This is a genomic window from Mesorhizobium sp. M0292 (assembly GCF_040321695.1).
In the GTDB taxonomy this organism is placed as follows: Bacteria; Pseudomonadota; Alphaproteobacteria; order Rhizobiales; family Rhizobiaceae; genus Mesorhizobium.
Window position 1 is genome coordinate 393,663 of the sequence record NZ_JAMYSB010000001.1, and the last position, 56,008, is coordinate 449,670.

The 56,008-nt window shown below is 63.1% G+C and carries 54 protein-coding genes and 2 pseudogenes (2 of these 56 only partly in view); 31 read left to right on the forward strand and 25 right to left on the reverse strand.

Annotation, left to right across the window (positions count from 1 at the left end; all coding sequences use genetic code 11):
* Positions 1-17, reverse strand: partial view of an N-acetyl-D-Glu racemase DgcA gene (dgcA, locus tag NKI96_RS01990; protein ID WP_023690143.1) — the beginning only. The gene continues 967 nt to the left of window position 1, outside the view; only the first 17 of its 984 coding nucleotides appear in the window; it begins with the start codon at positions 15-17; its stop codon lies off the left edge, out of view.
* A 77-nt stretch (positions 18-94) separates the two neighbouring features.
* Between dgcA and NKI96_RS01995 the strand changes: the two genes are divergently transcribed.
* The 4 genes from NKI96_RS01995 to NKI96_RS02010 are packed head-to-tail and all read left to right on the forward strand — an operon-like array spanning position 95 to position 4,169.
* Entirely contained in the window at positions 95-1,282 is a 1,188-nt protein-coding gene (locus NKI96_RS01995) for an MlaE family ABC transporter permease (RefSeq protein ID WP_023708615.1), read from the forward strand.
* Position 1,283: 1 nt separating this feature from the next.
* Positions 1,284-2,102 (forward strand): ABC transporter ATP-binding protein, encoded by an 819-nt coding sequence (locus NKI96_RS02000; protein ID WP_023726892.1) that lies wholly within the window; start codon positions 1,284-1,286, stop codon positions 2,100-2,102.
* 14 nt (positions 2,103-2,116) lie between these two features.
* Positions 2,117-3,490 carry an MlaD family protein gene (locus tag NKI96_RS02005; RefSeq protein ID WP_023690141.1) on the forward strand — a complete coding sequence of 458 codons (1,374 nt, stop codon included), beginning with the start codon at positions 2,117-2,119 and terminating at the stop codon, positions 3,488-3,490.
* Positions 3,491-3,527: 37 nt separating this feature from the next.
* The gene (locus tag NKI96_RS02010) at positions 3,528-4,169 is read left to right on the forward strand and encodes an ABC-type transport auxiliary lipoprotein family protein (RefSeq protein ID WP_502881984.1); all 642 of its coding nucleotides are present in this window, start codon (positions 3,528-3,530) and stop codon (positions 4,167-4,169) included.
* 34 nt (positions 4,170-4,203) lie between these two features.
* Here NKI96_RS02010 and NKI96_RS02015 read toward each other — a convergent pair whose 3' ends face one another.
* A complete protein-coding gene (locus tag NKI96_RS02015; protein WP_023816580.1) occupies positions 4,204-4,956 on the reverse strand; it encodes an RNA ligase family protein in 753 nt (250 codons plus the stop codon).
* A gap of 6 nt (positions 4,957-4,962) precedes the next feature.
* Positions 4,963-11,172, reverse strand: a complete 6,210-nt coding sequence (locus NKI96_RS02020; protein WP_352802724.1) for an apolipoprotein A-IV repeat region-like domain-containing protein — start codon at positions 11,170-11,172, stop codon at positions 4,963-4,965.
* Between the two features lie 313 nt (positions 11,173-11,485).
* Between NKI96_RS02020 and NKI96_RS02025 the strand changes: the two genes are divergently transcribed.
* The 3 genes from NKI96_RS02025 (at position 11,486) to NKI96_RS02035 (ending at position 13,438) form a co-directional block, all read left to right on the forward strand.
* Positions 11,486-11,824, forward strand: a complete 339-nt coding sequence (locus NKI96_RS02025) for an Hpt domain-containing protein (RefSeq protein ID WP_023688665.1) — start codon at positions 11,486-11,488, stop codon at positions 11,822-11,824.
* A 157-nt stretch (positions 11,825-11,981) separates the two neighbouring features.
* Entirely contained in the window at positions 11,982-12,302 is a 321-nt protein-coding gene (locus NKI96_RS02030; RefSeq protein ID WP_023673507.1) for a 2Fe-2S iron-sulfur cluster-binding protein, read from the forward strand.
* Positions 12,303-12,406: 104 nt separating this feature from the next.
* Positions 12,407-13,438, forward strand: a complete 1,032-nt coding sequence (locus NKI96_RS02035) for an NAD(P)/FAD-dependent oxidoreductase (RefSeq protein ID WP_023748746.1) — start codon at positions 12,407-12,409, stop codon at positions 13,436-13,438.
* 20 nt (positions 13,439-13,458) lie between these two features.
* Here NKI96_RS02035 and NKI96_RS02040 read toward each other — a convergent pair whose 3' ends face one another.
* Complete coding sequence (locus NKI96_RS02040; RefSeq protein WP_023685984.1) at positions 13,459-14,943, reverse strand: MDR family MFS transporter; 1,485 nt, start codon at positions 14,941-14,943, stop codon at positions 13,459-13,461.
* 231 nt (positions 14,944-15,174) lie between these two features.
* The gene (locus NKI96_RS02045; protein ID WP_352802727.1) at positions 15,175-15,795 is read right to left on the reverse strand and encodes a DUF922 domain-containing Zn-dependent protease; all 621 of its coding nucleotides are present in this window, start codon (positions 15,793-15,795) and stop codon (positions 15,175-15,177) included.
* A gap of 133 nt (positions 15,796-15,928) precedes the next feature.
* Here NKI96_RS02045 and folP point away from each other — a divergent pair, with 133 nt between their 5' ends.
* From folP to folK, 3 genes are read left to right on the forward strand one after another with little or no spacing between them, the layout of a single operon-like run.
* Entirely contained in the window at positions 15,929-16,774 is an 846-nt protein-coding gene (gene folP / locus NKI96_RS02050) for a dihydropteroate synthase (protein WP_352802730.1), read from the forward strand.
* Between the two features lie 35 nt (positions 16,775-16,809).
* Positions 16,810-17,169 carry a dihydroneopterin aldolase gene (folB, locus tag NKI96_RS02055; protein WP_023673502.1) on the forward strand — a complete coding sequence of 120 codons (360 nt, stop codon included), beginning with the start codon at positions 16,810-16,812 and terminating at the stop codon, positions 17,167-17,169.
* Positions 17,153-17,671: a 2-amino-4-hydroxy-6-hydroxymethyldihydropteridine diphosphokinase gene (gene folK, locus NKI96_RS02060; RefSeq protein WP_352802732.1), complete on the forward strand. Its 519-nt coding sequence runs from the start codon at positions 17,153-17,155 to the stop codon at positions 17,669-17,671. Before folB ends, folK begins: the two co-directional genes overlap by 17 nt.
* Here folK and NKI96_RS02065 read toward each other — a convergent pair.
* Entirely contained in the window at positions 17,668-18,216 is a 549-nt protein-coding gene (locus NKI96_RS02065) for a DUF924 family protein (protein ID WP_352802735.1), read from the reverse strand. The two genes, folK and NKI96_RS02065, sit on opposite strands and share 4 nt — an antisense overlap.
* Positions 18,216-20,063 (reverse strand): monovalent cation:proton antiporter-2 (CPA2) family protein, encoded by a 1,848-nt coding sequence (locus NKI96_RS02070; protein ID WP_352802737.1) that lies wholly within the window; start codon positions 20,061-20,063, stop codon positions 18,216-18,218. Before NKI96_RS02070 ends, NKI96_RS02065 begins: the two co-directional genes overlap by 1 nt.
* Before the next feature lie 160 nt (positions 20,064-20,223).
* Here NKI96_RS02070 and NKI96_RS02075 point away from each other — a divergent pair, with 160 nt between their 5' ends.
* The 3 genes from NKI96_RS02075 to NKI96_RS02085 all read left to right on the forward strand — a co-directional run bounded on the left by NKI96_RS02075 (position 20,224) and on the right by NKI96_RS02085 (position 22,931).
* Positions 20,224-21,213 carry an AraC family transcriptional regulator gene (locus tag NKI96_RS02075; RefSeq protein WP_023673498.1) on the forward strand — a complete coding sequence of 330 codons (990 nt, stop codon included), beginning with the start codon at positions 20,224-20,226 and terminating at the stop codon, positions 21,211-21,213.
* Positions 21,214-21,272: 59 nt separating this feature from the next.
* Positions 21,273-22,481: an MFS transporter gene (locus NKI96_RS02080; protein ID WP_023715852.1), complete on the forward strand. Its 1,209-nt coding sequence runs from the start codon at positions 21,273-21,275 to the stop codon at positions 22,479-22,481.
* Between the two features lie 183 nt (positions 22,482-22,664).
* The gene (locus tag NKI96_RS02085) at positions 22,665-22,931 is read left to right on the forward strand and encodes a hypothetical protein (protein ID WP_023685989.1); all 267 of its coding nucleotides are present in this window, start codon (positions 22,665-22,667) and stop codon (positions 22,929-22,931) included.
* A gap of 342 nt (positions 22,932-23,273) precedes the next feature.
* On the opposite strand, the gene NKI96_RS02090 is transcribed toward NKI96_RS02085, so the two are convergent.
* The 4 genes from NKI96_RS02090 to NKI96_RS02105 form a co-directional block, all read right to left on the reverse strand.
* A complete protein-coding gene (locus tag NKI96_RS02090; protein ID WP_023673495.1) occupies positions 23,274-23,822 on the reverse strand; it encodes a hypothetical protein in 549 nt (182 codons plus the stop codon).
* Positions 23,823-23,904: 82 nt separating this feature from the next.
* A complete protein-coding gene (locus NKI96_RS02095; RefSeq protein WP_023693368.1) occupies positions 23,905-24,969 on the reverse strand; it encodes a YcjF family protein in 1,065 nt (354 codons plus the stop codon).
* Positions 24,966-26,444: a YcjX family GTP-binding protein gene (locus NKI96_RS02100; RefSeq protein ID WP_023673493.1), complete on the reverse strand. Its 1,479-nt coding sequence runs from the start codon at positions 26,442-26,444 to the stop codon at positions 24,966-24,968. Before NKI96_RS02100 ends, NKI96_RS02095 begins: the two co-directional genes overlap by 4 nt.
* 86 nt (positions 26,445-26,530) lie before the next feature.
* Entirely contained in the window at positions 26,531-27,034 is a 504-nt protein-coding gene (locus tag NKI96_RS02105; RefSeq protein ID WP_023696494.1) for a SixA phosphatase family protein, read from the reverse strand.
* 69 nt (positions 27,035-27,103) lie between these two features.
* Here NKI96_RS02105 and NKI96_RS02110 point away from each other — a divergent pair, with 69 nt between their 5' ends.
* Both NKI96_RS02110 and dksA read left to right on the forward strand, forming a co-directional pair.
* The gene (locus tag NKI96_RS02110) at positions 27,104-27,283 is read left to right on the forward strand and encodes a hypothetical protein (RefSeq protein ID WP_352802740.1); all 180 of its coding nucleotides are present in this window, start codon (positions 27,104-27,106) and stop codon (positions 27,281-27,283) included.
* 5 nt (positions 27,284-27,288) lie between these two features.
* Positions 27,289-27,705: an RNA polymerase-binding protein DksA gene (dksA, locus tag NKI96_RS02115; RefSeq protein WP_023673491.1), complete on the forward strand. Its 417-nt coding sequence runs from the start codon at positions 27,289-27,291 to the stop codon at positions 27,703-27,705.
* 176 nt (positions 27,706-27,881) lie between these two features.
* On the opposite strand, the gene NKI96_RS02120 is transcribed toward dksA, so the two are convergent.
* Positions 27,882-28,598, reverse strand: coding sequence for a flagellar biosynthetic protein FliO (locus NKI96_RS02120; protein WP_023688650.1), 717 nt, complete (start codon positions 28,596-28,598; stop codon positions 27,882-27,884).
* A gap of 205 nt (positions 28,599-28,803) precedes the next feature.
* Here NKI96_RS02120 and cckA point away from each other — a divergent pair, with 205 nt between their 5' ends.
* Positions 28,804-31,374: a cell cycle histidine kinase CckA gene (gene cckA / locus NKI96_RS02125; protein ID WP_023670922.1), complete on the forward strand. Its 2,571-nt coding sequence runs from the start codon at positions 28,804-28,806 to the stop codon at positions 31,372-31,374.
* A gap of 84 nt (positions 31,375-31,458) precedes the next feature.
* On the forward strand, positions 31,459-32,169 hold the full coding sequence (locus NKI96_RS02130; RefSeq protein WP_023712397.1) for a purine-nucleoside phosphorylase: 711 nt from the start codon (positions 31,459-31,461) through the stop codon (positions 32,167-32,169).
* Positions 32,170-32,174: 5 nt separating this feature from the next.
* On the opposite strand, the pseudogene NKI96_RS02135 reads toward NKI96_RS02130, so the two are convergent.
* A pseudogene (locus NKI96_RS02135) lies at positions 32,175-32,473 on the reverse strand (ribbon-helix-helix domain-containing protein).
* Positions 32,474-32,693: 220 nt separating this feature from the next.
* On the opposite strand from NKI96_RS02135, the gene NKI96_RS02140 reads away from it, so the two are divergent.
* The 3 genes from NKI96_RS02140 (at position 32,694) to NKI96_RS02150 (ending at position 35,317) form a co-directional block, all read left to right on the forward strand.
* Positions 32,694-33,089 carry a VOC family protein gene (locus tag NKI96_RS02140; protein WP_023684616.1) on the forward strand — a complete coding sequence of 132 codons (396 nt, stop codon included), beginning with the start codon at positions 32,694-32,696 and terminating at the stop codon, positions 33,087-33,089.
* Positions 33,090-33,169: 80 nt separating this feature from the next.
* The gene (locus tag NKI96_RS02145; RefSeq protein WP_023688647.1) at positions 33,170-33,694 is read left to right on the forward strand and encodes a twin-arginine translocation pathway signal; all 525 of its coding nucleotides are present in this window, start codon (positions 33,170-33,172) and stop codon (positions 33,692-33,694) included.
* 51 nt (positions 33,695-33,745) lie between these two features.
* Entirely contained in the window at positions 33,746-35,317 is a 1,572-nt protein-coding gene (locus NKI96_RS02150; protein ID WP_023688646.1) for a GMC family oxidoreductase, read from the forward strand.
* 62 nt (positions 35,318-35,379) lie between these two features.
* Here NKI96_RS02150 and NKI96_RS02155 read toward each other — a convergent pair whose 3' ends face one another.
* Together NKI96_RS02155 and NKI96_RS02160 are read right to left on the reverse strand one after the other, a co-directional pair.
* Positions 35,380-37,293: a PhoX family protein gene (locus tag NKI96_RS02155; RefSeq protein ID WP_023688645.1), complete on the reverse strand. Its 1,914-nt coding sequence runs from the start codon at positions 37,291-37,293 to the stop codon at positions 35,380-35,382.
* A gap of 117 nt (positions 37,294-37,410) precedes the next feature.
* The gene (locus NKI96_RS02160) at positions 37,411-37,806 is read right to left on the reverse strand and encodes a hypothetical protein (protein ID WP_352512622.1); all 396 of its coding nucleotides are present in this window, start codon (positions 37,804-37,806) and stop codon (positions 37,411-37,413) included.
* A 312-nt stretch (positions 37,807-38,118) separates the two neighbouring features.
* Between NKI96_RS02160 and urtA the strand changes: the two genes are divergently transcribed.
* The 6 genes from urtA (at position 38,119) to NKI96_RS02190 (ending at position 44,613) form a co-directional block, all read left to right on the forward strand.
* The gene (urtA, locus tag NKI96_RS02165; protein WP_023832056.1) at positions 38,119-39,429 is read left to right on the forward strand and encodes an urea ABC transporter substrate-binding protein; all 1,311 of its coding nucleotides are present in this window, start codon (positions 38,119-38,121) and stop codon (positions 39,427-39,429) included.
* 113 nt (positions 39,430-39,542) lie between these two features.
* Positions 39,543-41,159 (forward strand): urea ABC transporter permease subunit UrtB, encoded by a 1,617-nt coding sequence (gene urtB, locus NKI96_RS02170; RefSeq protein WP_352802744.1) that lies wholly within the window; start codon positions 39,543-39,545, stop codon positions 41,157-41,159.
* Entirely contained in the window at positions 41,156-42,388 is a 1,233-nt protein-coding gene (urtC, locus tag NKI96_RS02175) for an urea ABC transporter permease subunit UrtC (protein ID WP_352802747.1), read from the forward strand. Before urtB ends, urtC begins: the two co-directional genes overlap by 4 nt.
* Positions 42,389-42,392: 4 nt before the next feature.
* Complete coding sequence (gene urtD / locus NKI96_RS02180; protein WP_023670934.1) at positions 42,393-43,139, forward strand: urea ABC transporter ATP-binding protein UrtD; 747 nt, start codon at positions 42,393-42,395, stop codon at positions 43,137-43,139.
* A gap of 69 nt (positions 43,140-43,208) precedes the next feature.
* Positions 43,209-43,904 (forward strand): urea ABC transporter ATP-binding subunit UrtE, encoded by a 696-nt coding sequence (urtE, locus tag NKI96_RS02185; RefSeq protein WP_023815806.1) that lies wholly within the window; start codon positions 43,209-43,211, stop codon positions 43,902-43,904.
* Between the two features lie 532 nt (positions 43,905-44,436).
* A complete protein-coding gene (locus NKI96_RS02190) occupies positions 44,437-44,613 on the forward strand; it encodes a hypothetical protein (RefSeq protein WP_023670936.1) in 177 nt (58 codons plus the stop codon).
* Between the two features lie 92 nt (positions 44,614-44,705).
* Here NKI96_RS02190 and NKI96_RS02195 read toward each other — a convergent pair whose 3' ends face one another.
* The 8 genes from NKI96_RS02195 to NKI96_RS02230 form a co-directional block, all read right to left on the reverse strand.
* Positions 44,706-45,851 (reverse strand): GGDEF domain-containing protein, encoded by a 1,146-nt coding sequence (locus NKI96_RS02195; protein WP_023670937.1) that lies wholly within the window; start codon positions 45,849-45,851, stop codon positions 44,706-44,708.
* A 315-nt stretch (positions 45,852-46,166) separates the two neighbouring features.
* Entirely contained in the window at positions 46,167-46,970 is an 804-nt protein-coding gene (locus NKI96_RS02200; protein WP_352802749.1) for a DUF72 domain-containing protein, read from the reverse strand.
* A 27-nt stretch (positions 46,971-46,997) separates the two neighbouring features.
* The gene (locus tag NKI96_RS02205; protein ID WP_023693384.1) at positions 46,998-47,462 is read right to left on the reverse strand and encodes a GNAT family N-acetyltransferase; all 465 of its coding nucleotides are present in this window, start codon (positions 47,460-47,462) and stop codon (positions 46,998-47,000) included.
* A 34-nt stretch (positions 47,463-47,496) separates the two neighbouring features.
* Complete coding sequence (uvrA, locus tag NKI96_RS02210; protein WP_023693385.1) at positions 47,497-50,418, reverse strand: excinuclease ABC subunit UvrA; 2,922 nt, start codon at positions 50,416-50,418, stop codon at positions 47,497-47,499.
* Positions 50,419-51,202: 784 nt separating this feature from the next.
* The gene (locus NKI96_RS02215) at positions 51,203-51,424 is read right to left on the reverse strand and encodes a hypothetical protein (RefSeq protein WP_032906241.1); all 222 of its coding nucleotides are present in this window, start codon (positions 51,422-51,424) and stop codon (positions 51,203-51,205) included.
* A 146-nt stretch (positions 51,425-51,570) separates the two neighbouring features.
* Positions 51,571-52,179 (reverse strand): ATP-dependent Clp protease proteolytic subunit, encoded by a 609-nt coding sequence (locus tag NKI96_RS02220; RefSeq protein WP_023684630.1) that lies wholly within the window; start codon positions 52,177-52,179, stop codon positions 51,571-51,573.
* A 29-nt stretch (positions 52,180-52,208) separates the two neighbouring features.
* Positions 52,209-52,676, reverse strand: a complete 468-nt coding sequence (locus tag NKI96_RS02225; RefSeq protein ID WP_023746155.1) for an SRPBCC family protein — start codon at positions 52,674-52,676, stop codon at positions 52,209-52,211.
* The gene (locus NKI96_RS02230) at positions 52,673-52,987 is read right to left on the reverse strand and encodes an ArsR/SmtB family transcription factor (RefSeq protein ID WP_023670944.1); all 315 of its coding nucleotides are present in this window, start codon (positions 52,985-52,987) and stop codon (positions 52,673-52,675) included. Before NKI96_RS02230 ends, NKI96_RS02225 begins: the two co-directional genes overlap by 4 nt.
* 133 nt (positions 52,988-53,120) lie before the next feature.
* Between NKI96_RS02230 and NKI96_RS02235 the strand changes: the two genes are divergently transcribed.
* The 5 genes and pseudogenes from NKI96_RS02235 to NKI96_RS02250 form a co-directional block, all read left to right on the forward strand.
* Entirely contained in the window at positions 53,121-53,522 is a 402-nt protein-coding gene (locus NKI96_RS02235; protein ID WP_352802752.1) for an ABC transporter ATP-binding protein, read from the forward strand.
* Between the two features lie 210 nt (positions 53,523-53,732).
* Entirely contained in the window at positions 53,733-54,266 is a 534-nt protein-coding gene (ssb, locus tag NKI96_RS02240) for a single-stranded DNA-binding protein (protein ID WP_023670946.1), read from the forward strand.
* A 37-nt stretch (positions 54,267-54,303) separates the two neighbouring features.
* Positions 54,304-54,522 (forward strand): DUF2306 domain-containing protein, encoded by a 219-nt coding sequence (locus tag NKI96_RS32495; RefSeq protein ID WP_502900243.1) that lies wholly within the window; start codon positions 54,304-54,306, stop codon positions 54,520-54,522.
* A 2-nt stretch (positions 54,523-54,524) separates the two neighbouring features.
* Positions 54,525-54,683 carry a DUF2306 domain-containing protein gene (locus NKI96_RS32500; RefSeq protein WP_502900244.1) on the forward strand — a complete coding sequence of 53 codons (159 nt, stop codon included), beginning with the start codon at positions 54,525-54,527 and terminating at the stop codon, positions 54,681-54,683.
* 23 nt (positions 54,684-54,706) lie between these two features.
* Positions 54,707-55,129 (forward strand): annotated as a pseudogene (locus NKI96_RS02250) (OsmC family protein); the annotation flags it as partial.
* A gap of 27 nt (positions 55,130-55,156) precedes the next feature.
* Here NKI96_RS02250 and NKI96_RS02255 read toward each other — a convergent pair.
* A complete protein-coding gene (locus NKI96_RS02255) occupies positions 55,157-55,786 on the reverse strand; it encodes a MarC family protein (protein WP_352802755.1) in 630 nt (209 codons plus the stop codon).
* Positions 55,787-55,892: 106 nt separating this feature from the next.
* A protein-coding gene (locus NKI96_RS02260) for a VOC family protein (protein ID WP_352802758.1) crosses the window boundary here: on the reverse strand, positions 55,893-56,008 show its end. Its footprint extends 262 nt past the window's final position; only the last 116 of its 378 coding nucleotides appear in the window; its start codon lies off the right edge, out of view — the gene reads right to left on this strand; the stop codon is at positions 55,893-55,895.

Genomic DNA, 56,008 nt, shown 5'->3' on the forward strand with positions numbered 1-56,008 from the left:
GAAATGACACGCGCCATAATTTTCTGCTCCGGCTATGCGACAACGCGTCGTCGGCAAATCGACAGGTACGACCCGTCAGGCTAAACAGGACGCCATGTTGACCATCGGCAAACGCGACGCAAGCGGCAACGCCGCCAAGGAGGCCGACCACCAGCCCCGCGTTGCGGTCGGCGAGGAGGGCGGCGTCCTCGGCTGCGCTTTCTCCGGCATCTGGACGACGACGACAGTGGCGCTGATCGACGCCGAGATGCGCAAGATCGAGCAGCGCAAAGGCTTCCAGACGCTCGCTTTGGATCTTTCCCACATCGAGAAGATGGACACCGCCGGCGCCTGGCTGATCGATCGCCTGGTCAGTGTCTTCGAAAAGAAGGGTGTCGAGATCAAGATGCAGGGGCAAAGCGATGTCGCCTCGATCCTGCTCGGCGCCGTTGGCGAAGCTGTCCGGCGCGAGCCCGAATCGCGCGGCGTCCGGCGCCCCAACATCATCCTCCGCGGGCTGGAGGCGGTCGGCCGCCGCATCTATGAGATGCGCGACGATTTCCTCGCCTCGATGAACATCCTTGGCGCCACCATCGGCGGCGCCCAGATGAAGCTCGGGCGCGGCCATGCCATCAACCCTGCGGCGATCTTCAACCAGATCGATCGCATGGGGGTCGGCGCCATCCCCGTGGTGGTGCTGATGTCGGCGATCGTCGGCGCCATCGTCGCCCAGCAGGGCGCCTACCAGCTCAACTATTTCGGCGCCAACATTTTCGTTGTCGATCTGGTCGGCGTGCTGATCCTGCGCGAGCTCGGCGTGCTGATGACCGCCATCATGATCGCCGGCCGTTCCGGCAGCGCCATCACCGCCGAGATAGGCTCGATGAAGATGCGCGAGGAGGTCGATGCGCTGAAGGTCATCGGCCTCAACCCGATCGGCGTGCTGGTGTTTCCGCGCCTGGTGGCGCTGGTGATCGCGCTGCCCTGTCTCACCATCGTCGCCAATTTTGCCGCCCTTGGCGGCGGCATCCTCGCCGCCTGGCTTTATTCCGGTATTGCGCCGACGGCCTTCATCGACCGGCTGCGCGGGGCAATCGATATCAGCACCATCTTCGCCGGGCTGATCAAGGCGCCGTTCATGGCCATGATCATCGGCACCATTGCTTCCGTAGAAGGCATGAAGGTCGGCGGCAGCGCCGAATCGCTGGGGCTGCACGTCACCGCCTCGGTGGTGAAGTCGATCTTCGTCGTCATCATCCTCGATGGCCTTTTCGCAATCTTCTACGCGTCGATCGAGTTCTGACATGATGCGCAGAAACTCAAAGGCGACCAAGGCTGTGCAGGGAATGGAAGAAGACGATATCGTGCTGTCGGTGCGCGATATCACCGTTTCCCTGGACGACAAGCTGATCCTCGACAAACTGGCGCTCGACATCAAGCGCGGCGAAATCCTCGGTTTCGTCGGCGCCTCGGGCGCCGGCAAATCGGTGCTGCTGCGCACGATTCTCGGCCTGCTGCACAAGCAGTCCGGCACGATCAAGCTGTTTGGCCTCGACCTCGAAAAGGCCAGCGACATCGAACGGTTGCGCATCGATATGCGGCTTGGCGTGCTTTTCCAGCACGGCGCCCTGTTTTCGGCGTTGACCGTGCAGGAAAACGTGCAGGTGCCGATGCGCGAATATCTCGATCTGCCGAAGAAACTGATGGACGAGCTGGCCTTGCTCAAGATCGAACTGGTCGGCCTGCCGCCGGACGCCGCGCAAAAATTTCCCTCGGAGCTTTCGGGCGGCATGATCAAGCGCGCCGCCCTGGCGCGGGCGCTGGCGCTCGACCCCGACATCGTCTTCCTCGACGAGCCGACGTCCGGCCTCGACCCGATCAGCGCGTCCGAATTCGACGAATTGGTGGTGAAGTTGCGCGATACGATGGATCTGACGGTCTATATGGTGACGCACGATCTCGACACGCTGTTTACCGCTTGCGACCGCGTGGCGGTGCTCGGCAACAAGAAAATCCTGGTCGAAGGCACGATCGACGACATGCTGAAAAGCGAAGAACCGTGGGTCAAATCCTATTTCCGCGGAAAACGCGCTCGGCAACTTGATCTTGCCGCGCGCGCATAGACATAAGTGGGGCAATGGAAACCAGAGCCAACTACGTAATTGTCGGCATTTTCACCCTGGCTGCGATCCTGGCGGCGTTCGGGTTCGTCTATTGGACCGCCCAGATCGGTGATCGCGGCGAGACGGCGGAGCTGCGCGTGCGCATTCAGGGTTCGGCCTCCGGCCTCGGCCCCGGCAGTCTGGTGCTGTTCAACGGCGTCAAGGTCGGGGTGGTCAAGCGCGTCTATTTCGACCGCAATGACCCCAATGCCGCCATTGCTACGACCGAGATCGACCAGACAACGCCGCTCACCAAATCGACGCAGGCCGATATCGGCATCGCCAGCCTTGCCGGCCAGGTCAACATCGAATTGAAGGGCGCCGATCCCAAGGAACCGAACCTGCTGGAAGAGGCGGCAAAGGAAGGCAGGACGGCCGAGATCATCGCCAATCCGTCAGCGGTCACCAACCTGCTGCAGACGGCGCAGAACATCTTCACCCGCGCCGACAAGGTGCTTTCCGACCTAGAAGGTTTCACCAGGGATGTGCGCGGGCCGCTGACCCAGACCGTCAAGAACGCCCAGACATTTTCCGATGCGCTGGCCAGGAATGCCGACGGCATCGACAAGTTCCTGACCGCCGTCAGCGCGCTGTCGGATGAGCTGAAGGGTGTTTCCGGCAAGCTCGACGGCACGCTGAAGGCTGCCGAAGGCCTGCTCAATGCCGTCGACAAGGACAAGATCAAGAGCATCGTCGCCAATGTGGACGCCGTCACCGCCAATCTGAAGGAGACCAGCGGACAGCTCGACGGAGTGATCAAGAACGTCGATACCGCGGTCGGCTCGGTCAACGATTTCGCCACGCGCACGCAAGGCACGCTGGCAAAGGTCGACAATGTGCTCGACGGCATCGATCCGGCGCAGGTGCGCGTGGCGCTCGCCAACATTCAGAAGGCCAGCGAAAATGCCAACAAGGCCGCCGCCGACATCGCCAAGGTGACCGACAAGTTCGCCGACCGGGCCGACGACATCGACGAGACGATCAAGGACGCCAAACAGCTTGCGTCGCGCCTCAACGATGCCTCGGTGCGCGTCGACGGCATCCTGAAAAGGGTCGATACGCTGCTCGGTTCGGGCCAGGCCGACGGCGTCATGGCCGATGCCAGGGACACGCTGAAGTCGTTCAAGCAGGTCGCCGACACGCTGAACGCCCGGCTTGGCACGATCACCGACAACATCGCGCGCTTCTCGGGCCAGGGCCTGTCGAATGTCGAGGCGCTGGTCCAGGACAGCCGGCGTTCGATCAGTCGCATCGAAGAGGCGGTGACCGATCTCAGCCGCAACCCGCAGCGCATCCTGTCGGGCGGCGACGGCGAGGTCCGGCAGTTCGATGGCAGGGCACGGCGTTGACTTCCGTGCCCGCCCGCAGCAATTACATGGACCGCGGATGCGGATTCATCATACGATCCGGGGACAGTGGGGATCACGCGTGACGTTCGGGTTGGGTGGGTATAGATCGGCGGCCGTTTTGCTTGGCCTGACGCTGGCTGGTTGCGCGGCATTGGGAGGCAAGCCGGCGCCGCTCGATACGTTCGAGCTGTCCGCCCCGTCGATCGACGCCCATGGCCACAGCCGCCGCCAGATCCTGATCGCCCAGCCATCCGCGCTCAAGGCGCTGGACAGCCAGAACATCGTCATCAAGCCGTCAGATCGCTCGATCCAGTATCTCAAGGGCGCGCAATGGGCCGACCGGCTGCCGCTGATCGTGCAGGCGAGGCTCGCCGAAACCTTCCAGCGCTCCGGAAGCTTTGCCGGCGTCGGCAAGCCGGGCGAGGGGCTGGCGATCGACTACCAGGTGATCGTCGAGATCCGCTCCTTCGAAGTCCGCGTCAATGGTGGCGAGCATGCCGAGGTCAATCTCTTCGTGCGCATCCTGAACGACCGCAACGGCGAGGTGCGCGCCTCGAAGAGCTTCACCGCATCCGCTCCCGTCTCGGGCAGCGGCAATCCGGCCTATGTCAGCGCGCTCGACAGCGCCTTCGGCGAGGCGGCGAAGGATATTGTGGGCTGGACGGATTCGGTGATCTGAGCGAACCCGGCGAGGCGCTTGAGACCCAGGAACCTTAGCCGCCTGGCAGACGGTTGGTGATCAGTTCTGCCTTCATCCAGTGGGTTTCACTCTGGACATGTCCTGCCCGTACATATTTGCCCATGCGAATGGGCATGTCTGCCTCAGCAAATGCTTCGGCAACCCTAGCCACAAAGCCTTCTTGCTTGGCCTTATCCAGGGACGCAGCCAGATTATCGAAGAGGTTGGGGCTGAAAGGCCCACGATAGAGCGTGGGAACAGGAGTGATGCCCAGTTCCTCAAACCGGGCCAGGGTCAAATCCCACGGTTGAATTTCGGCCCCGATGATCCATGCAAAGCCAAGAAAAAATGACGGCAGCGCATCATACGCAACCGAATGTCGGGCATAGAGGTTCTCGCCGACAATCCGTTCATCGTCAGCAAGTTGCGGTGAAACATTTGCTGCAAATGCCTTCAGCCAGTCTCGGGATGGATGATAACGGCTATCGGGACTGCGCGCGTGAGAGCCATCGCGATGAAGGGTTGTGTTCTCTCCATCCATCTTCTCGGTGACCACAAGATCAGCCACCCTTAGTCCTTCAAGCGACGCCATGACCTTGTCGTCGCTGGTGGCTCCGACCGATATCGGCAGATGAAAGGTGCGACCGTATTTCCTCATGCTGGAGGCATAGCTTGCAGCCCATCGCGCCAGCAAGGGCAGCCTGAGTTCTTTGCGCTCGTCATTGTTCGATCCATGACAAACGAAAAAGGCGGGAAATTTCCCGCCTTTTTCATTTTGATGCAGCAATCGTAGCTAGTGCAAACGGCCGCTCGCATGGGCCAGCATGGTGTAGACCTTGCCGGTGTCCGACGTCAGGTAGGTCTGCGCCATGATGTTGTCGCGGTCGTTGCGCGAGACGTCCTTGAGCAGCTTCTCGAAATCGTCGCAGTAGCGGTCGACAGCGGCGCGGAACTCCGCCTCTGCCTGATATTTGCGGCGGATTTCATCGAAGGTTTGCTGGCCCTTGAGCGTGTAGAGGCGGCGCGTGAACACGTCACGCTCGCCGCGCCGGTAGCGGTTCCACAGCTCGATAGAGGCGTCGTGGTCGATCGCCCGGGCGATATCGACCGAGAGCGAGTTGAGCGACTCCATGACATGCAGCGGCGAGCGCTGGGCGGGAGTTGCGCGCGGTGCTTCCGCGGGCGCTGCCGGCCTGGCGACTTCCTCCTCGCGCGATGCCCCGGTCAGGAGATCGCGCACCCACCCGCCTTGCGGCGTGCGGGCGTTGGCGTCGCGCTGGCGCGGTGCTTCGGCAGGGCGTTCGATATCGAGCGTGCCACGCAGGCCGCCGAGCGGCGCCTGCGGAGCAGGGCGCTCCGGCTGTGGCGCCGGCGGCGGGCGGCGTACCGGCTCGGCCGGGCGCTGCACTGGCGCCTGCGGCGCCGGGCGCAGGGCGCGCGGTTCGGCATTGTCGCCGCCGCGTCCCGATTTCGCAACGATGTCCGAAAGTTCCTTGAGCGCGTTGATCTGCTCGGCAACGGCACGGCGGATCGCCGAGGTCGATTCCTTGGCCTCTTCCGGCATCTCGATGACGCCCTTCTTGAGCTCGGCGCGGGTGAGGTCGAGCTCGCTCTTGATCGAGCTTGCGGTGCGCCGCATCTCCTCGGTCGCATCGGCGAACCGGCTGGTTGCCGAATCGACCACTTCCGTTATGGCGATGCGGATCTTGTCGGCTGATGCCAGCGTCTTGCCTTCGGCATTCTGCATCGTCTGGCCGACAAGGTTTTCGAACGAACGCATCACCTTCTCGAGGTCTTCCGACTTCTTGACCAGGCCGACGGCGAGATCTTCGAGCGACGATTGCCGCTCAAGCGTGTGCTCCAGATTGCTCTGCGCCGAGCTCAACAGATCCGAAGCCGAGGACAGCAAGCGGCTGTGCTCGTCGAACTTGGTGGCGATCGAGGCCACTTCGCGCAGGGTCGACGACGACAGTTCGGTAAGCCGCGTCGTGTTCGAATCGACCAGGCGTGCCGAGCTGGCGAAGGTCTGCGCGGCCTTTTCGGTGGTTGCCGCGAAGCTTTGCGTGCTGCCGCTCAGACGTTCGTCAACCTGGCCGAGATTGATCGCCGCCTGTTCGATCAGCTCACCAAGCTGCGAGCTGGAGACGCTCATGCGGCCGATGAGGTCGGCGACGCTATCGGCGAGCGACGAGCGCGCGCCTTCGACGGCCGACAGCGTTTCGGCGGTGCGGCTGGCGAGCGCGTTGACGAGGGCGGCATTTTCGCTGCGCAGCTTCTCGGTCGCGCGTTCGGTGACCTCTTCCATGCTCTTTTGCAGTTCCGAGCCGCCCTGGGCGAAGCGCTCGACCAGCGGCCGCGCGGTTTCGTCCAGGATCTTCGCCATCTCGGCCGAACGCGCCGCCAGCATCGTGTTGAGCTCGCGGGTATTGGTGCCGATTGTCTTGGCAGCGTCGTTGGTGCTTTGGCCGATGTGCTGGCCGACCGCGGTAAAAGTCTCCGCAATCGTGTTGGCGCGCGAGATCAGCTGAGCTTCTGCGCTGGAAACCTGCTCGTTGAGCTTCTGGCCCATCGTCTCCGTCGTATAAAGAAGGCGGTTCTCGACGTTGGCGACCTGTTCCTCGACGCGCGAAGCTGCGGACGCAACGCTCGCGGCCAGCCGCTCATCGGCGCCGGCAAGAGCCTGCTCCATCTCGCGGGCGTGGACGGCAAGTTCCTGGCCGGTCTGGCGTGCACGTTCGGCAACACGCTGCTCGGTGCTGGCGAAGGCGCCGACGATGTTGTCGGCATGCTCGCCGATCGTCGAAGTGGAGTCGGCGATGCGCGACACCAGGCGGTGATCGGCCTCGTCGAAGATGCGGCTGATCTCGGTGGCGCGGGCTGACAGCGCGTCCGAACCCTCGGCGATGCGCGAGATCAGCTGTTGGTCGGCGGCGTCGAAGATGCGGCCAAGGTCCGAGGCGCGGGCGGCCAGCGCTTCGGCGGATTCGCCGATGCGCATGCTCAGCCGCTGGTCGGCACCCTCGAAGTTACGCAGGATGTCGCCGGCGCGGTCGGCCAGCGACTGCGCCGTCTCGACCGCGCGGGCGACCAGCTTCTGGTCGGCGGCGTCGAACGTGCCGGCGATCTCGCCGGCGCGGGCAGCCAGCCGTCCGGCCGTTTCTTCGGCGCGGGCGAGCAGCGAGTTCGACGTCTCGTCATGCCGGGCAAGCAGCACGCTCGTCGTGTCTTCGGCGCGAGCAAGCAAGGCATTCGTCGTATCCTCGGCGCGAGCAAGCAGGGCGCTCGATGTGTCCTCGGCACGGGCGTGCAGACGGCGATCCGCGTCCTCGAAGGTCCGGGCGATGTCCTCGGCCCGGGCCAAAAGGGCGGCCGAGGTCTGCTCGGCACGCTCGGCGATCTTGCGGTCGGCATCACTGAAGGCAGCACCGGCCTGTTCGTGCAGCGCGCTGGTGACTTCCATCACCTTCTCACGGAGCGCGCCGGCAACGAAGACGGCGCTCTTTTCAAGCACGCTGCGGACATTGTCGACACCCACCGACAACGCGCGCTCCATGGTTCCGGCGCGCTCTTCGATGATGCCGGTCTGCTTGCTGAAGGCCTGCTCGATTTTCTCGACATCGGCAGCGATTGCCGCCGAGATATCGGTGCTTCTGCCGGCAATCTGGTCGATATGGCCCGACAGAGAGCGGTCGACGTCCTTGCGTATGTCGGCGAGCTTTGCCAGATCGTCTTCCAGCGCCTGGGTCAACATGTTGCGGCCTTCGGCCAACTTGCCGACATGGCCGGCGATGATGTCGTCGACCTCACCGCGGCTTGCCGACAGCTTCTGCAGGTCGGCTTCCAGCGCACGTTTCAGGATGTCTCGGCCCTCGGCCAGCTTCTCGACCTGGCCTGCGACCAGTCCGTCGATGCTCGACCGGCTCTCGGCCAGCTTGGCGAGGTCGTCCTCGAGAGCCTTCGACAGCGTCGCGCGATCCCGGACGAGCTTGTCGCTGTGACCCTCGATCAGGCTGTTGACATTTTCCAAATCCGCTTCCAGCACCCGTGCGAACTCGCCACGGTTTTCGCTCAGCTTCTGCGACTGGTCGGCAATGGCGCTCCTGATCGCATTGAGATCGGCTTCGAGCGCCCGTGTGAGGATGTCTCGGCCCTCGGCGAGCTTCTCGACCTGTCCGGCGACCAGCCCATCGATGTTGGAGCGGCTCTCCGCCAGCTTGGCGATGTCGTCTTCCAGTGCCTTTGAGAGCGCCGAACGGTCCTGGACGAGCCTGTTTTGATGATCGGCCATGATGCCGCTGACATTGTGCAAATCGTCCTGAAGCGCCTGGGATAGCGTCGAACGATCCTGGACAAGCCGGCTCGAGTGGTCGGTGATCAGGCTGTTCACATTCTGAAGGTCATCCTTAAGCGCCTGGGATAGCGTCGAACGATCCTGAACAAGCCGGTTCGAGTGGTCGGCGATCAGGCTGTTCACATTCTGCAGATCGGCCTCCAGTGCCTTGGAAAGCTGACCGCGCTCTTCCGCCACCTTGTCGGAATGACCCGCGATAGCACCCTTGATGGTGTTGAGGTCGGCTTCGAGCGCGCGCTTGAGGATATCGCGCCCCTCGGCCAGCTTCTCGACCTGGCCGGCGACCAGCCCGTCGATGCTCGACCGGCTCTCGGCGAGCTTGGCGAGGTCGGCCTCGAGCGTCTGTGACAACAGGCCACGATCGTCGGCAAGCCGGCTCGAATGGTCGGAGAGCAGGCCCCTGATGCCGGACAGGTCGTTCTCCAGCGCCTTGCTGAGTTCGGTGCGGTCCTCGGCCAGTTTCGCCGAGTGGTTCTCGATCACGCCCTTGATGCCGATAATGTCGTTTTCGAGCGCCTTGGTCAGGATGGCGCGGCCTTCGGCGATCTTTTCAACCTGGCCGGCGACCAGCCCGTCAATCGAGGCGCGGCTGTCGGCGAGCTTGCCGAGATCGGCTTCCAGGGCGCGCGACAGAATGTTGCGGCCTTCGGCCAGTTTACCGACATGTCCGGCGACCATTTCGTCAATGATCGTACGGGCTTGCACAAGTTTTCCGGAGTCTTCATGCAAAGCCTGGTTGAGCCGGTTGCGGCCTTCTTCAAGCCGCTCGAGATGGCTGCCCAGCGACGCGTCGATGGCGGCGCGCGACTCGTTGACCTTGCGCAGATCCTCTTCCAGGGCGCGCGAGATCAGGTTGCGGCCTTCGGCCAGCTTCTGCACCTGGTTGGTTACGGCCGCATCGATGCCGGCACGGCCCTCGGCGAACTTCGCCAGGTCCGCCTGCATGGCAGCCGCCATGCGTTCGCGGCTTTCGGACAGCTTGCGGCTGTGGTTTTCGACGGCGTCCTCGATGCCGACACGGGCATCGGCAAGACGCTGGATGTCGGTGTCGAAGGAGCGCGACACGACATGGCGGGCGGCTTCCATGCGGCCGGCGAAATCGCTGGCGCGGGCTTCGAGCATCGACGAGGTCGACGAGACGATGTCGGCCATGTCGGCGCCGATCTGGGTCTTGCCCTGATCGATCATCGCCGACAAATGATCCTTGCTCTCGGCAAAGGTGTGGGCGATCTCGCGGGCGCGCTCGACCAGCGTTTCGTTGATCTGGCGGGCGCGCGCCTCGAGCGCGGCGTTGAGCTTCTGCGTGCCGGTATCGAGTGCTTCGGCGCGGGTCTGGAATTCGCTGATCAGCGCCTGGCCGCGCTCGGCCAGCGTCCGCTCGATGCCGTTCAGGCTGGACTCGAATTCCGAGCTCAGGGTGCGGGCGGCGCCGCCGAGCAGCGACACCATACCGGTGGTGCGGTCGTCGAGCAGGTCGGTCAGCGACCGGGTCAGGCCGTCTGTGGTGTCCGTCAGCTTGGCGATGCGGGTGTCGAGCAGCGAAGCAAAGGCTTCGCCCGATGTCGACAGCCTGTCGGTGATCGAATCCAGCCGGGTTTCGACCGAATCGAAGATCGACATCGAGCTTTCATTGATGCGGTCGATCAGCGTGTCGCCGGAATTGGTGATCGTCATCGACAGCTTGGTCGACGCGTTGAGGATAGAGTCGCGAATAATGTCGGAGGCGGCGCCGATCTCGTCCTTCAGCGTTTCATGCGCGCCGGTGATCGAGGCGCGCACGCGCTCGGCATGAGTGACGACGGCTTCGCGCTCGCTGCCCAGCCCGTCGACCAGCGACCGGATGCGCGATTCATTCTCCGAATAGGAGCGTTCGATCTGGTTGACCTCGCTGTGGACCAGAGTTTCGAGCTCGACGGCGCGCGCCAGCGTGCGCTCGATGCCTTCGCCCATCGCCGCCACTTCACGGCGAACGGCCTGGCCGATCATCATCACGCGGTCTTGGGCGAGGTTTTCCGGCTCCGCCAAGCGGAAAGCCACCTCCGTCATCGATTGCGCGGCAATGCGCATTTCCTGCGCGCGGCGGATCATCGCCGCGAAGGCCCAAAACAGGACGACCGGTATGATTGCCGCGATCGCTAGGCCGATCAGTTCAGGGCGGGCCAGGATTTGATCGAACGTACGAATTTTCCAGATGCTGGGGCCAAACAGCAGATTGGCGAGGCCGCCGGCGCCGGCGATCCAGGCCAGCGACACGAACGCCACGACCCAATAGATCGTGCTAGACGCGCGCCGGTTGAGGCTGTGCAGCAGCGTCTTGTAATCTTTCTGGCGGTCATCGTTTGCCGGCTTGAAGCCGGCTGGCTGCGCGCTGTTGCGCGATTCGACCGGGCGCAGCTCGGCGGGCTTGGCTGCCGGCTTCGCACTCTGGTTTTGTTGGACGGGCGCGTTTTGAGCGGGGGCGGGCTTCTGGGGGCGGCCTTCGCGCGCCAGTTCGTCCGCGGCCTGCGATATCTGCGCTTCCAGATCTTCCATCGACGCCGCGATATCGAGATCGCCGCTGCCGTCTCCGCTGAGATCGAGGTCTAGTGCCTTTTCGAGTTCCCTGGCTACGTCGCTGTCGAGAGTTCTGGTCGTCGTTGGTTTCTTCGCCATGCCTTCGCTACCCTGTACTAGCTGCCGAGGGACTTCTTATTTTTGCCTGATTCTGGCTCGTCTTATCCCACGCAGGAGGCTGAAAATGGACCTTCGTATCGTAATGACACACAGGGGTAAAGAAAACATGCATTCCGCGAGATACGTAAAACTTTAAATATAAGGTTAACGACAACGTGATCTAACCGCCTCAACGGCAACAATTTTCCAGCCCATTCATTAACGCGTTGGCGACGGAAATCGCCTAGTTTTTTCGGCGATCAACACAAGGAGTTTCAAATTGGTACGCGGTGAAAGCGGCATTGCCTTCTCAATGCCGGGCGGCGATGCGTCGGGACCGGCCCGTTCGCGCCCAGTGGATCTGGCCCATCTGGCCCGTCAGACTATGGGCGATCGCGCCCTCGAACAGGAGGTATTGGCGCTGTTCGTACAGCAGGCGCTTTCCGTCCGCGACAGAATAGTCGATGCCGATGTCAGGGAGCGACTGCTACTGGCGCATGGGCTGAAAGGTTCGGCGCGCGGGGTCGGCGCCTTTGCCATCGCCGACTGCGCCACCTCGATCGAACAGCAGCCGGAAGATGCGCGCATCCTCAAGCGCCTCGGCACCCTGATCGAGGAAGTGCGCGATTTCATCGCCGCCATCAGCCGGTAATGGCTGCCGCTCGGCAGCGGCCACCGGGATGAATCGACGGGGCCAGGGCGTGCTTTGGCCAGCTTTCCGAAAAAACGTCACAAAGCGGCGCTTTCGCGCCGCAGTTGACTTGTCCGGTGGAGTGATTATCTCGGCTGGGACTCCCTTCAGGTGATAAATGACCAAGCTGACCTTCATTGCCCATGACGGCACTCCTTTCGATGTCGAGGCCGAAAACGGCTCGACCGTCATGGAGAATGCGATCCGTAGCGCGGTGCCGGGCATCGAGGCAGAATGCGGCGGCGCCTGCGCCTGCGCGACCTGCCATGTCTATGTCGACGAAGCCTGGACGGCCGAGGTCGGCGAGCCGGAGGCGATGGAAGAGGACATGCTGGACTTCGCCTATGACGTCCAGCCGAACTCGCGCCTGTCCTGCCAGATCAAGGTGCGCGACGCGCTTGACGGCCTCGTCGTGCGCGTGCCGGCTCGCCAGGGTTGATCTCCCGTAGCATCTGATTTTTCCCGCCGCCGCTTGGCAGCGGGCCAATGCTCATGCAGTCTCGCGCCAGTTTCGCCCCAGTCTGACAATGAGGCTCGCCTGGCATGACCGATATAATCAAGACGGACGCACTCATTGTCGGGGCGGGGCCGGTCGGCCTGTTCGCCGTGTTCGAACTCGGCCTCTTCGACATGAAGTGCCATCTGATCGATATCCTCGACCGGCCCGGCGGCCAATGCGCCGAACTCTATCCGGAAAAGCCGATCTACGACATTCCAGGCTGGCCCTCGATCTCGGCGCAAGGGCTGGTCGACAAACTGCTCGAGCAAATTCAACCGTTCAAGCCGGATTTTACCTTCAACCGCATGGTCTCCAGCCTGGAAAAGCTGGACGACGGCTCATTTCGGGTCACCACCGACGAGAACGAGGTGTTCGAAGCCAAGGTGGTGGTGATCGCCGCCGGTGGCGGCTCGTTCCAGCCCAAGCGGCCGCCCATTCCCGGCATCGAGGCCTATGAGGGCAGGAGCGTCTTCTATTCGGTGCGCCGTATGGAGGAATTCCGCGGCCACGACCTCGTCATCGTCGGTGGCGGCGATTCCGCACTCGACTGGACGCTGAACCTGCAGCCGGTGGCAAAAAGCGTGACACTGGTCCACCGGCGCGCGGAATTCAGGGCGGCGCCCGACAGCGTCAACAAGATGTATGCCATGCAGGAGATGAAGCAGCTGGAGTTCCGGGTCGGCCAGGTGAGCGGCCTGACCGGCGCCGACGGCGAGCTGGCCTCTGCTACCATCAAGGGCGGGCCTGACGGCGACATCGAGGTGCCGTGCACGCGCATGCTGCCGTTCTTCGGCCTGACCATGAAGCTCGGCCCGATCGCCGAATGGGGGCTCAACCTTCATGAGAACCTCATCCCGGTCGATACCGAGAAATTCCAGACTTCGGTGCCAGGCATCTTTGCCGTCGGCGACATCAACTGGTACCCAGGCAAGCTGAAGCTGATCCTGTCGGGTTTTCACGAGGTGGCGCTGATGGCGCAGGCCGCCAAGCGCATCATCAGCCCCGGTGAGCGCATCGTCTTCCAGTACACGACGTCGTCGACCAGCCTGCAGAAGAAGCTCGGCGTCGTGGAGTAGGTCCTACAGGGCTTTCCGAATCACTCCACCAGAACGACTGGCGCCTCGGCGTCGTCGCGGCCGCGCAGTGACTTCTCCGGCATCAGCGCCAGCGTCATCAGCGCCAGCACGAGCGTGACGGCCGCGGCAAGGAAGATCATCATGAAGGGCGTCGCCGAGACGATCTGTCCGGCAGCCGGCGCGCCTTCGCCGGCAAGCGGCAGGCCATAGCCGAGCGCGACCGCGCCGAGCATGGCGACGCCGAGCGCGCTGCCCAGCGAACGCAGGAAGGTCAGCACGCCGGTGGCAACGCCGAGATGCGCGCGGTCGACGGCGTTCTGCACCGATACGGTGGCGACCGGGAAGGTGGTGCCGCTTCCAAGGCCGATGCAGATGGTCAAGAGCTCGACCACCAGCAGCGAGGCGCGGCCGGCGACCAGGCTGAGCACGCCAAGACAGATAATGGCGAAGAGAACGCCGACCATGGCGATACGCTTGTAGTGGAAGAAGCGCGGTATCGTGCGGCCGCTGAAGGTCGCGCCGGCGACCGTTCCGAGCAGCAGGCCGAGCATGGCAAGGCCCGACTGGCTGACCGACAGGCCGATGATCGACTGCAGATAGACCGGCAGGTACACCGACAGGCCGATATTGGCGGCCTGCAGCAGGAACATCGACGCCGTGCCGGCAAGCACGATCGGATTGCTCAGCACTTCAAGCGAAATCAGCGGCTCGGCCGCACGCATCAGCCTGAGCGCGAACGCACCCCAGAAGACCGCCGAACAGGCGAGCAGGCCGACGATCTCGCGGGAGACCCATGGATAGGCGCTGCCGCCCCAGTTGAGGGCCAAAAGCAGCAATGCCGTCGCCACCACCAGAAGCAGCGCGCCCGGCGCGTCGATGCGATGCCGCTTTGCGGCGACCGGCAGTTTGCGCAGCGGCTTGTTGATGATGGCCATGGCCAAGATGCCGAGCGGGATATTGATCCAGAAGATCAGCGACCAATGCAGATGTTCGGCAAATCCGCCGCCGAGCAAAGGCCCGGCGATGCTGGCGACAGCCCAGGTGCCCGAAATCCAGGCGGCATAACGCGCGCGTTCACGCGGCGGCACGAGGTCGCCGATGACGATCTGCGCCAGGGCGAACAGGCCGCCGCCGCCCGCACCCTGGATCGCCCGGCCGACAACCAACACGAACATGTTGGGGGCCATGGCGCTGACCAGCGATCCCAGAAGGAAGATCAGGATCGCCGCATAGACGGTCGGCCGGCGGCCATAGACGTCGGAAATCTTGCCGTAGAGCGGCGCCATGGCCGTCGCCGTCAGGAGATAGCCGGTCACGATCCACGGCAGGTAGTCGGCATGGCCGAGCGAACGCCCGATGGTCGGCATGGCCGGCGCGACGATTGTCTGGTCGAGCGCCGCCAACAGCATCGACAAAAGGATGCCGGCGATGATGACGTTCTTCTCGCTTTCCGTCAGCGGTGCGGCGGGAGGCAGCCTAGCCGGCTTGTCGACAGCTTGGTCCATATCATTTCATCCATAAAGTTTGAGAGCGATTGCGCGGCGCCAAATGGCCGCTCCGCTACGCGCCGCCTCAATTGGTCTTGATCTGGTGTTTCGAAGCTCGCGCCTTGCCAGCCTGACATATCTTGCGAGCCTGACATATGTCGTCCCGTATAGGCCGATTTCGACCTATGCCCGAAAATTTTCTGGGGCTGGCCTCATGTTTCGGCAGAATTGGCTTGGTATCGCCGTGTTTCAGCCGGGCGGAAGCTGGCCGTTCTCGACGCGCTGCATGCGGTAGCGCAGCAGCCGCAGGATGCGGCTTTCGAAATTCACGCCTTCCACGCGGTCGAAGCGCAATTGGTCCTGGTCATGCCTGGCGAGTTCGGCCGCGGTGATCTGCGCCGCCTTCGCCTTTGCCCCGGCGCAGGTCTTTTGCGCAAAGCTCGCGTTCAGCGCGTCTTCGAGCAGACGGCCGTGGTTCTTGGCGATCTCGACATGACGCTCCTCATGGCGCTTGATGTCGGCCGACAGGGTGTCCCAGAACAGCCTGACATCGGGATCGGCCTTGCGCGGCCTGCGCCACTCCGGAAGGATGACCTTGACCTTGACGGTAACGGCGGCCTTGGCGATGCGGCAGGTGTCTGCGGTTTGCGCGTAGCTGATGCGGGTGGTGAACGCCATCAGGGTGGCGCCTGGATGCCGCATCCCGGTGCTTTTCACCTCGGGTCCATGCTTCGACAATTGCGTCTCGATGTCATCGAGCGTGCTGCCGCCGATGGCAAAATAGCTGTAGGTCTTCACCAGATTGGCAGCATTCGCCGGCAGGACGGTCAAAGCCAGCATCAGGGCGCAGAGCAGGGGTCGTTTCATCATGTTGCCTCTTCACGCACCTTGCTTTACGGCCGTTGCCGGCGCAACGGAATTGATCTTCCACCGATCACGCATCGGTGATGGATTGCAAGCGCCCGATGAGCCACATGCCAATGAGACACATGGTTGAAGGACAATGACGACAAGGCGATGGGAACTGGCGCATGGGCGCCATCTTGAACTTGGCGAGAAAGCTATTGTGGTCGGCATTCTCAACGTCACGCCGGACAGTTTTTCGGATGGCGGACTGTTCATCACGCCCGATCAGGCGGTGGCTCAGGCGCGCCGTATGGCGCAAGAGGGCGCTGCCGTCATCGACATCGGCGGGGAATCCACACGCCCCGGCGCATCGCCCGTAACTGCTGAAGAAGAGCAGGGCCGCATCCTGCCGGTGATCGCAGCACTCGCCGGTTCAGGCGAAGCCCTGATATCGGTCGACACCTATCGCGAGGAAACCGCGCGCCCCGCCGTCGCCGCCGGTGCGCATATCGTCAACGATGTCTGGGGCTTGCAGCGTGAACCCGGCATCGCCCGCGTCGCCGCCGAGACCGGCGCCGGACTGGTCATCATGCATACCGGGCGCGGGCGGCAAAAACTCCCCGACGTCATCGCCGACCAGTTTTTGTTCCTCAAGGCTTCGCTGGAAATCGCCAGGCGCAGCGGCGTTACGGACGATCATATCGTACTCGATGCCGGCTTCGGCTTCGCCAAGGAGACGGCTGAGGAAAACCTCGACCTGATGGCGCGGTTTTCCGAACTCAGGGCGCTCGGCTTCCCGCTGATGGCCGGCACCTCCAGAAAACGCTTCATCGGCACCGTCACCGGCCGCGAGGCTGCCGCGCGCGCCGCCGGGACGGCAGCCACCAGTGTCATCCTGAGGCTGAAGGGCGCCGATCTGTTTCGCGTTCACGATGTCGCAATCAACGTGGACGCACTGGCGGTCGCCGATGCTATGCTGGCGCGTGAAAAGCTAGGGCGCTGAGCCCAGGACACTAAGAAATGCCAGGACATTAAGAAATGTACGTCATCCGCATGAAGAACTGCGCCTTCTTTGCCCGGCACGGCGTGCTGGATGAGGAAGAGGCGCTTGGCCAACGTTTTTATGTCGATGCCGAGTTGACGGTCGAGCCCAGCCGCCCGCTGGAGGATGATTCCATCGAGGACACCGTCAATTACGGCATCGCCTTCACGGTGATTGAAAAGATCGTCACTGGACATCGCCGTTTCCTGATCGAGGCGCTGGCGCTCGAAGTAGCGAAGGCGCTGACTTCACGGTTTCCGCAGATCAGGAAGGCCGAGATCACCGTGCGCAAGCCCAACGCACCGGTGCCCGGCGTGCTCGATTACGTCGAGGTGACCGTTGTCTGGCCCGAATAACAATAACACGGTCTATCTCAGCCTTGGCGGCAATCTCGGCGATCCCTCGGCCTCGATGGCCACGGCGCTGCGCCTGCTTGATGCCGACGAGAATACGCGCGTGGTCGCCGTCTCCTCGCTCTATCGCACGCAGCCCTGGGGCAAGCTCGACCAGCCGGATTTCCTCAACGCCGCTGCCGAAATCTCGACTGTGCTGGCGCCAAGGGCGCTGCTCGACCTCTGCCTCGAGGCCGAGCGCAAGCTGAAGCGGGTGCGCGAGGAGCGCTGGGGTCCGCGCCTGATCGACATCGACATATTGGTGTTCGGCGACCGCATCATCCACGAGACCGGTCTGGAAGTGCCCCATCCCCGGATGCTGGAGCGCGCCTTCGTTCTGGCGCCCTTGGCAGAGATCGCGCCGGATCTGGCGGTGGGCGGCAGGAGCGTGACCGAGCGGCTCAGCGCCGTCGATACATCAGGCATAGAGCGGCTGGCTTCCGGCCGCGATTGGTGGCTGGGTTAACCGGAGAAGCCGCCGCCATCGAGAAATGCCTGTTCGTCCGCCGATGTCTCGCGGCCAAGCATCTTGTTCCTGTGCGGAAAGCGGCCGAAACGCTCGATGATGTCGCGATGCTCGATGGCGTATTTCACATACTCCGGCGCCCTGGCGGTGGTGAGCTCGACCGATCTGTCCTGGTCGGCGGGCATTTCCGAATGTTCGTAGGGCAGGTACAGGAAGACGCGCAGGTTTTCTTCCAGCGCAAGGTCGTGGCCGGCAGCGATCGCCTTGGCGGCAAAATACCGCGCCAGCGGATCGGTGGCGTACATATGGCCTGAGCCGCGAAAGCAGTTGCGCGGAAACTGGTCGAGCAGGATCATCAGCGCTAGCGAACCCGCGGCATGCTCCGACCATGCGTCGCACTCGCGCCGCGCGGCGGCAAAGTGCAGGTCGAGAAACCTGCTGCGGAAATCCGCGTCGAAGACGTCGTTCTTCTCGAACCACGCGTCTTCGCCGGCCTCGCGCCAGAATTTGGTGACGGCGAGCGCGCGCTCATCCGATGCGGTCATCAGCTTTCCCCCTGATCGGCGGGCTCGGGCTTGTGCAGCACGCCGGCCGTCTCTTCGTTCAGCGCCTGGCCGGGCCGGCGCGGTTGCGTCAGCGGCGTCGGGATCGGCGTGCCGGTATTGCCCCTGAGGAAACGTTGCCCGGCGCGGACGCCTTCGGCCAGCTGCGTCTCCAGTCGGGCATTGTCGCGCCGTCGCACATCCTCGATGACATCGGCGACATCTTCCGGCTCGACGCCCAAAACCTCGAGCGCGGAACCGCCGAAGACGAGGGCCGATTCGAAGGTCTCGCGCAGCTGGAAGTCGACCCCGGCGCGGATGAGCGACAGGGCGGTGCCGCGATCGAAGGCACGCGCCAGGACAGTCAGCAACGGGAACTCCGCCTTGATCAGTTCCGCCATGCGCACCGTGGCGTCCGGCTTGTCGACGCAGATCAGCACGGCGCGCGCGCGGCCTGCACCTGCGGCGCGCAGAATGTCGAGCCGCGTGCCGTCGCCATAGTAGACCTTGAAGCCGAAATCGGCGGCCGCCTGGATCATTTCGACATCATTGTCGATGATCGACACGTCGATGCCGCGCAACAAAAGCGGCTGGCTGGCGATCTGGCCGAAACGGCCGAAGCCGATGACCAGCACACTGCCGGTAAGGCCGTCGGCGATGTCGACGCCTTCAAGCGACTGCTCGTCGCGCGGCGTCACATATTTGAGCGCAATGATGGCCAGCGGCGTCAGCACCATGGAGATGATGATGATCGCGGTCAGCGTTGCGTTGGCCCGGCTGTCGATGATGCCAACCGCCGCCGCGGCCGAATAGAGGACGAAGGCGAATTCGCCGCCTTGCGCCATGATCACGGCGCGTTCCAGCGCTTCACGATGACCGCTCTTCAGCAAGCGGGCGACGAGGTAGATGCCGAGCGCATTCATCGCCATGTAGGCGACGACATAGACGGCGATCAGCCGCCAGTTGTCGGCCACCACATGTAGGTCGAGCGACATGCCGACGGCGAGGAAGAAAAGGCCAAGCAGGATGCCGCGGAATGGCTCGACGTCGGCCTCCAGCTGGTGGCGGAAGGTCGATTCCGACAACAGCACGCCGGCGAGGAAGGCGCCCATCGCCATCGAGAGGCCGGAAAGCTGCATGACCAGCGCCGACCCCAGCACGACCAGAAGGGCTGCCGCCGTCATGACTTCGCGCGCCTTGGCGTCGGCCAGGATGCGGAAGAACGGGTTGAGCAGATAGCGGCCGGCCACCACCAGCCCGACGATGGCGCCAAGACCGATGCCGATTTCGGTCAGCCTTTGCTGCAGGGTCATCTCGCTGCCGCCCGGCGCCAGGAAGGCGACCAGCGCCAGAAGCGGCACGATTGCCAGATCCTCGAGCAGCAGGATGGACACGATGCGCTGGCCCTTGGGGCTGGCCATCTCGCCACGCTCTTCCAGAAGCTGCATGACGATCGCCGTCGAGGTCAGGACAAAGCCGGCGCCGGCAACGAAGGATTGCGCGATCGGAAAGCCGCCGGCGAGACCAACACCGGTGAGCAGCAAGGCGCAGACGCCGACCTGCAGCGCGCCGAGGCCGAAAATCTCGCGGCGCAGGCCCCATAGCCGCGACGGCTGCATCTCCAGCCCGATGATGAACAGGAACATGACCACGCCGAGTTCGGCGACATGCAGGATGGCTTCCGATTCGGAAAAAATGCCAATACCGAACGGGCCGATGACCACGCCCGCGGCGAGATAGCCTAGGATCGAGCCCAGCCCCATGCGTTTGAAGATCGGAACGGCGACGACGCCTGCGGCAAGCAGCGCCACCACCTGAATGAGATCGCTGCCCGATGCTTCCGCTGCCATGCCTCTTGTCCCTGTGTCCGACAGCACTCCTTGCATGCACCGGGAGCGGGAGGCAAGGGCGGGAAGCCTGCCAGGATGGGTAGGGTGCCGTGGCAGCGATTCCCCGGTGGAACAACAGTCTGCGCTTGCCTGTCGGACGGCCGGTATCTATATCTGACAAATGCCTGATTATTCGTCCCGGCCGTCGCCGCTGCCACATATCCCGATGGATGCGCTCAGCGAAGTTCTGCAAGACTTTCGCTTGAGTGGCGTCAACTATGGCCGCTGCGAACTCCGGCACCCATGGAGCATAGACTTTCCGCAACAACAACTGCTTCGTTTTCACTTTGTCGGCCAGGGTCCATGCTGGATTCACACCGAAGCGCAAGGCTGGCAGGAGTTGCGCGATGGCGATCTGGTGCTGCTGCCGCAAGGCATCGCCCATCGGCTGGCGAGTGCGCCGGACGTGGTGGGCGATTCGCTCGAGGGCTGCCAGGTGATCAAGTTGGGCGGCAACGTTTGCGAAGTGATACGGCAGGGAACGGGCGCGACAAGCACCCTTTTCTGCGGCTCCATGTCTCTCGGCTCCTATGCGCTCAATCCGTTGATCACGTTGATGCCGCCTCTCATCAAGGGTTGCGACGTGGCCGGCAATGACCCGATGGTCGGCCCTTTGCTGGCGGCCATGACGGTGGAGGCCGCGCAACCGCAGATGGGCAGCGCCACCATCCTGTCGCGTATGGCGGATTTGCTGACAGCCAGGCTCATCCGGTGCTGGGTCAATTGCAACGGCGCATCGACCACCGGTTGGCTCGCAGCCATCCGCGACCCCCATATAGGCCGCGCTCTGGCGGCCATGCACCGCGACCCCGGCCACAACTGGACGCTGGGAAGCCTCGCCGGCGTGGCAGGCCAATCGCGTTCGATTTTCGCCGAGCGCTTCAGCGCGGTATTGGGGGAGGGTGCCGCACATTATCTCGCCCGCCTGCGAATGCAGCTTGCCCGCGAATTGCTGGGCCAAAACGGCTTGTCGGTTGCCGAAGTCGCTACCCGTTTGGGCTATGATTCCGAGGCGTCCTTCGCCCGCGCGTTCAAGCGCATCACCAATGTCTCGCCAGGCGTTGTGCGTCGCACAATTCCCGGACGAATGGATATGAATTTCGGATTTTAAGGTACATAACATCCGGGCGGACTCGCCTATCTAAGATCTCCAACTGTGGAGATCTTTCCGTGACGGACACAACATTACAGCTTGAAGACGCCGCAATCGGCCTTGATGCCGATGCACCAGCCGCGTGGAGCGCGGCCACATGGTTTGCGGTCCTATCATTGGCGGCCACCAGCTTTGCCCTGGTGTCAGCCGAGTTCTTGCCGGCAGGTCTGTTGACGCCGATGGCGCGCGATCTCGGCATCAGCGAGGGAACTGCCGGACAGGTCGTCACCGCCACCGCTTCCGTTGGCGCCGTGACGGCCATGTTGAGCAATGTTCTCATCGGCCGATTGAACCGCAAGGCGGTGCTGGTTGGCCTCATGGCCCTGGCGGTCGGTTCCAATATTCTTGCGGCGCTGGCGCCCAATTTCTGGCTGCTGTTGCTGGGCCGGGCCGGGTTGGGGATCGCTCTTAGCGCTTTCTGGGCACTTTCCGTTGCCGTCGTGGCGCGGCTGGTCGGCGCCAATGCGACAGGTCGCGGCATGGCGATCGTGACCCTCGGCGTCTCGCTCGCGACCATTGCCGCGCCGTCGATGGGTGCGTTGATCAGTGACTGGCTGGGATGGCGCAGCGCGATGGCCATGACGGCGGGGCTGGCCGCGCTTGCCATGCTGCTGCAGCTTCTCAGCCTGCCGACCTTGCCTGCGGCGGCAAGCAACAGCCTTGCAGACGTCTTTCGGCTGACACGGCGGCGTGGCATCCAACTCGGCATGCTTGCCATTGTTCTGCTGATGACCGGGCATTTTGCCGGCTCGGTCTATGTGCGCCCGTTCCTCGAACAGGTGACGCTCCTCACAACCGGGCCGATTGCCCTGGCACTGCTCGGGTTCGGCATCGCCGCTGTGATCGGCAATATTGCCGGTGGCCGCCTGGCCGACACCAACATCCACATGGCCCTCGCAGTTACCGCCGCGTTGATGGCGTTTGCGGCACTCGCTTTGGTGCTTTGGGGCGCGCAAACCGGCGTTGCCTTCGGCTTTGTTACGCTGTGGGGCTTCGCCTTCGGCATGGCGCCGGTGGTGCTGCCGACCAATATGTCTCGCGCGGCATCTGATGCGCTGGAAGCAGCAGGCAGCCTGATGGTCACTTCCTTCCAGGTTGCCATCACCGTCGGTGCGGTTGTCGGCGGCTATGTCGTGGACACCTATGGCGCTACGGGACCTTTGACCCTAACCGCCGTCCTTGCCGCGGCGACGGCCGCACTGGCGCTGCTGCAGCCTCGTGGCTGAAACCTCGCTTCGTCTGACACGGGCGGCCTCAATCAGGCCGTCCGCGCCGTTGCAGCAGCGCTGCACAGGTTTATGCGCCGCACACGTTGCGTTTTGCCGCAATCGGCGGCTATGGGACGCCAGGCTTCGGCCGTTGGAAGGCAGCGACGATCAAGTTCTGCCTTCGTGAGGAGAATGACTGACATGAAGAAGTTTTTGCTCGTCGGCGTGGGTGTCGCCATGCTTGCCGCATCGGCCTGTTCGAAGGCGCCTGAATGCACGCAGGAAATCGCGGCCAAGAAGGCGCAGGAAATGACCGCCGCGCTGCAGGAAGCGATCACCAAGGATCCGACCAAGGCCGCCGACCTGACCGCCAAGGTGCAGGCTGTGACGACCAAATATCAGGGCGCCACCACGCCGGCCGACGCCTGCAAGGCCTATGACGATCTGACGGCCGCCATCAAGGGCTGATTCTTCGTTCGGAAATTGAGGAAGGCGGTGGCTCGAGTAGCCGCCGCCTTTTTTGCTGGTGTTCTTAAAGCGCATCGCGCTGACACGGAGGACCGCCGGCACGCACAGGACCATGACACGTTGGCCTTGCTGTGGCTTGGGCCATCGGAGACGCTGACATCGTCGGTTGCGCGCCACATGTCCGGTCGCGGCAGAAAGGTGCCGCCCGAGCGGCCCGTGCTTGAGGAGCGCCAACCTGGCCGCAAGGTGGCGTGTCCTTCCCGACATCGAGCTGAGCGGAACAGCTCAGCTAACGCGCAGTGCAACCCCGTTCCGCGCTTTTTTCGGGGAACCGCTTGAGAGTCAGTTTTTGGCGATGGAGCCGACTTCGACGGCGTCGACGCGCTTGAGGCTCATGCCGATGACCGGCACCAGCTGCTGGTCGACGCGCACGGCGATGGTCACCGTCATCGAATTGTCGTCGGGAATGCGGGCCTGCATGACGCCGCGCAGCTGGTTGCGGTTGATGGTGAAGACGACTTTGCGGGCATCGACCACGTTGCCGCCGATGATGTCCAGGCCCGACCCCGCGGCGCCGCCCATGAAATTGCCCTTGTAGTCGCGGCCCTTGCGCTCGACGGTCGCCGACATTTTCTGGGTGAAGACACCGACGCGGCAGTCGCCATCGAGCGTCATGCCGGTCTTGTTGTCCGGCGTCGAGCCGTCGAAGCTGCAGGTGAACTTCGTGCCCTTGTATTTGCCGGCGATGATTTCGCCCGGGCCGACCCATTTGCCTTCAACGGTGCGGAAGAACTGCTTGTCGGGCTCCGCTGCAAAGGCTTTCCCGGTCGGGCCCAGAGGTGCTGCAAGCGCGACCAGGGGCAGGACGCAGGACAAGATTACGCTTTTCATAGACGACACCCGGCAACAAGGAGGCTGTTGTTGGACGACCATGAACAAGATTGGTTAATGCTTGGTGACCGCGAGAGGGCGTTCACTTGGTCGAGGCGGGTGCTTCATTCTCTTTTCTGGCCGCAAACGAGGTCAGCGCCGACAGGAAATCGCCCATACCCGGCCGCCTGCCGGCAATGAAGGGCAGGGGCCGCGCCGTCTCCATGGCAGCAATGCCGATACGCGCCGTCATCATGCCGTTGACCACGCCTTCGCCGAGTTTCGCCGAAAGCCGTGCGGCAAGGCCATGGCCGACGATCTGCTGGACAAAGCTGTCGCCGACGGCGATCGAGCCGGTCACCGCCAGATGGGCAAGAACGCTGCGCGCCAGCCGGAAAAAGCCCAGCGTGCCCGGCCTGCCGCCGTAGAGTTCGGACAAGCGGCGGATCAGGCGCCCGGCCTCGAACACGACATAGGCAACGTCTACGAGTGCGCGGGGGCTGACGGCGGTGACCAGCGACACGCGTTTGGCTGCTTCGAGGATCATCACCTTGGCTCTCGCATCGAGCGGCCCGAGAATTTCGGTCTCGGCCAGTCGCACCAGATTGCCGCCATCGATGATCTCGCCGCGCAATTCGGCCAGGGAGCGCCTGCCGGCCGCGGTTTCGGGTTTCGCAGCGACAAAGGCCGAAAGCTCTTCGACGACGGCCCTTGCAGCCTTCGGATCGTCGCGGGCCACGGCATCGAGCGCCCGCTTTTGCAGTTTTTCGACCTCGGCCAGCCGGGCGATAGCCAGGAATTCGCGCACCAGCACGACTGCGAGGGCCAACACGGCAATTGCGGCCATTCCCGCTGCCAGCCACCCCAGCCACTCTGCGCGCTCGAACAGGTCGCGGATGAGCTGGTCGGTCCACAGGCCGACGGCGAGCGAAACCAGCACGCCGACCGCGCCGAAAAACAGGCTGGCAAACAGCGAGCGCCTGCGCGGCGCGGTCGCCGGCGGCGGTTCGGCGGCGACAATGTCCGGCTCATCGAAGACATCGATCTCGGCCGGCACGACGACGGTGCGCGGCTTGCGCGGCGGCTCGGCATGGGGGCTGCGCGTTTCCTGCTTCGGTTCGGCCTCCGGCTCGATGCGGAAAGCTGCCGGTCTGCGGGGCGCGGTCATGCCAGATGGTCTCCGATCAGGAACTGCAAGGCGCGGTCGAGCCTGATATGCGGCAGCGACAGCGTGACGCCTTCAGCGGTGCGTTCGAGCTTTGGCGGGCGAAAGCGCACGAAACGGATCGCCGGATCGTCGCTGCTCTGCCGGTGGTCGGCTTCCGAAACGTCGAAAACCGCATCAATTTTCTCCGGCAAGTCCCCGGGAAATATGGCGGTTTCGGCTTTACCATCAAAGGTTTCGCCGTTGATCTTCTCGCCCTTCAGCGGCGTGCCGATGATCACCGGCAGGGTGTCGCGGCCTTGCTTGACCGTGCCTTCGCGCGTCGCGCGCACCGCCGCCATGGCGACCACATCGACATCGGCGCCGGTGAAATTTGCCCGCGCCACGGCGCGGTCGGCAAGCCGCCGCACGATTGCCTGCAGCCGGTCATGGCTTTCGTGATGCAAATGGTCGGCCTTGGTCGCGGCAACCAGGATGCGGTCGATGCGGCGTGAAAACAGGTCGGTGAGGAAATTGCCTCGGCCAGGACGGAAACAGGAGAGGATTTCGGTCACCGCGCGTTCCAGGTCGGCCATCGCGCCGGGGCCGGCGTTCAACGCCTGCATGGCGTCGATCACCACGATCTGGCGGTCGAGGCGGGTGATGTGTTCGCGGAAGAACGGTTTCACCACATGCGTCTTGTAGGCCTCGTAGCGGCGCTCCATCATCGCTTGCAGCGAGCCGGAGCGCGGCCGTTTCTCACCCTTGAGCAGCAAGGGCGCGAAGGTCAGCGCCGGCGATCCCTCGAGGTCGCCAGGCATCAGGAAACGGCCGGGCGGCAAGGTCGAAAGCGCCCGCTCGTCGAGCTTGCAGGCCTTGAGGTAGGCGGCAAAACTCTCGGCGAGGCGCCGCGCCGTCATCTCGTCGGCTTCGGCATTGGGTTCGATCCTCGCCGACAGCGCCCGCCAGTCCTGCGACAGGTCGGCCCGCACCGGCAGCATCGCCATCTCGAACGCCTCGCGCGAAAAATCGGCGAAGGATTTGCCGAGCAGCGGCAGGTCGAGCAGCCATTCGCCGGGGTAGTCGACGATGTCGACCGACAATCGGCCGCTGGAAAACATCCGGTTCCAACCGGAGGCAGACTCATATTCGATGGTGAGCCTGAGTTCCGAAATGGCGCGCGTCGAGTCCGGCCAGACACGGTCGTTGACCAGGGCGGAGATATGGTCCTCGTACTGAAAACGCGGCACGGCATCGTCCGGCTGTTCCTCGAGGAAGGCGCGAGCGATCCGTCCCGACTTCTGCGCCTCGAACAGCGGCAGGCGCCCACCATGGATGAGATTGTGGACAAGGGCGGAGATGAACACTGTCTTGCCGGCGCGCGAAAGGCCGGTAACGCCCAGCCGAAGCGACGGCGAAAAAAGCCCGCTCGCACGCCCCGACAGCGTATCCAGGGCAATTCTCGCTTCGTCGGTGAAAGTGGTCAGCGATGATGCCAAAATCTGTTCTCTCGAGGCTTCCGTTCGCCCGATATAGGCTTTGCATCTCCAGTTTGAAATGGCGCCTGGACCTGGCCGGTTTCCGCTCAGAGATCGGCGGGCGTCAGGAAGGCTTCGAGATAGCCCGAACCTTGCGCGGCGTCGGTGAGGGTACCGTCGAAGCGCACGACCGCAAGGCCGGAGGTCGGGAAACCATGGTTCATGATGGCCCGCGCGGCCTCGTCGCCATCGCCCGAGACCGCCATGGCAAGGTCTTCCGTCATCGGATTGTGGCCGATGACCAGCAGCGAGCCGGGGCCGCCATTGCTGCGGATGATGGCGAGGTAGCCGGCGGCATCCTCGCTGTAGAGCGTGTCGAAGAACAGCACCCGGCCGGTATCGGTGTGGCCGGCGATGCCTTCCAGCGTCTGGCGCGCCCGCTTGGCGTTGGAGCAGAGCGTGATATCGGGGATGTAGTTGCGGGCACGCATCGCCGTCCCCATCATTTCGGCATCGGCAATGCCGGATGCGTCGAGCGGGCGATCGAAGTCGCGCACGCCGGGCAGGGCCCAGCCAGCCTTTGCATGCCTCAACAGATACAGTCTGCTCACCGGACCCCCAATGGTGTGCTGCCCACCAATGACACAACTGGATTAGCCACGAGAAAGGCCTGAGGCACAATGGGCGGCGACGCCCAAGCGCAGCGAATCATGTGCGAATTCGCCCGCGCCCTTGCTGTGGAAGGCTTTGCTGAGGATCGCCCGCACGGCATTAACAATTGCGTGAAACGCGCGCGGATTACGCTTGTGCAGCCTTCTCTGCACGAATATATAGGCGCCAAATTTGGGGTTGTTGGGTGAGTCGAATGAACGATATCGTTACAGCCAATTACGTACCCTCCGAAGACGAGCCGTTCATGAACGAACGGCAGAAATCCTACTTTCGCCTGAAGCTCGTCACCTGGAAGACCGACATACTGCGCGAAGCGCGCGAAACTCTCGAAATCCTGCAGCAGGAAAACGCCAACCATCCCGATCTCGCCGATCGTGCTTCCTCGGAAACCGACCGCGCCATCGAGCTTCGGGCCCGCGACCGCCAGCGCAAGCTCATTTCAAAGATCGATTCGGCGCTGCAGCGCATCGATGAAGGCACATACGGCTATTGCGAGGAAACCGGCGAGCCGATCGCGCTGAAGCGTCTCGACGCGCGTCCGATCGCGACCTTGTCGATCGAAGCGCAGGAGCGCCACGAACGCCGCGAGAAGGTCTATCGCGACGATTGAGCCGCTGCCGTCAGGCAGGACTGTTTCATCGAAATGGCCGGGTTTCCCGGCCATTTGTGTTTTTAGCGAAGGGTTTAATCGCACGAAGTTAAAGCGCGTCGCGCTGAACGGATTTGTGCGACACGCTTAAGCGGCGTTCGATCGGGAATCGGCAAGATGTGACGGTTCGCCGGGCTTTATCGTTTCTGGCTGGCGAGTTCGCCGAGCAGCTTGGTCATCTCGTCGTCGAGAGACTGCGGTGCCTTCGCAGCCGGCTTGCTTGCCGGTTTGGGGTGCGAATCGTCGAGCGAGACCTCGAGTTCCCGCATCAGCGTATCGTCGATGGACTCATGCTTCGGTGGCGGGGCCTGCCGGGCAGTATTGGCGGCGGAGCCATAGGCCGGCAGCGGTGTCACATTGCTCGCCTGGTAGATTTGAGCCGGTTTCGGCGCCGGTGCGGCCTGGCGCGGCGGAACGGCGGCTGGAGCAGCCCTTACCGGTTGCGGCGGTGGCGCCTGCCTTGCGGGCGCGGTGGGAGCGGGTTGTGCTGCGCGCGGACCCGGCGCCTGTTGCTGCTGGCCAACACCGCCATCGCCGGTCAATGCCGGACGGCGTGGCGCCGCAAGTCTGATATCGCGCTCGACGACAACGTCGGTTGGGCCGCCGATCAAAAGCAGGTGTTCGATGTCGTCGCGACGGATGAGCACCAGCCGGCGGTGGCTGTCGACCGCCGTGGCGTCCATGACCGCCAGCCGTGTCTTGCGGTTCCTGCCGCCGGCAACGAAGGTGCCGAAGGTCAGGTTGCGGACCAGCCTGATGATGATGAGCACGATGACCAGCAGGACAAGGGCAGCAAACGTCCACAGCAGCGCTGCGGCATATCCGGGACCCGCCACATTATCCAGCCACTGCATCGGTGCCCCCAATCGGCTTTTGAAGTGGAGGGACACTAGACCGTTGCGGCCAGCCACCGCAAGTTGCCTTCACGCTTCGTGAACAGCTTGAAAACACCGACGCGTCATTTTTATCCGACATTTGCCGCCAGGGCCTTTTCCGGATTAGGAGAATGTGATTCAACCGGCCGGGGGCGGTGTCGGACAACTCACGAGCAGGGGGCATATGGCCAGGGAAACGCGCGGCGATTTCTATCCGGTACCGATCGTCGATCAGAACACGCGGCCAGGCGCGGTTACCCGGCTCATCGTGTTCATCATCGTCCTGACCGGGGCCGCAATCGTTTTCGGCATTTTCCGCGAGCGTCTTGGCGATCCGTTCCTGCTCGGCATGCTGGGCGTGCTTGCCATGATCGGCGTTGGCTTCCTGTTCGCCACGGCCATCGGCTTCGTGCAGATCGCGCCGCGTTCGACCGGGGATGAACTGTCGAAGGCCTTCGTCGATTCCATGTCGCAGGGCCTGATCGTCACCGACACCAAGGGCCGCGTCGTCTACGCCAACCGGGCCTATGCCGAGATGACCGGGGCTGCGTCGGCCGCCGATCTGAAGACGGTCGAAGGCCTGCTTTCCGATGTCCCCGAAGCTTCGGTGACCATATACCGGCTGGCCTCGGGCTTGCGCGATGGCCAGGCCGGCGACGGTGAGTTCCGGCTGGCACAGTCGATCCGGCCGGGCGCCGAACCCGGCGCGCGCTGGTACCGGGCGCGGGCCCGGACCTTCAGCGTTCCCGGTCAGCGCCTGCCGATGCTTGCCTGGCAGCTTGCCGACATCTCGCAGGAAAGGGCCGAGCAGGAGCGTTTCTTCCTCGACTTGCAGAAGGCCATCGACCATCTCGACCATGCGCCGGCCGGTTTCTTCTCGGCCGACCAGGAAGGCCGCGTCACCTACATCAACGCCACGCTCGCCGAATGGCTGGGCATCGATCTGGCGAGCTTCACCCCTGGCGCCGTGACACTCCCGGAAATCGTCGCCGGCGACGGCATGGCGCTGGTGCGCTCGGTCAAGGCCGATCCGGGCACCACCCGCAACGCGGTCATCGATCTCGATCTGACGACGACGACTGGCGAGGCGCTGCCGGTGCGCTTCATGCATCGGGTCTCGGCCAGCCGCGAGGGGACCAACGGTCCGACCCGCACCATCGTACTCAACCGCACCCAGGGCGAGGACGCGTCGGCCGACCTTCGCGCATCCGAGGTGCGCTTCACCCGCTTCTTCAATTCGACGCCGATGGCCATTGCCGCCGTCGACAATGGCGGCCGCATCCTGCGCACCAACGCGCCGTTCCTGTCGCTGTTTTCCTCCGTCGTCGACGGCGACGCGGTCGACCGCCGCGTGCGGCTGGACACCGTGATCCATGAGCGCGACCGGCCGGCCTTTGCCGCCGCGTTCGAAAAGGCGCGGCTGAGGCAGGCCGACATCGAGCCGATCGACACGCTGCTGCCCGGCAATGAGGAGCGTCACATCCGCTTCTACGTCAACGCCGTCGCCGACGGCACCGGCGAGGGCGCCGAGGAATCGGCCATCGTCTATGCCGTCGAGACCACCGAGCAGAAGGCGCTCGAGGGCCAGATGGCGCAGAGCCAGAAGATGCAGGCTGTCGGACAGCTTGCCGGCGGCATCGCCCACGACTTCAACAATGTGCTGACCGCCATCATCATGGCGTCGGATCTTTTGCTGACCAATCACCGTCCGTCGGACCCATCCTTCCCCGACATCATGAACATCAAGCAGAATGCCAACCGGGCGGCCTCGCTGGTGCGGCAGTTGCTCGCCTTCTCGCGCAAGCAGACTTTGCGGCCGGAAGTGCTGAACCTGACCGACGTGCTTGCCGATCTCCGGATGCTGCTTGCCCGCCTGGTCGGCAACGAGATCAAGCTGAAGGTCGACCACGGGCGCGATTTGTGGCCGGTCAAGGTCGATATCGGCCAGTTCGAGCAGGTGGTGGTCAACCTCGCCGTCAACGCGCGCGACGCCATGCCGGCCGGCGGCGACCTCACCGTGCGCACCCGCAACGTCACCGCCGAACAATGCAAGAGCTTCTCCTACCGCGAGCTCACGCCTGCCGACTATGTCGTGGTCGAGGTCGAGGATAGCGGCTCGGGCATTGCCCCGGACGTGCTGAAGAAGATTTTTGAGCCGTTCTTCACCACCAAGGAAGTCGGCAAAGGCACCGGCCTTGGCCTGTCGATGGTCTATGGCATCATCAAGCAGACCGGCGGTTTCATCTTCTGCGATTCCGAAGTCGGCAAGGGCTCGACCTTCCGCATCTTCTTGCCGCGCCATATCGTGGAGGCGAAGAAGCCCGGCGACGTCAGCGAGGCGCCGGCTGCGCCGGTGAAAGCCGCCGACAGCGCCAAGGACCTGTCGGGCTCGGCCACTGTGCTCCTCGTCGAGGACGAAGACGCCGTGCGCATGGGCGGCTCGCGGGCGCTGACCTCGCGCGGTTATACCGTCCATGAGGCCTCCTCGGGCGTCGAGGCGCTGGAAGTCTTCGAAGCGCTCGGCGGCAAGGTCGATATCGTCGTGTCCGACGTGGTGATGCCGGAAATGGACGGACCGACGCTGCTCGGCGAACTGCGCAAGCGCCAGCCCGACATCAAGTTCGTCTTCGTGTCCGGCTATGCCGAAGACGCTTTCGCCAGAAACCTGCCGCCGGACGCGCAATTCGGCTTCCTGCCGAAGCCGTTCTCCCTCAAGCAGCTGGCCACCGTGGTCAAGGATGTGTTGGAGTCTTAGGGCGCCCTAATTCAAAGCTTGCGCAATGACGTGACGCTGCCATGATTGCAGGCGAAACGGGCGGCGGGTATTGGGGAGCATGTCGTGACGCCGCACAACGAGGCTGCCAGGGGCGACTATGCCGCAACGGTGCTGTTGCCGGGCGATCCGCAACGCGCCGAGTGGATGGCAAAGACATTTCTTGAGGCACCGCGCTGCGTCAACCGCCGCCGGGGCGCACTCGGCTTCACTGGTCTCTATCGCGGCCGTCCCATCAGCATCCAGGCCACCGGCATCGGTGTCCCGTCCTTCCTGGTCTATGTGCATGAACTCCTGGATGTTCACGGCGTCAAAACGCTGATCCGCACAGGTACCTGCGGCGGCCTGACACCCCGCGTGCCGCTGCGCTCCTTGGTGATCTCGCAGTCGGTGCGCGCCGAAAGCGACCAAAGCGGCCAGGTCTTCGGCCTCTACGATGCTGCCGCCGGGCCCGATCCCGGCCTGTTCGCCCACGCTTTGGCCTGCGCCGCCCAGCTCGGCATCGACCACCAGGCCGGGCTGACCATCTGCAGCGACGTCTTCTACCACCCTGTAGGGCGCGACCGCTTTGCCGAAGCGCAGGCGCTTGGCGCTCTCGCTGTCGATATGGAAACCAGCGCACTCTACCGAATCGCGGCGCATTTCGGCGCCCGCGCGCTGTCGCTGCTGACTGTCGTCGACAACATCGTGACCGGCGAACAGACTGCCTATTCCGAACGTCAGGCGCTGTTCACCGATATGGCGCGGCTCGGGCTCGACGTTGCGGCGGAAGGCTAGCTTCCTCAGGCCGCTTCGCGCTTCGGCGTCAGCTCATCCATGTCTGGCCGGTGACCGCGCAGATAGAGCGCGCAGGTGGTACGCAGCATCGACGCGAAGTTGGGATGGCGCCGTTGATCTCGATCGCCTCGTCATAGAGTTTTGAGATGAACTTCGGCGTCGTCAGGCCCTGGCTGTCGGCAATTTCGTCAAGCAGCGCCCAGAACGTTCCTTCAAGGATACTCGTAGAGTGACCGTCGATGCGGATCGACCGGTTGATCTGTCGATAGCCTTCCGGATCCTGCCCGGCAAAAACCCTGCACATCCTTACCTCCCGATATTGTTGGTTTTGGGCGCAGCGTGTCGCGCCTTCAAGTTGTGGTTGTCCCTGCATGTTCGGCCTTGTGGGCCGAATCGGCAATCGGACTTTCGTCTTTAGGCGCTGGCATAGCAGCGATTGCAAATTTAGCCGTGGTAACCGGCTGCCACCACCTTTCGCGCGTGCCGCCCATAATCGCCTCCAACATGCAGCGGCGGAGACTGATTTGGCGAAGGCAATCCATTCCATGATCCGGGTTCTCCAAGAGGCCAGATCCGTCGATTTCTACAGAAACGCTTTCGGGCTCGACGTCGCCGACAGGCTGGATTTCGAGACATTCACGCTGATTTACCTTGCCAACGCCGAAACGGGGTTCGAGCTCGAACTCACCGTGAACAAGGGCCGCACCGAGCCTTATGGGCTTGGCGACGGTTACGGCCATCTGGCGGTCTCGGTGTCCGATCTCGACAGCGAACACGACCGGATCGGCGCGCTCGGCCTCAACCCCAAGAAGATCGTCGAATTCAACCGCGACGGATCGCTGATCGCCCGCTTTTTCTTCATCGAGGACCCCGACGGCTACAAGATCGAGGTTCTGCAGCGTGGAGGGCGCTTCCAGTAGGGGATTATCAGCCGCATTCAGCCGCGCGGCGCCAGCAACGGCGCTGTTCAAGGGCGCAAACAGCAAGCAGGGAGGAACAAATGGTCACGATCTATGACGCGAGGCTCTCACGTCGTGAACTTCTCAAACGCGGCGGCATCGGCGCGTTGCTCGTCATTTCCGGCAGCGCCGTCATCAGCCCTGAAAATGCCTGGGGGCTCGAGACATCAGCGCTCAAGCCCGAAACCATGGCGACGCTGATCCAGATGGCGCGCGACATCTATCCGCACGATCAGGTGCCCGACAAATACTACGCCATCGCCGTAAAAGGCCATGACGAGCAGGCCGGCAAGGACGCTGCCTACAAGACGATGATCGAAGACGGCATCGCCGACCTCGACAAGAAGTCGGGCGAGGGCGGCTATCGCGGCCTCGGCTGGGAGGAGCAGCGCGTCGCCGTGCTGCAGCAGATCGACGCGACGCCGTTCTTCCAGTCCATCCGCGGCGGCCTCGTCGTCAGCCTCTACAACCAGCAGGAGGTGTGGCCGATCTTCGGCTACGAGGGCGAATCCTACTCCAAGGGCGGCTACATCGCGCGCGGTTTCGACGACATAGAGTGGCTCTGAGCCCTTCCGTCGTTCTGAAACCCGGCAAACAGGAATTCATGGGAGGAAACCATGGCAGCTTCATTTGATCTCAACAACGATGGCGTGGTCGTGATCATCGGCTCCGGCGCCGGCGGCGGCACGCTCGGCAACGAACTCGCCCAGAAAGGCGTCGATGTCGTCATCCTCGAGGCCGGCGCGCGCCACGAATACGAGGATTTCATCAATGATGAGTGGGGTTCCTTCAGCCAACTCGCCTGGACGGACAAGCGCACGACGTCCGGCGACTGGCGGGTGTCGAAGGATTTCCCCAATTTGCCGGCCTGGATAGTCAAATCGGTCGGCGGCTCGACCACGCACTGGGCCGGCGCCTCGCTGCGCTTCCAGGAGCATGAGTTCAAGACGCTCTCGACCTACGGCAAGCTGGAAGGCGCCAACCTGCTGGACTGGCCGGTCACATTGGCCGAGATGGAGCCGTACTACGCCAAGGCGGAAGCCAAGATGGGCGTCACCGGCACCAATGGCTGGCCGCGGCTGCCCGGCAACAACAATTTCAAGGTGCTCAAGGCCGGCGCCGACAAGCTCGGCTACAAGGAATGTCATACCGGCAACATGGCAATCAATTCGGTCGAGCGTGATGACCGGAACTCCTGCCAACAGACCGGCTTCTGCTTCCAGGGCTGCAAATGGGGCGCCAAATGGTCGACGCTCTATACCGAGATCCCCAAGGGCGAGGCCTCCGGCCATCTCGAAGTCCGGCCGAATGCCATGGCGATCAAGATCAACCACGACGCCTCAGGCAAGGTGACCGGCGTCGTCTATGCCGACAAGGACGGCAAGCTGCAGGAACAGAAGGCCCGCATTGTCGCCGTCGCCGGCAACTCGATCGAAAGCCCGCGCCTGCTGCTAAACTCCGAGTCAGCGAAGTTTCCGCAAGGGCTTGCCAATTCGTCGGGGCAGGTCGGCAAGAACTACATGCGCCACACCACCGGTTCGGTCTACGCCATCTTCGACCAACCGGTGCATATGTATCGCGGCACCACCATGGCCGGCATTATCCGCGACGAGGCGCGGCACGATCCCTCACGCGGCTTTGTCGGCGGCTATGAATTCGAGACGCTGTCGCTCGGCTTGCCCTTCATGGCCGCCTTCCTCAATCCCGGCGGCTGGGGCCGTTCCTTCACCACCGCGCTCGACCACTATGATCACATGGCTGGCCTGTGGATCGTCGGCGAGGACATGCCGCGCGCGGAAAACCGCGTCACGCTGCACAAGGACGAGAAGGACGCGCACGGCATGCCGATCGCCGACGTGCATTTCGATGATCATCCCAACGACACGGCGATGCGCAACCATGCCTACAAGCAGGCCACAGCGCTTTATGATGCGGTCGGCGCGACGCGCTCCTTCCCGACGCCGCCCTATCCCTCAACCCACAATCTCGGCACCAACCGGATGAGTGAAAAGGCGGAAGACGGCGTCGTCAACAAGCACGGCCAGGCGCACGACATCAAAAACCTGTTCGTGTCGGACGGCAGCCAGTTCACCACCGGTGCGGCTGAAAATCCGACGCTGACGATCGTGTCGCTGGCTATCCGCCAGGCCGAATACATCGCTTCGCAAATGTCGGCCAAGACGATCTGAGCCGTCCTCCCGGATCGCTACGCGGAACGCGCATGGCGCGTTCCGCCCTTTTCCCTAGGACACTATGCGCCGACCGGCTGTCCGTCCTTGCGGCGGATGGCGACGACGGACGGCCGCGGCAATTGGCCATCCCTGAAGTCGGGCCACAGCGTCTGCGCCTTGTCGAGCGTCTCTGCATCTTCCGCAGGGTGCTGCACCGACAGGAACAAAGTCGAGCCGTCCGGCGTGAAGCACGGGCCGGTCGCTTCGGCGCCGTGCGGGCAGGTGAACAGCAGCTTCGGCAGGCCGCGCGCCGCACCTTCGGTGTCGACGCCATAGACGCCGTCCGGCAGGTCGAAATCATTGGCGCCGTCCGTCGCCACCCACAGCCGCCCGGCCGGATCGAAGGTGATGTTGTCGGGGCAGACGAACCAGCCATTGTCCGACGTATCCGGATGGAAGGTGGCGCCGACCTTGGCATCCCTGGGATTGCCGCAGAGCACGAACAGGTCCCAGGCATAGTTTTCGGCCGTGTGGTCGGCGTCCGCGCCGCGGCGGCCGGGCGGGATCAGTTCGACAATATGGCCCCAGAGATTTTCCGGCCGCGTGTTGGCCGGATTGACCTTTGACTGGTCGCGCTTCTTGTTCTTGGTCATCACCGCATAGACGCGGCCGGTCACCGGATTGGTCTCGATGTCCTCGGGCCGGTCCATCGGCGTGGCGCCGAGCGCATCTGCCGCAAACCGCGTCTTCAACAGCACCTCGGCCTGGTCGGCAAAACCGTTCTCGACGGTAAGCTTGCCCTGGCCGTGCACCAACGGCAGCCACGTCATCGAGCCATCGGCATCGAAGCGGGCGACCGACAGCACGCCATCGTCGAGCAGATCGGCGCCGGAGGCCGGATTGGCCTTGTCATAGGCCTTGGCCGAGACGAAGCGGTACATATATTCGAAATAGTCGTCGTCACCCATATAGACGACAACGCGGCCGTCCTTGTTGAGGACCACGGTCGAGGCCTCATGCGACATGCGGCCAAGTGCCGTGCGCTTCACCGGCCTGGACTGAGGATCGTAAGGGTCGATCTCGACCACCCAGTCGAAGCGGTTGGCCTCGTTCGGTTCCTTGTCGAGGTTGAAGCGGTCATGGAAGCGGCCGCGGCCATAGATGTCGGAGCCGTCGAAGCCGTAACGGTCGAGCAGGTCGGCAGTCGGCGCCTTTTTCGGGTCGCCGCCGAAAATGTCGGACACGCCTTCCTCGCAGGTCAGCACCGTACCCCAGGGGGTGAAACCGCCGCTGCAATTATAGCTGGTGCCGAGCACTTTCGTGCCAGTCGGGTCGGCCGAAGTTTTCATCAGCGCATGGCCGGCAACCGGTCCGGAAACGGTCATTTCGGTGTTGGCGGTGATGCGGCGGTTGAGCGGGCTGTCCGCCACGCTTGCCCACTTGCCGTCCTTCAATTGCACCTCGACGATCGAATGGCCCATCGCGGCCATGCCGAGATCGACCTGTTCCCTGGTCATCGTCTTGCCGGCATCGCCCTCGGTCATCCCCGGAAACATCACATTGGGCGAGATGTATTCGTTGTTGACGCAGAGCAGGCCATGATCGGAATTCACCGTGCCCTTGGGCAGCGGCATGAAGGCGATGTAGTCGCAATTGTAGCCGAAGCGCTTTTCCTGTTCCTCCGCCGCGACCTTGTTGCCGTCGAATTCGGCGAGGCCGGCTGCAAGCGGGTCGCCCCAGCGCGCGACGATGGTCGTCTCATAGCCTTCGGCGGCGGCATGGGTCTTGCCGTAGACCCGTTTCAGCTCGGGAAAGCCGAGCGTCGACTGCGCTGTGGCGGCATGCGTTTCGCCGGCAAACAAGGAGCCGACAAAGCTGCCGCCGGCAATCAGCGCGCCGGAGGCGAGGCTGCCTTTCAAAAGAGACCGGCGCGAGACGCGCTCGGCGATGATTTCGCGGATGACGGGGGAGGATGAAGACGGTGCATTGGCCATGGTGTCTGCCTCTCAGGGTGGATGTTACGGCGCACCGTTGCCCTAGTCTGCTTAGGCAACATTCACATGACATAAGAGGAAGGTTTTGCCGCAACTGGGCGCGGCACTACGCATCGCTCAGCCCTTGGTGCAGGTCGAGGCGGTGAAGGCGCCGTCGGGCTGCTTCAGAATGATGTCGAATGACGGGGCGGTCTCGCCGTCCAGTGTTGCCTGTGTCATGGAGACGGAGTTGCCACCGGTGGTATAGCCGCCCAGCGGCCCGAGCCAGGTGATCTCGCCATTGGCGTTCATCTGATAGTTGTAGCCTTGCAGCGCCGTTCCGAACGTCACCGGGCCGGTATAGACATTGCCCTTGATAGTGATGTCGCCGAGGTTGAGGAAGGCGCCGAGCAAATAGACCTCGCAATGATAGGTGCCGTCAGGAAGTTTGCCCTCGCTGAAATCGGCGCGCGCGGCGCCGCTCGTTGCCATCAGCAGCAGGATGCCGGAAATGCGTGAGATGCGAGATGTCATGACGTCTCTCTTTTGAAGGGCGAGCTTGCCCTATTTTTGCGCGGTGCCGCAACATTGTTCGCCCGGAACCCACGGCCGGAGATCAAAAACTAGGCATTTGTCTCAATTGGGCAAAAATTAGGCAAAAGCCGTGTGCGCTGCGCAAATTTGGCTCAATCAATTTTCACTGGCTGCCATTGTTTTGCTCCAGGCTAATATACCAACCGGCTGATAACGCTCGGCTATTCCATTCTTGCGAGCGGCGCCTTTGCGTTTGGCACGGCAGTTGCATTGCATTATCGCGGTGCAATCAAACAGCTGGGAGTCTTCGGTATGAGGGGTAATTTCTCCACAATAACAAAAATGTTTTCGGCCGGCGTGGTCGCCGCCGGCCTGTCGATGTCGTCTCCGGCCAAGGCCGCCGAAGACACGATCAAGGTCGGCATTCTGCATTCGCTATCGGGGACCATGGCGATTTCGGAGACGACGCTGAAAGACGCCATGCTGATGCTCATCGAAGAGCAGAACGCCAAGGGCGGCCTGCTCGGCAAGAAGCTTGAGGCGGTCGTCGTCGATCCGGCATCCAATTGGCCGCTCTTCGCCGAGAAGGCGCGCGAGCTGATCTCCAAGGACAAGGTCGCCGCCGTGTTCGGCTGCTGGACCTCGGTGTCGCGCAAGTCGGTGCTGCCGGTGTTCTCGGAACTGGACAACATCCTGTTCTACCCCGTCCAGTATGAGGGCGAGGAAAGCGAGCGCAACGTGTTCTACACCGGCGCCGCCCCAAACCAGCAGGCGATTCCTGCCGTCGATTATCTCATGAGCGAGGACGGTGGCTCGGTGAAGCGCTGGGTGCTGGAAGGCACCGACTACGTCTATCCCCGCACCACCAACAAAATCCTCGAGGCCTATCTGAAGGCCAAGGGCGTCGCCGCCGAAGACATCATGGTCAACTACACGCCGTTCGGCTTCTCCGACTGGCAGACCGAAGTCTCCGCAATCAAGAAATTCGGCTCGGCCGGCAAGAAGACCGCCGTCGTCTCGACCGTCAATGGCGACGCCAACGTTCCGTTCTACAAGGAACTCGGCAACCAGGGCGTCAAGGCCGAGGACATCCCGGTCATGGCCTTCTCGGTCGGCGAAGAAGAACTGGCCGGTCTCGATACCGCGCCGCTGGTCGGCCATCTCGCTGCCTGGAACTATTTCGAGAGCGTCGACACACCCGAAAACAAGAAGTTCATCGCCGACTGGCACAAGTTCATCAAGAATGACAAGCGCACCACCAACGACCCGATGGAAGCTCACTATATCGGCTTCAACATGTGGGTGAAGGCGGTCGAAAAGGCCGGCACCACCGATCCCGACAAGGTCATCGACGCCATGGTCGGCGTGTCCGTGCCGAACCTCACCGGCGGCTATTCGACCATGATGCCGAACCATCACATCACCAAGCCGGTGCTGATCGGCGAGATCCAGGCCGACGGCCAGTTCGAGACCGTGTCGCAGACGCCCGGCCTCGTGATGGGCGACGAATGGTCCGACTATCTGCCCGATTCCAAGGACCTGATTTCGGATTGGCGCGCGCCTCTGTCCTGCGGCAACTTCAACGTTGCCACCGGCAAATGCGGCGGCAAGGGCACGAACTGATCCCTCCCGGGACTGACCGATCGTGGACGCGTCCACGATCGGTACCGCCAAACGTCCGGGCGCTCAGCCCGCCCGGACGCCAAATTCCACCCTCCCGGAAAGTATCTGAACGGATGATCCTGTCGCGCACTCTCGGCCTCATGCTGGTGTTCCTGGTGGCAAGCCTGTTGCCGTCGAACGCAGCCGAAGCCGATCTGCGCGCCATCGTCGCCAAATTCGCCACCGGCACCGGCTTTTCCGCCACGGAGGCCGTCGTGCGCGAGCTTGCCGCCACCGGCGATCCGCTGGTCGAGCGCCCGCTTGCAGCGCTCGCCGAAGGCAACCTTTACATCCGTAAAGCCGATTCAGCCGTCTTCGTCGGCAGTGAGGCCGCCGACAGCGTCACGCTGCTCGACCCGCTGAGTGGCGAGAAAGCCGGCGACGCCGCCAAGGCCGACATCACGAAGATCAAGGTCAACAACACGCTGCGCCGTGTCATCCGAGACGCGCTGGGAACGCTGACGTTGCGCGCGAAAGATCCTTCTGTCCGCATCGCCGCCGCCGACACCATGTTCAAGACCCCCGATGCCGCCAATATCGAGCCGCTCGATGCAGCCATCGCCGCCGAGACCGACGCCAAGGTCAAGGCATTGTTGGAACAGGCGCGCGCGGCATCGGTGCTGGTCTCCGACAAGCCGGAGGCCGACAAGCTTGCCGCCATTGCCCTGATCGACGCGCGCGGCGACCGCGACGCGGTCTCGCTGCTCACCGCGGTCGAGGCCAATGCGCAAGGCGCGGTCAAGGATGCCGCGACGGCGGCAATCGCCAGCATCAATTCGAGCCTGGCGCTGTGGGATGCCGGCCAGAACATATGGTACGGCATCTCGCTTGGCTCGGTGCTGCTGCTGGCCGCCATCGGCCTCGCCATCACCTTCGGCGTCATGGGCGTCATCAACATGGCGCATGGCGAGATGGTGATGCTCGGCGCCTACACCACCTTCGTCGTCCAGCAGGTGATCCGAACCTCATTCCCCGGCCTGTTCGACTGGTCGCTGGTGATCGCGCTGCCGCTCGCCTTCCTGGTTGCCGCTTCCGTCGGCCTGATCATCGAGCGCGGCGTCATCCGTTTCCTCTACGGCCGGCCGCTGGAAACGCTGCTCGCAACCTGGGGCGTCTCGCTTGTCCTGCAGCAGGCGGTGCGCTCGATCTTCGGACCGACCAACCAGGAGGTCGGCAACCCCTCCTGGATGTCGGGATCGTTCGATGTCGGCCAACTCGCCGTCACCTGGAACCGCCTCTGGATCCTGGTCTTCGCGCTCACCGTCTTCGGCGTGCTGCTCTTTGTCATGAAGCGCACGCCTTGGGGCCTGCAGATGCGCGCCGTCACCGCCAACCGCCGCATGGCCGCCTCGATGGGCATCAGGACGCCTTGGGTCGATGCGCTGACCTTTGCGCTCGGCTCCGGCATTGCCGGCATCGCCGGCGTCGCGCTCAGCCAGATCGACAATGTCTCGCCCAATCTCGGCCGCGGCTACATCATCGACAGCTTCATGGTCGTGGTCTTCGGCGGCGTCGGCAATCTCTGGGGCACGCTGGTCGGCGCCTTCTCGCTCGGCATCGTCAACAAGGTTCTCGAACCCTATGCTGGCGCGGTGCTCGGCAAGATCGTCGTGCTGGTCCTGATCATCCTGTTCATCCAGAAGCGCCCGCGCGGCCTGTTCGCGCTCAAGGGCAGGGCGGTGGAAACATGATCACGGGACGCTTCTTCGCCGCGGGTGCCGACCGTCGCATCGCCATCACTATTTTCATCCTGCTGACGGCCGCCATTATCGTGCCGCTGCTCAACCTCGCAGTGTCGCCGCAAAGCGCGTTCTATATTCCGTCCTACATCGTCGCGTTGACGGGCAAGTACCTCTGCTATGCATTGCTTGCCTTGGCGCTCGATCTCGTCTGGGGCTATTGCGGCATCCTCTCGCTCGGCCATGGCGCCTTCTTCGCCCTCGGCGGCTATGCGATGGGCATGTACCTCATGCGCCAGATCGGCTCGCGCGGCGTTTACGGCAATCCGATCCTGCCCGATTTCATGGTGTTCCTGAACTACAAGGAATTGCCCTGGTTCTGGACCGGTTTCGACCACTTCTGGTTCGCCGCCATCATGGTGCTGGCGGTGCCCGGCCTGCTCGCCTTCGTCTTCGGCTGGTTCGCCTTCCGCAGCCGCGTCACCGGCGTCTATCTCTCCATCATCACCCAGGCGATGACCTACGCGCTGCTGCTCGCCTTCTTCCGCAACGACATGGGTTTCGGCGGCAACAACGGCTTGACCGATTTCAAGGATATTCTGGGCTTCAACGTGCAGGCCGACGCCACCCGCTCGGCCCTGTTTGCCGCCAGCGCCATCATACTCGCGCTCGCCGTCTTCATCACCTGGGCGATCGTCGGCTCCAAATACGGGAAGCTGCTGATGGCCGTGCGCGATGCCGAGAGCCGCACCCGCTTTCTCGGCTGGCGGGCGGAGAACCTGAAGCTGTTTGCTTTCACCGTCTCGGCGGTGATGGCCGGCATCGCCGGCGCGCTCTATGTGCCGCAGGTCGGCATCATCAATCCCGGCGAATTCGAGCCGTCCAATTCCATCGAAGTCGTGATCTGGGCAGCCGTCGGTGGGCGCGGCACCATTGTCGGCCCGATCGTCGGCGCGCTGCTGGTCAATGCCGGCAAATCCTGGTTCACCGGCCTGCTGCCGGAGTTCTGGCTGTTTGCGCTCGGCGGCCTGTTCGTCGCCGTAACCCTGTTCCTGCCCAAGGGCATCGTCGGCATGTGGGATTCCTGGCGCGGTAACGCTCGGGCGATGCGGGCTGCAGCGATTGCAGAGGAAGCGGGCACAGACCCTGATGCCCCGCCGCCATCGAAGATCGTGCGCAGCGCAGCAACAACGCCCGGTGCCTGGTCCGCGTCCGGGCCTGAACCGCAGCCGGCGGAATAGAGCGATGTCGAAGTCCAACACCATCCTCTATCTCGACGGCGTCTCGGTCTCCTTCGACGGTTTCCGCGCCATCAACAATCTGTCGCTGGTGCTCGACAAGGGCGAGATGCGCGCCATCATCGGTCCCAACGGCGCCGGCAAGACGACGATGATGGACATCGTCACCGGCAAGACCCGGCCCGACGAGGGCGAAGTGTTCTTCGACGGCCAGGTCGATCTGACCCGGCACGACGAGGCGGAGATCGCCATGATGGGCATCGGCCGCAAATTCCAGAAGCCGACCGTCTTCGAAAGCCACAGCGTCGAAGACAATCTGATGCTGGCGCTGAAGGGCCCGCGCTCGATCTTTCCGGCGCTGTTCCATCGCCGCTCGGCCGCCGAAGCCAGACAGATCGACGACATCCTCGGCATCATCCGGCTGGGCGACAAGCGCCACGATCTGGCAGCCAATCTCAGCCATGGCCAGAAACAGTGGCTGGAGATCGGCATGCTGCTGGCGCAGGACCCGAAGCTGCTTTTGGTTGACGAGCCGGTCGCAGGGATGACCGATGCCGAGACCGAGGAAACCGCGCGGCTGCTCAAGGACATAGCGCGCGAGCATTCGGTCATCGTCGTCGAGCACGACATGCATTTCGTGCGCGAACTCGGCGTCAAGGTCACCTGCCTGCATGAGGGCTCGGTGCTGTCGGAAGGCTCGCTCGATTTCGTCTCGGCCGACGAGCGGGTCGTCGAAGTTTATCTCGGGAGATGAGCATGGTCTGGCGGGTGCAATTCCATCGCTTCGACTTTTCGTTCCTCCGCTTCTGGAGAAGTCGCTGACATGCTCGAAGTTTCCAACGCCACGCTCCATTACGGCGCTGCTCAGGCGCTGCGCGGTGTGTCGCTGACGGTGGGTGCCGGCAAGATCACCTGCGTGCTCGGCCGCAACGGCGTCGGCAAGACCAGTTTGATGAGATCGATCGTCGGCCACCACCGGCTGACGAGCGGAAGCGTTGCCTTCGAGGGGAAGGCGCTCGACCGGAGCGCGGCGTATGATCGCGCCCGGTCGGGCATCGCATTCGTACCGCAGGGCAGGGAGATCTTTCCGCTGCTGACGGTGCGCGAAAACCTGGAGTCCGGCTTTGCGCCGTTGAAGCGCGCCGACCGCAACGTGCCGGCGCATGTCTTCGAACTGTTTCCGGTGCTGAAGCAGATGCTGGGGCGGCGCGGCGGCGATCTCTCAGGCGGCCAGCAGCAGCAGCTCGCCATCGGCCGGGCGCTCGTCATGCGGCCGAAACTGCTGGTGCTCGACGAGCCGACCGAAGGCATCCAGCCCTCGATCATCAAGGACATCGGCCGCGCCATCCACTATTTGCGCGATCAGGCCGGCATTGCGGTGCTTCTGGTCGAGCAATATCTCGATTTCTGCCGCGAGCTCGCCGACGAGGTCAACATCATGGACCGCGGCCAGATCGTCCACACCGGCCCGGCCGAAGATCTCGACCGGGCGGACGTCAGGAAGTTTCTGACGGTTTAACGCAGGTCGACGGCTGCACGGATCGTACACGTCGAAGATTGGCTGAAATGCCCACAATCACTTCGTCATTCTAGGGCGGAGCCAAGGAGCGGAGCGACGCGCGCAGACCCTAGAATCCATGCCGCGACATCAGCCAAAGAGTGCCGCGATGCAGAACAAGATCGCTTCTGCGGCACATTGGCCATTCCACATTCTGCACCGTTAATGACGCTTCTTCGTCCCGGCATGGATCCCTGGGTCTTCGCTCCGCTTCGCGTCGCTACGCCCAAGGATGATGAAGTCGCGAAGGTCCGCACCCGTTGCGTCGGACTTTCGTCCGAGGCCGCCACACTCTGGCACGCCGAATACTACATGCTAGTCTTTCCTAGGCCTCGGTGAGTCGGCCGCTTCCGTATCAGTCTGGTTCTGTAGCAGATCGAGGGAATATGCTGGCTCAGCCTGCAAGTTCCACGCAAGCAAGCCACCCTAGCTTCCCTCGCAGTTCTGATTGTCGGTCAATGCGTTCAGATAATCTTGCCAGGAGAATAGGGCTATGGAACGGTTCGTCGAGGACCACCAGAAACGACGGCTGACAGAGCGTGTCGACATCATCACCGCCATCAACATTCTGCGCTCGCAAGGCTACCAGCAGGATGAGCTGATCGGCGAAATCACCAAGGTTTTCTACGTCGACCTCGACACTTACAACGAGATCGTCATAGCGGCCTAAAAGCGCGTCGCGCCTGAACGGCCTCATGCGACGCGCTTTGGAGTGTTGTTTTACGTGTGGTGAGGTTCAGGCCGGCTGAATATCAGCCCAGCCTACCCGGCGCGCCGGAAGGCGAGCACACGATTGCGGCCGCCGCGCTTGGCGCCGTAAAGCGCCTTGTCGGCGGCGCTGAGCACCTTGTCGAATTTGGTGCCGCCCTCGCTGCCGAAGGCGTAGCCGGCGCTGACCGTGCAGGAGAGCAGGCGGGTCTCGGTATCGATCCGGCGCATGGCAAAACTGGCCCGGATGCGCTCGGCTATGAATTCCACCTTTTCAGGCAAGGTGCGATCGAGCACCAATGCAAATTCCTCTCCGCCCATGCGCGCGGCGACATCGCCTGGCTGGAGATTGGCGGTCAAATCCTTGGCGAATAGTTTCAGCACCTCGTCGCCGGTGGCATGGCCGAACTCGTCATTTATGGCCTTGAAGCCGTCGAGATCGAACACGATCACGGCGGTGAAGGACCGGACCGGTGTTTTGCCGTGCAGGTCGAACAAAGCGCGCCGGTTGAGCAGTCCGGTCAGCGGATCGGTCAGCGCTTCGCGGCGATGATGCTGCGCCAAGCGTCCCTGGTTGAGCGCCAGCGAGAGCGCGCCGATGCCGGTCATGCAGGCGATGACGACGATGAGGCTGAAATCCTCGGCCCAGTTGCTCGGCGCATGGCCAAGCACCAGCCTGCCATCCCAGACAAGTGCACCGGAGCACAGCACGAAGGAAATTGCGGTGGCGGTGTAGAGCCCTGCAATGCCGAGGATCGGGGCCGGGAATTCCGTACGACCCTTCCAGTATTCATAGGCCGTCGCAAACAAAAGCAGCGCGGCGAAGGCATTCTCCAGCATGAAGCCCAGCCCGTCATAGCCAAGCGCCATCGGCGGCAAGGCGACTGCCAGCGAGACGCCGGCGCCGACAGCGATGCGCGGCAATGGCGAGCGGCCGGTCGTGAACTGATGGGCCGCGCCCAGCATGGTCGCGAAGCCGAGCAGCAGGAACGTGAAGCTGGCGAGGCCGAGCAGGCGTCCGGGCGCGTCGATATAGGCCTGGTAGGCGAAGACGTCGGCGACGATCAGAAGCACGCTGACCGCCCAGGTCAGCAGGAATTTTTCCGAGCGCGCGGTAAGCCAAATGCCGAACAGCGTCAGGCCGAGGCAAGCGGCGGAAAACCCGACAGCCAACAGAAGGGAACTGTAGTCGAGCGACATGCCCTCGTCCTTGCGCGCGGCGGCCGGCCTCTAGAAAGGACCCGCACCGGATTTATGCAGGATGGAGGTATCGATAAGGTTACGATGCGCATAAGCTATCACGCTTCGGTTCATCGTAGCAATTCTGGGTTGAAACCCTTTTCAAGGGAAAGCGCTGACCGCTTTCCCGGGAAAACCGTTCCACACTTTTCCTGGAATTGCTCCTAATGCATGTCGCCCAGAAGTGTGCCGCGGTTCTGGGACAACGGCATGCATCAAGACAAAGACTTAAATCGCGTCGTATGAATCCGTTTCAGCGCGACGCGCTTTAACCGATCAGCTCACCCGCTTCATCAGCGCCATGGCGCCGAACGGCGCGCGCACCTTGCCCTCGGTGATGAAGTAGACGAACACATCGCGCGGTTTCACCGGCGCGTCGAAAGTCGGATCGGCGCGCCGCAGATCGGCCGGCTGCTTGCCTTGCGCCCAGGTCTTCACCCGCGCTGCCCATTCGTCCAGGCCATTCGGCGTATAGCAATCCGGATTGTCGTCGCTGCCGGTCTGCAGCCGCGCATAGATAAAATCGCCGGTGATGTCGGCGATACCAGGATATTTGGCATGGTCGGCATAGACGATTGCCGCCTTGTATTTGCGCGCCAGGCCCACAAATTCCGGCACGCTGAAACTGTCGTTGCGCACTTCCAGCGCATGGCGCAGCGCCACGCCATCCTGCTTTTCCGGCAGCAGCTTCAGGAAGGCCTCGAAATCGTCGGCGTCGAACTTTTTCGTCGGCGCGAACTGCCACAGGATCGGGCCCAGCTTGTCGCCCAGCGCGGCAACGCCGGAGCCGAGGAAGCGCGTCATGGACTCGCCGGCTTCGCCAAGCACGCGGCGGTTGGTGACGAAGCGATTGCCCTTCAGCGAATAGACGAAACCGTCCGGCGCCTCTCCCGCCCATTTGACGAAGGTCGGCTCCTTGAAGCTGGAATAGTAGGTGCCGTTGACCTCGATGCTCGGCACCTGGCGGGTGGCGTAACTTAGCTGTTTGGCCTTGGAAAGCTTGTCCGGGTAGAAAGACGTATCCCAGGGTTCGAAAGTCCAGCCGCCCATCCCGGCGCGGATTGTTCCTTGGCTGATCATCGTCTTCCTCCCATTCTAAAAATGCGGTCAGGCTATTTTTCCAACCGGTTTGATCATGTCGACCACGATCCATCCGGGACGGTGGGGATTGGCTCGGCGGCCCGTTTCGTGGAAGCCATAGGCCGTATAGATCTCGATGTTCCGCTCCATGCGCGAATTGGTGTAGAGCCGCACCTCCGGCACACCCCATAGCCGCGCCTGTTCCTGGGCGAAGTCGAGCAGCGCGGTGCCGAGTTTCCTGCCCTGGAAAGCGGGGGAGACCGCGACGCTGAAGATCATCGCATGATCGGGATGGCGCTCAATAACGATCAGCCCGGCGAGTTCCGCGCCGCTCTCCAAGAGCCAGACCTCGCCACGCTCGATGCGTGGCGCATAGTCCTCGGTGACTGGGAGCGGCGGCGCGCCTAACAGGGGCGTGTAGTGCTCATAGGCGGTCTGCGTCAGCGAGACGACTGCGTCGAGATCACCGGCAAGCGCCTGTCGGACTGTCATTCAAAGCTCTCCAGGCGCCCGACCGGTCTGTCAGTTACTCCGCCGCTTCGCGCTTGCCTCCGGGCCGCCGCTCCAAAAGCTCCTTCAGGAACTGGCCGGTGTAGCTGCGCTTTTCGCGCACGATGGCTTCCGGTGTGCCCTGTGCCACCAGTTCGCCACCGCCATCGCCGCCTTCGGGGCCGAGGTCGAGCACCCAGTCGGCGGTCTTGATGACTTCGAGATTGTGCTCGATGACCACCACCGTGTTGCCCTGGTCGACCAGTTCGTGAAGCACTTCCAGCAACTTGGCGACGTCGTGGAAGTGCAGGCCGGTGGTCGGCTCGTCGAGGATGTAGAGCGTCTTGCCGGTCGCCTTGCGCGACAATTCCTTGGCGAGCTTGATGCGCTGCGCCTCGCCGCCCGACAGCGTCGTCGCCTGCTGGCCGATATGGATGTAGCCGAGGCCGACCTGCTTCAGCGTCTCCAGCTTGTCGCGCACCCCGGGCACGGCGGCAAAGAAATCGACGCCTTCCTCGACCGTCATGTCCAGGACGTCGGCGATCGACTTGCCCTTGAACAGGACGTCGAGCGTCTCGCGGTTGTAGCGCTTGCCGTGGCAGACGTCGCACGTGACGTAGACGTCGGGCAGGAAGTGCATCTCGATCTTGATGACGCCGTCGCCCTGGCAGGCCTCGCAGCGGCCGCCCTTCACGTTGAAGGAGAAGCGGCCCGGCTGATAGCCGCGGGCCTTGGCCTCGGGCAACCCGGCAAACCAGTCGCGGATCGGTGTGAAGGCGCCGGTGTAGGTGGCCGGGTTCGAACGCGGTGTGCGGCCGATCGGCGACTGGTCGATGTCGATGACCTTGTCGAGGAATTCGAGGCCCTCGATGCGGTCGTGATCGGCCGGATGCTCGCGCGAGCCCATGATGCGGCGCGACGCCGCCTTGAACAGCGTCTCGATCAGGAAGGTCGATTTGCCGCCGCCAGACACGCCGGTGACGGCGGTAAAAGTGCCGAGCGGGATTTCGGCAGTGACGTTCTTGAGATTGTTGCCGCGCGCGCCGACGATCTTCAGCCGGCGGTTTTTCTTGGCCTCGCGCCTGACACCGGGCGTGGCGACTTCGAGCGCGCCCGACAGATATTTACCGGTGATCGAGTTGGGATTGGCCATCACCTGCTGCGGCGTGCCTTGGGCGATGATCTCGCCGCCATGAATGCCGGCGGCCGGACCCATGTCGACGACATAATCGGCATGCAGGATGGCGTCCTCGTCATGCTCGACGACGATCACCGTGTTGCCGATGTCGCGCAGATGCTTGAGCGTGTCGAGCAGGCGGGCATTGTCGCGCTGGTGCAGGCCGATCGACGGCTCGTCCAGCACATAGAGCACGCCGGTGAGGCCGGAGCCGATCTGCGACGCCAGACGGATGCGCTGGCTCTCGCCGCCCGACAGCGTGCCGGAATTGCGCGACAGCGTCAGATAGTCGAGGCCGACATCGTTGAGGAAGCGCAGGCGGTCACGGATTTCCTTGAGAACGCGCACCGCGATCTCGTTCTGCTGGTCGTTGAGATGTGGCGGCAGTTCGGTGAACCACTGGTCGGCCTTGCGGATCGACAGCTCTGTGACTTCGCCGATATGCTTGCCGGCGATCTTCACCGCCAGCGCTTCCGGCTTCAGCCGGTATCCCTTGCAGACCGGGCAGGGCGTCGCCGACATGAAGCGCTCGATCTCCTCGCGCATCCAGGCGGATTCGGTTTCCTTCCACCGCCGTTCGAGATTGGGAATGACGCCCTCGAACGTCTTGGTGGTCTTGTAGGAGCGCAGGCCGTCATCATATTGGAAGGTGACCTCGCGCTCGCCGGTGCCACGCAGGACGGCATCCTTAGCCTCTTCGGTCAGGTCTTTGAACTTGTCGCCGAGCTTGAAGCCGTATGCCTTGCCCAGCGCTTCCAGCGTCTGCGCATAATAGGGCGAGGTCGATTTCGCCCACGGGCTGACGGCGCCGTCGCGCAGCGAGACGTTTTCGTCCGGCACGATCAGGCTGGCGTCGATGGCGCGCTGATTGCCGAGGCCGTCGCAGGTCGGGCAGGCGCCGAACGGGTTGTTGAACGAGAACAGCCTGGGCTCGATCTCCGGAATGGTGAAGCCGGAAACCGGGCAGGCGAATTTTTCCGAGAACAGGATGCGCTCATGCGTCTCGTTCTTCGATTTGTTGACCGAGTCCTCGCCGGTCTGGCTGGCGTCGAGCGGCCGGTCGGCGAACTCGGCCACCGCCAGCCCTTCGGCGAGCTTCAGCGCCGTTTCGATGGAATCGGCAAGCCGTGTTGCCAGGTCGCCGCGCACGACGATGCGGTCGACGACGACGTCGATGTCGTGCTTGTACTTCTTGTCCAACGCCGGCACATCGGCGATCTCATAGAAGACGCCGTCGACCTTGACGCGCTGAAAGCCCTTCTTCTGCAGCTCCAGCAGTTCCTTGCGATACTCGCCCTTGCGGCCGCGCACGATCGGCGCCAGCAGGAAAAGGCGCGTGCCTTCCTCGACCGCCAGCACCCGGTCGACCATCTGTGAAACCGTCTGGCTCTCGATCGGCAGGCCGGTCGCCGGCGAATAGGGGATGCCGACGCGCGCGAACAGCAAGCGCATGTAGTCGTAGATCTCGGTGACGGTGCCGACCGTCGAACGCGGGTTCTTCGACGTGGTCTTCTGCTCGATCGAGATGGCCGGCGACAGGCCGTCGATCTGGTCGACATCCGGCTTCTGCATCATTTCGAGGAACTGGCGCGCATAAGCCGACAGGCTCTCGACGTAACGGCGCTGGCCCTCGGCATAGATGGTGTCGAAAGCAAGCGACGATTTGCCGGAGCCCGACAGGCCGGTCATGACGATCAGGCTGTCACGCGGCAGGTCGAGATCGACATTCTTTAGGTTGTGTTCGCGTGCCCCGCGAATGGAAAGGTATTTATGGTCGGCCATCGCCGGTCGCCGCCTCAGGTCTGGTGTCAGTGGGATCGGCGGGTTTTCCCGGCCATTCCCTATGTAGGTATTTTTGCCGCCACGTCGAGAGACGCCACACTTCTCGACCAAAGCCGTTTAACCGTCTTTCGCGCGAACGGGCAAGCGGAAAGAACAAAGACCGAACACGCTCCTGACAAAGCTGTGCAGAAACTGACAAGGGTGTTTCAGAAACTGACCCTGACGTAAGCTCCCGACGATCACATTTTCCGTAACCGGCTATTCAAGGTTGACGCCGTCAAATCAGGGGCGCACTCTGCCGGAGTCAACGGAGCCGGCCGTCTTTGATGGCCTCGCCGCCCATAGCGGCCTGCGAGACGCCGCAGGTTTTTGCGATTTGTGCTTCGGATTGACACCAGTCGCAACGGACATAGGAGCGGAGCATGACGCCACCGGATAGTCCCTTGAGGCTCCACCTGCTAGTGGAGCCGCGGCGGGCATAATTGCCAGGTAGTTTCAAGGCATTGGAGTGTATGCGTCCAAACGAACGCATCGCGTCAGTCCAACAAACCACCAGACAAACCGTGACCTGCCGAATCCCACAAAAATCAGAGACGGCTAGTCGGATAGTCGGCTGAATGCCGCGAAGCATCCGAAATCAAAGTCGGTATAACACTACCGGCAGTTTGGATTTGGAATCCAAAAAAAAGCCCCGACCGTTAGCGGAAGCAACGGCGGGGCTGTTCTTTTGCGAGGAAGTCGTCGGCGCAGGCTTTCTCTCCCGTATGGTAGCTGGGAGAAGGGGCTACCGGCGCGGCGGCTTGATCCCACCCGTGCCGACATCGACAGTGATGCTGCCGGAAATCCTGACATCGGTGTCGCCGATCTTGAACGTGCCGTTCTCGCCGGGAGGCAGCGCGTCGTCCGGCTCCGGCTGCGGCGCGGGCTTGGCGATGCGGTAGTCGCCGGCCACGCCGGGCAGGGCGCCTTTCCGCGACGTGCTGGTGCTGCCCCCGGCAAAGGCCATGCTCGATGTCGCCGCCGTGATGGCAATGGCTATGGTCAGTCTGTTCAGGTGGTAGCGCATGGCAAGACTATAGTGCCGCGCTCAAGGCGAGGCCAGACCAGAGGCGTTGAAATTGAGGGAACACCGGCCTGCATTCAATCCGCCGATCAGGCCGCTGCCTGCTTGCGGGTGTCGAAGACGTGGTCGACGAGGCCCCAGTCCTTGGCCTCCTTCGCGGTCATGAAGAAATCGCGGTCGAGCGTGCGTTCGACCTCTTCGTGGGTGCGGCCGCAATGGTGAGCGTAGAGGTCGGCCATGTGCCGCTTGGTGCGCAAAATGCCTTCGGCGTGACGCTGGATGTCGGAGGCCTGGCCCTGGAAGCCGCCCAAAGGCTGATGCAGCACGATGCTGGCATTGGGCAGCGCGATGCGCCGCCCCGGCGTTCCCGCCATCAGCAGGAAGGAGGCCATCGACGCGGCAAAGCCCATGCACACGGTCGACACCGGGCAGCTGACATATTGCATCGTGTCGTAGATGGCGAAACCGCTGGTCACCACGCCGCCCGGCGAGTTGATGTAGAGCGAGATCTCCTTGTCGGGATTGTCCGATTCCAGCGACAGAAGCTGGGCGCAGACCAGCGCCGACATGCCGTCATTGATCTCGCCATTGACGAAGATGATGCGCTCGCGCAGCAGCCGCGAGAAAATGTCGAAGGCACGTTCGCCGCGGCTCGATTGCTCGATCACCATCGGCACCAGATTGGCAAAGCCGCTCATCTCATTGTCTCCGTTTTGATTTTTCCGGGTCAGGCAGCGCGCAGCAACAGGCGTGGCGCGTTGGCGGCGACAGGCGGTTTGGGCTTGTATGCGCGCAGCCAGAGCCGGCAGCCGGCGCCGGCCATCGCGACCGCAGGCGTCAGGACAAACCCGTCATGGACGATGCGCAGATGCGTGCCGCCGGAAACGGTGCGGGCGAGTGTGAAGGTGACGATGCTCTCCAGCTCCTCGCGGTCGGCGTCGCCGGAACGCTCGCGCCAGGAATAGCGCAGCAGGCGCCCCGGTTCGGCATCGAGCACTTCGCACTCGATCGGCTTCTCAGGCCCGGCAAAGGCAAAGCGGCTGCCGGTTTCCGGATTGATGTCGTTCGGCATCATCCATTCCGCCAAGAGGTCCGGCACGGTCAGTGCCCGCCACACTTTTTCCGGTGCGTCCGGCAGATCGCATTCGAAGGCGAGGGCATCTTTGGCGGTCTGCGTCTGCTTTTCGTCGGTCATTGGTCCATGTCCTTCAAAACGGCCTTCAGTCTTTCGATGCGCTCCGGCCAGAATGCGCGGTAGCGTTCGATCCAGCCGAGCAGCGGCTCGAGCCCTTGCGGATCGGCGCGATAGTAGGCGTTGCGGCCGGCGCGTCTTTCGCTGACCAGGCCTGCGCCGCGCAGCACGGCAAGGTGCTGCGACACCGCCGGCTGCGACACGCTCATGCCAGTGCGCAACTCCGACACGCTCATCTCGCCGGAAGTCAGCCGCTCGTAGACGGCGCGTCGCGTCGGGTCGGCCAGGGCGCGAAAAATCTCTGCTTCGATCATGGCAAAAGCATAAGTCGATACTTATCGATTTGGCAAGGGGTGTTTTGAATGCCCCGTATTGATTGGATCCTGCCGGGCCTCTAATCCATGGGCAACAAGATGGGTCGATCATGGCGAGGCAGGAGTAGTATTTATGAATTCCAACGTCGATCGTTCGTCCGCCGAGAACCTCAACGAGGCTCTGAGGCTCTATCGCCGCCTCGTCCTCGGTATAGGCGCCATCGCCGTCATCGGTTTCATGGCCGTGATCTTGTTGGCCAAGCTGGGTACGGCGCTATCGCCGCCATACGGGATTTACATCTTCGGCGAAGGATTGGGGACCTGGGGCCTGATCGCGGTGGTAGCGGCGCTCGTCGCTCAGGTCTGGTGGCACGGGCGCGCGATCGGGAAATTGCTGAATGACCCGGCTCTGAAATCTGAACCTGCAGTCGGGCTGATGTCGGCACCAACCGTGATCGCACAGCGCGCCCATGCCATGGGCATGGAGTGGAGCGGCTTTTTCGGTCCGTTGCGACCAGCTAAAAAACGGCGCTGACGACACCGCTTCTCGCCCCTGCGTGTCAGCTAAATCCACGCGCCCGCGTCCGCGATTGCTGCCATTCCTTGACAATCCGTGGTTAACAGTATAGGAACGAAAAGGGAACAAAAACCTTGTGGGAAAAGCCAGCCGCGGCAAGCCAGGATTGTCCGCGGCCTGTAAGGTGAACGACTTGAAATTTGGTTCGGATGAGCGCGGAGAAGTGTCATGGCGGGTAGCGTCAACAAGGTCATTCTGGTCGGCAACCTCGGCGCGGACCCTGAAATCCGCCGCCTGAATTCCGGTGACCCGGTCGTCAACATCCGCATCGCCACGTCGGAAAGCTGGCGCGACAAGAATTCCGGCGAGCGCAAGGAAAAGACCGAATGGCACAACGTCGTCATTTTCAATGACCAGATCGCCAAGGTCGCCGAGCAGTACCTGAAGAAGGGCATGAAGGTTTACGTCGAAGGCCAGCTGCAGACACGCAAATGGCAGGATCAGACCGGCGCCGACAAGTACACGACCGAAGTCGTGTTGCAGAAATTCCGCGGCGAGCTGCAGATGCTCGATTCTCGCGGCGAGGGCGGCGGTCAGGTCGGCAACTATGCCGGCGGCGGCGGCGCGAGCCGTGGCTCGGATTTCGGCCAGTCTGGCCCCAATGAGAGCTTCAACCGCGGCGGCAACAGCGGTGGCGGCGGTTCCAAGGGCGGCGGTGGCGGCGGCTCGTCGCGCGAACTGGACGACGAAATCCCGTTCTGAGCTGACGGTAGTCAGCGATATCTGAGGAGAGGGCGCGATGTCGCTCGGACCGCTTCTATCGGCGCGCCCTCCCATTCCATGGCACGCCTTCGCGGCCCTTGCCGCGCTGGCCATTGGCGCTACGCAACTGGCGCTGCCGAAAGGCACGACGCGTCATCGTGTCGTCGGCTATGCCTGGGCGGCGCTGATGCTGGTCGTCGCCAGCAGATACGCCTCGTCGGTCCGTTCAGCCCGATCCATCTCTTGTCGATTTTAGTGTTGATCGCCGTGCCGCTGGCGGTCTGGCACGCGCATATGCATCGGGTCGCCAAACATGGCAGGGTCATGATATCGCTGTATGTTTTCGCCCTGATCGGCGCCGGCGTGTTCACGCTGCTGCCGGGGCGGATCATGCACACGGTCGTCTTCGGCCAGTGACGCTTTCTGAAAGGAAGATTGCCGTGAAAGCACGGATCAAATGGGTCGAGGAGCGCACCTTCGTCGGCGAGTCCGGCAGCGGCCACAAACTGGTGCTGGGAACCGCCCCCGGGCCGGAAGGCAAGACGCCGGGTCCGAGCCCGATGGAACTGGTGCTGATCGGCACCGGCGGCTGCTCGGCCTATGATGTCGTCCACATCCTCGAAAAAGGCCGCGAGGCGATCGAGGACTGTGTTGTCGAACTCGACGCCGACCGGGCCGAAACCGACCCGAAAGTCTTCACCCGCATCCACATGCATTTCATCGTCACGGGCCACGCGCTGTCGCGCGACAAGGTCCAGCGCGCCATCAACCTGTCGATCGAGAAATACTGCTCGGCCTCGGCCATGCTGGCCAAGACGGCTGTCATCACCCACGATTTCGAGGTCGTCGATACGGCGGTGGAGCAGGGAGCAGGGAGCAGGGGCTGCCGCTTACCCCGCCATCAGCGCCTTGATGCCATCCGCGACGAACTGAACCGCAAGCGCGGCCAGGATGACGCCGAGCAGGCGGGTGAGGATCGAGCGGCCGGTCTGGCCGAGGATGCGGTCGATGCGCTCCGACAGCACGAACACCAGATAGGTGATGGCAAGGCAGACGAAGATGATGCCGACCAGCGCCGCTTGTGCTGCAAAACCCTGAAAAGAGCCCGACAGTAGCACAGTCGCCGAAATCGCACCGGGGCCGGCGATCAGCGGGATCGCCAGCGGGAAGGCCGCGATGTTGTGGATCATGTCCTTGGTGATGGCGACGTCGCCGATCTTCTCCTTGCGGTCCTGGCGGCGCTCAAACACCATTTCGAACGCGATGAAGAACAGCAAAAACCCGCCGGCGACGCGGAAAGCCGGCAACGTGATGCCGAACACCGACAGGATGGACGCCCCGGCCACCGCAAACAGCGCCATCACCAGGAAGCCGATGATCGAGGCGCGCACCGAAACCTGCTGACGTTCCTCGCGGGTCATGCCGCGTGTCACCGCGAGGAAGAGCGGCGCGAGACCTGGCGGGTCGATGGTCACCAGAATGGTGACGAAGGCGTTGAACAGGCTGTCGAAACTCGGCATCGCTGACCCCTCCCGCCGGGCCGGACCCCTGCGCCACGATAGTGGTAGAGCAAAGCCTGGCCGGTGGGAACCGTCTGAGATGCCGATACCGGAGACGCCGGCTATGTTAGGCGGCAGCGTTGCAATAGGCCTCCAGGCGATAGCCGTCGGGATCGACGATGAAGGCAGCGTAATAGTCCTCGCCATAGTCGGCGCGCAGGCCCGGCGCGCCATTGTCGCTGC

What these genes read in the sequence shown, in the direction of transcription:
- NKI96_RS02255 (WP_352802755.1), bottom strand. Translation starts at nt 55,786, where the DNA reads ATGCCGAGTTTCGACAGCCTGTTCAACGCCTTCGTCACCATTCTGGTG.
- NKI96_RS02220 (WP_023684630.1), bottom strand. Translation starts at nt 52,179, where the DNA reads ATGAGCGGCTTTGCCAATCTGGTGCCGATGGTGATCGAGCAATCGAGC.
- uvrA (WP_023693385.1), bottom strand. Translation starts at nt 50,418, where the DNA reads ATGGCCGACCATAAATACCTTTCCATTCGCGGGGCACGCGAACACAAC.
- NKI96_RS02205 (WP_023693384.1), bottom strand. Translation starts at nt 47,462, where the DNA reads ATGACAGTCCGACAGGCGCTTGCCGGTGATCTCGACGCAGTCGTCTCG.
- urtD (WP_023670934.1), top strand. Translation starts at nt 42,393, where the DNA reads ATGTCGAAGTCCAACACCATCCTCTATCTCGACGGCGTCTCGGTCTCC.
- folP (WP_352802730.1), top strand. Translation starts at nt 15,929, where the DNA reads ATGACGACAAGGCGATGGGAACTGGCGCATGGGCGCCATCTTGAACTT.
- ssb (WP_023670946.1), top strand. Translation starts at nt 53,733, where the DNA reads ATGGCGGGTAGCGTCAACAAGGTCATTCTGGTCGGCAACCTCGGCGCG.
- NKI96_RS02195 (WP_023670937.1), bottom strand. Translation starts at nt 45,851, where the DNA reads ATGTCGCTCGACTACAGTTCCCTTCTGTTGGCTGTCGGGTTTTCCGCC.
- NKI96_RS02090 (WP_023673495.1), bottom strand. Translation starts at nt 23,822, where the DNA reads ATGAAAAGCGTAATCTTGTCCTGCGTCCTGCCCCTGGTCGCGCTTGCA.
- NKI96_RS02235 (WP_352802752.1), top strand. Translation starts at nt 53,121, where the DNA reads ATGAATTCCAACGTCGATCGTTCGTCCGCCGAGAACCTCAACGAGGCT.
- dksA (WP_023673491.1), top strand. Translation starts at nt 27,289, where the DNA reads ATGAACGATATCGTTACAGCCAATTACGTACCCTCCGAAGACGAGCCG.
- NKI96_RS02120 (WP_023688650.1), bottom strand. Translation starts at nt 28,598, where the DNA reads ATGCAGTGGCTGGATAATGTGGCGGGTCCCGGATATGCCGCAGCGCTG.
- NKI96_RS02025 (WP_023688665.1), top strand. Translation starts at nt 11,486, where the DNA reads ATGCCGGGCGGCGATGCGTCGGGACCGGCCCGTTCGCGCCCAGTGGAT.
- NKI96_RS02215 (WP_032906241.1), bottom strand. Translation starts at nt 51,424, where the DNA reads ATGGCCTTTGCCGGGGGCAGCACCAGCACGTCGCGGAAAGGCGCCCTG.
- NKI96_RS02070 (WP_352802737.1), bottom strand. Translation starts at nt 20,063, where the DNA reads ATGGCAGCGGAAGCATCGGGCAGCGATCTCATTCAGGTGGTGGCGCTG.
- NKI96_RS02145 (WP_023688647.1), top strand. Translation starts at nt 33,170, where the DNA reads ATGGTCACGATCTATGACGCGAGGCTCTCACGTCGTGAACTTCTCAAA.
- folB (WP_023673502.1), top strand. Translation starts at nt 16,810, where the DNA reads ATGTACGTCATCCGCATGAAGAACTGCGCCTTCTTTGCCCGGCACGGC.
- NKI96_RS02155 (WP_023688645.1), bottom strand. Translation starts at nt 37,293, where the DNA reads ATGGCCAATGCACCGTCTTCATCCTCCCCCGTCATCCGCGAAATCATC.
- NKI96_RS02000 (WP_023726892.1), top strand. Translation starts at nt 1,284, where the DNA reads ATGATGCGCAGAAACTCAAAGGCGACCAAGGCTGTGCAGGGAATGGAA.
- NKI96_RS02005 (WP_023690141.1), top strand. Translation starts at nt 2,117, where the DNA reads ATGGAAACCAGAGCCAACTACGTAATTGTCGGCATTTTCACCCTGGCT.
- NKI96_RS02010 (WP_502881984.1), top strand. Translation starts at nt 3,528, where the DNA reads ATGCGGATTCATCATACGATCCGGGGACAGTGGGGATCACGCGTGACG.
- NKI96_RS02075 (WP_023673498.1), top strand. Translation starts at nt 20,224, where the DNA reads ATGCCTGATTATTCGTCCCGGCCGTCGCCGCTGCCACATATCCCGATG.
- NKI96_RS32495 (WP_502900243.1), top strand. Translation starts at nt 54,304, where the DNA reads ATGTCGCTCGGACCGCTTCTATCGGCGCGCCCTCCCATTCCATGGCAC.
- urtC (WP_352802747.1), top strand. Translation starts at nt 41,156, where the DNA reads ATGATCACGGGACGCTTCTTCGCCGCGGGTGCCGACCGTCGCATCGCC.
- NKI96_RS02020 (WP_352802724.1), bottom strand. Translation starts at nt 11,172, where the DNA reads ATGGCGAAGAAACCAACGACGACCAGAACTCTCGACAGCGACGTAGCC.
- NKI96_RS02095 (WP_023693368.1), bottom strand. Translation starts at nt 24,969, where the DNA reads ATGACCGCGCCCCGCAGACCGGCAGCTTTCCGCATCGAGCCGGAGGCC.
- NKI96_RS02110 (WP_352802740.1), top strand. Translation starts at nt 27,104, where the DNA reads ATGGGCGGCGACGCCCAAGCGCAGCGAATCATGTGCGAATTCGCCCGC.
- NKI96_RS02230 (WP_023670944.1), bottom strand. Translation starts at nt 52,987, where the DNA reads ATGATCGAAGCAGAGATTTTTCGCGCCCTGGCCGACCCGACGCGACGC.
- cckA (WP_023670922.1), top strand. Translation starts at nt 28,804, where the DNA reads ATGGCCAGGGAAACGCGCGGCGATTTCTATCCGGTACCGATCGTCGAT.
- NKI96_RS02085 (WP_023685989.1), top strand. Translation starts at nt 22,665, where the DNA reads ATGAAGAAGTTTTTGCTCGTCGGCGTGGGTGTCGCCATGCTTGCCGCA.
- NKI96_RS02030 (WP_023673507.1), top strand. Translation starts at nt 11,982, where the DNA reads ATGACCAAGCTGACCTTCATTGCCCATGACGGCACTCCTTTCGATGTC.
- NKI96_RS01995 (WP_023708615.1), top strand. Translation starts at nt 95, where the DNA reads ATGTTGACCATCGGCAAACGCGACGCAAGCGGCAACGCCGCCAAGGAG.
- NKI96_RS02040 (WP_023685984.1), bottom strand. Translation starts at nt 14,943, where the DNA reads ATGGACCAAGCTGTCGACAAGCCGGCTAGGCTGCCTCCCGCCGCACCG.
- urtB (WP_352802744.1), top strand. Translation starts at nt 39,543, where the DNA reads ATGATCCTGTCGCGCACTCTCGGCCTCATGCTGGTGTTCCTGGTGGCA.
- urtE (WP_023815806.1), top strand. Translation starts at nt 43,209, where the DNA reads ATGCTCGAAGTTTCCAACGCCACGCTCCATTACGGCGCTGCTCAGGCG.
- NKI96_RS02160 (WP_352512622.1), bottom strand. Translation starts at nt 37,806, where the DNA reads ATGACATCTCGCATCTCACGCATTTCCGGCATCCTGCTGCTGATGGCA.
- NKI96_RS02150 (WP_023688646.1), top strand. Translation starts at nt 33,746, where the DNA reads ATGGCAGCTTCATTTGATCTCAACAACGATGGCGTGGTCGTGATCATC.
- urtA (WP_023832056.1), top strand. Translation starts at nt 38,119, where the DNA reads ATGAGGGGTAATTTCTCCACAATAACAAAAATGTTTTCGGCCGGCGTG.
- NKI96_RS02065 (WP_352802735.1), bottom strand. Translation starts at nt 18,216, where the DNA reads ATGACCGCATCGGATGAGCGCGCGCTCGCCGTCACCAAATTCTGGCGC.
- NKI96_RS02190 (WP_023670936.1), top strand. Translation starts at nt 44,437, where the DNA reads ATGGAACGGTTCGTCGAGGACCACCAGAAACGACGGCTGACAGAGCGT.
- NKI96_RS02225 (WP_023746155.1), bottom strand. Translation starts at nt 52,676, where the DNA reads ATGACCGACGAAAAGCAGACGCAGACCGCCAAAGATGCCCTCGCCTTC.
- NKI96_RS02045 (WP_352802727.1), bottom strand. Translation starts at nt 15,795, where the DNA reads ATGATGAAACGACCCCTGCTCTGCGCCCTGATGCTGGCTTTGACCGTC.
- NKI96_RS02200 (WP_352802749.1), bottom strand. Translation starts at nt 46,970, where the DNA reads ATGATCAGCCAAGGAACAATCCGCGCCGGGATGGGCGGCTGGACTTTC.
- NKI96_RS02035 (WP_023748746.1), top strand. Translation starts at nt 12,407, where the DNA reads ATGACCGATATAATCAAGACGGACGCACTCATTGTCGGGGCGGGGCCG.